The sequence below is a fragment of the Acinetobacter sp. YH12099 genome (assembly GCF_013419195.1).
In the GTDB taxonomy this organism is placed as follows: Bacteria; Pseudomonadota; Gammaproteobacteria; order Pseudomonadales; family Moraxellaceae; genus Acinetobacter; species Acinetobacter towneri.
In genome coordinates, this window is the sequence record NZ_VPAP01000009.1 from 1 (window position 1) to 57,671 (window position 57,671).

Below are 57,671 nucleotides of genomic sequence, written 5' to 3' on the forward strand. Positions count from 1 at the left end.
CTTATTGCCATTTTCTGATGAATTTCATCTACGACAACGTAAAAAAATTGAAACATTGATAGGATTATTGAAAGAAAAATATCACTTAGTTACGAGTAAACATCGTTCGATTGCTGGTTTTTTAGCAGGCGTATTTTCTTCACTATGTGCGTATCAACTTTGCCAAAAGAATAAGCCTAAAATTCATGTGATTAAATCTTTGGCTTATCCGTAACTGGGGTTAAATATGCTTTTTCCTGAATCGGTTGGCTGTAATACAAGCTGCCTTGCAATTGCCATGCTGGATTCAACTGGTAATTGGCTTGCAAACCTGCACCAAAATTCCAGCGCTGCATCACCAAATCATCTAAGCTGTTGACACCATCCTGCTGAGTTTGTTCGGCATGAACATAATGTTGGAACGAAGCGTCTAAATACGGTTGAATCTGCATTTTTTGACTGAGTGGATAGCTATAATCTAGACGCAAACCTGCGGCATACATTTGTCCATCAAACTGTATTTTTTGTGCTTGAGCATGACCACGCTGCGCGTCAACATCCACCTGCATGCCTTTTAACCATGCCGCGACACTTAAATCACGATTAAGCTGCTGTGCTGTCCCCATAGTTAGTGCATAGGCTTTGCTCTGACTGCTATTTTTTGAGCCTGTTTGTACGGCATCATCTAAGTTCAGTTGACTGAAATCGGCCTGCGCTGCCAAGGTCATCCCTGCCAGTTTTGTTGCCACACCAACACCTTGATGATGACTACGGCGCTCACTATTTAAGCCGACATAATCCATATCATAACTTTGGTAATCACCCGAAAACCAAAGCTGTTTGGGTTGTGCGGTTGCCAAACGCTGTGCAAACTGACGTTCTTGCTTGCTGCTTTCTTCTGCGACATTTAAAACGGTATTGGCATAAAAACTTGGATCAAGTTGATGAAACAGTTGATTCAATGCCTGCGTAGAAACTGTACTTTCAGCAGCATTGCTATAACGTATAGTTTGAGCAAAATTGTTAAATAAGCGATTGGCAAAAACTTTTTCAGCATCTTCCAGCGTTTCTAACTGTTGTTTCTGATCAAGACTTGCTAAAACTACATCTAAATTACGGGCAACCTGAGTCCGTCCTTCAAGTTCAGCAGCAAGAGCCGCCACCGTTTCAGTCGATTTACGCTTTGCCGTAATCACCACATCGGTATTGATTGTATCTGCCGCACGTACAGGCTCGCCCGTTGCATTCAGTTCAGGACGATAACTAACTTGTGTCAACTCAAATAATGGATTGCTTGAGCGATAAGCATCGAACTCACGCTGTACGCCTTGTTGCGCACGTAATACGGTAGTTTGTGAACCTTGTGCAGTAATAAGTGGCTGATCAAGTGGCACTTCATCAAACAGGTTCAAAGTCCCTGCCAAATTGGCGGTTCCCGTTACCGTCAGCAAATTGCCAAAACGTGCTTTAAAACCCGCATGTTGCTGCTGATCTGCAGCAATCTGCATCGAATAGTTGCCTGTGATGGTTAAATTGCCTCCGTTTCAAGAAATGCACTGCCTGTTTCGACTTCTAAAATGTTTTGTGAAGGTTCAGGTTCTTGAATCGCACTGCCCATCTCGATGTCAGAGGTATCTTGTGGTGCTTCAATATCTTGAATTGCACTATCGACCAAGACGGTGTCGGTTAAAACAGGCTCGGCTACTGGTGGAGCTACCACATCGACTGGTTGCTCTACTTCTGACGGAGGTGATTCAAGTGTAGGTATCGTATCAGGCTGATTGACATCATTATTTTCTAAAACGGTAGCATCATCGCTAGGTACAGCATCATTGCTGTCTAAAAGTGAATCTTCAGTTGGTGATGTATTGCCATGATCTGTACTGCCACCACTCAAACCACCGCCATTGGATGATGCATCGCCATGATCTAGCTCTAAATTCACAGGAGGTTGATCGGTAATGGGTGCAGATGGTGCGACAGGTTGCTCTACTCCGCTGCCAATGCCTTCATTTGTAGTCGGTTGATCTTCTTGGCTGACATTTTCTGCCCCCAACACATCAGTGACTTGAACCGTGCTTGACTGAGAGCCTGAACCCGATGAACAGCCTGAGATACTCATGGTCAATAAACACGCCACACTCAGTGGCTTTAAAGAAAAGTTTTGCTTTTTATCTAAAATCATACCGTACTCAATCAAAATGATGATAACGCAAGATTTATTGATGATTGATCACGTAAAAAATTAAGCAGATTTTGCTCAGTCTAAATGGCATATTTTTTTAAGATAAAGACAATCAGTTAAGCCCCCCAAAATTATTTTTCTTAACTTGACTACTTTAATGCGACAGCTTAATCAGCTTTTTCAGCCTTATAAAACATAAACACTGCCATATAACATTCAAACCAAGCAAAACCCCAAATCTGCTTAATTTTATCCCCAAATATTCTGCAATCGAACTCAATAAACTGATCGCATTATAGGCTAATTTTTCCATATATTAAAAAATAATTTAAATTATTTTGTTAAAAATCAATAATTAAAATACAATCTAAGTTCACATTTTACAAATGGTTTTTTACACCTTACACATAACGTCGCATAATTTTGCACCAGCACACAGCAAGCTAAAAAAATGCATAAAAGTTAAAAAGCATCCCCAAAAATGTGCGATGCCTAACGCAAGAAATGGATACTTTCAGCATTTTTCAGTTTGAGCTGTGATGCGGGTTCAATATTTGAATCATTAAAAAAATAAAGATGTCTTGGACGTTCAAAAACACAAAAGGCATATTTCAATTTGCACAAATAACAAATGAAATATGCCTGTATTGATCACATTATTTTTATAGTTATCGTTATTTCGTGATGGGCGGTTTCAATGCGAATCCTTTTTAATTAACCTTTTTTCACTAAATAGTGAAACTCTTTATTGCCTTGCTCATCTAGGCGCTCTTCTTGCAATAACAACTCATGCCCTAAATGCATGCAAAATTTTGGAATATCCCAAGACGTAGAGTTGTCTGTTGCAAAAACTTCAACCACATCGCCAGACTTAGATTTGCGAATGGCTTGATGCAGCATCATCACAGGTTCAGGGCAACGCAAACCGCGGGTATTCAGTTGAATACTAGGTGTGACAGGAAGTTCAGACATGCACAGACTCGATATTAAAACATCGGGCTAGTTTAGCATAAAGCGCAGCCTTGTTTTATGTGTTCCCGCTACGCACAGCAACACATCTCGTGACGTAATTGCCGTCATTTTCTCCCAAGATTAGCAATAGACAACTGTATTTTCTAAGGTATGATTAAGCTAAGTTTTTTAGATATAAAGAGTCTTTAGGAAAGATCATGCACGAGGAATCAGGCCCATCGTGGGGTATGCGTGGCCTAAGAAAATGGTTAGGCACTGCACCAGAAACCCGCGATGAATTGCTAAAATTAGTACAAGATTCACGTCGTTTTTTAGAACCCGATACGGTGGCAATGCTCGAAGGTGTTCTGGATTTACCTGCCACCAAAATCCGTGAAGTCATGACCCCACGTACCGCCATGATTAGCTTACAAGAAGATGATGAGCTACTCGACATTTTGCATGTACTGGTCGAATCGGCACATTCACGTTTTCCTGTGTTCTCATCTGACCAACCCGACAACGTGGTGGGGATTTTATTGGCAAAAGATTTATTGCCTTTACTGACCGAACAAAGAACCAAAGTCGATATTCGCGCCTTAATGCGTCAGCCGTTATTTGTGCCTGAAAGTGCTCGTTCAGACCAAGTATTGCGTATGCTCAAAAACACCCAAACCCATATTGCAGTGGTGATTGATGAGTATGGCACCACTTCGGGCTTGGTTACTTTAGAAGATATTTTAGAAGAAATTGTCGGTGAAATTGAAGATGAACACGACAATATTGACGAAGAAGCAGAATACATCATCCCCGATCACGACCCAAAAACGGCAAATACTTGGTTAGTACAAGCACTTACACCAATCGAACATTTTAATAATGTTTTAGATGCAGATTTTTCTGACGATGAAGTAGAAACTGTGGGCGGTTTATTGCTTCAGGAAATTGGTTTGGTGAGTGATTTGCAAGGACAAGTGATTGTGATTGGCAACTGGGAGTTTACCATTCTTGAAGCAGATGCCCGCACTATTCATCTGATTCGAGCCGTACGTCAATGAGGACTTTTTTTTCCAAGCTGTCTAATCCTGCAGAACATCAACAACTGCCCTTAATTTATCCATTAATCATTGCCCTATTGGCAGGTGCAGTGTTTAGTTTGGCACTTGCTCCCTATCATTACTGGTGGATTGCCTTACTTTCACCTGCTTTGCTGTATGCGACTTTAAGCAAACGCACCCCGAAACAGGCCTTTTTGATTGGTTGGTCTTACGGGATTGGGTTGTGGTTTGTCGGAGCATTTTGGCTCTATACATCCATTCACGTCTATGGCGACACCAATGCCTTTTTAAGCGTGCTGATGATTGTCATTATGGCGCTGTTGATGGGTTTGTTTACTGCCGTACAAACGTGGTTATATCGTCGGTTTTTCCCTGAAACACCACTGACTTTTGCACCGCTATGGGTATTTTTTGAATGGGCGAAAACTTGGGTCTTTACAGGTTTTCCATGGCTGTTTGCAGGTTATGCCTTCACCGAACGCTTTTTGGATAGCTATGCACCGTTGTTTGGTATTTTCGGGGTGTCTTTTGTGGTCATCTTGCTGGCCTGTGCGTTGGTTGAAGTCCTTAAAAAGCGTATCTTCTGGCTGATTCCATCGGCAATTTTACTTTTGGGTGCATGGGGTGCAGCACAACTCAGTTTTGTAACTGCAAAATCTGAAAAGCCACTCTCGGTTTCTCTGATTCAAGGCAACATTCCTCAAGACTTAAAGTGGCTAACCGAATACCAAATTAAGACCTTGGAAATTTATACCCGCTTGACCCGAACTGAATGGGGACGCGACATTATTGTTTGGCCTGAATCATCCATTCCAATGTTCCAGACCGATATTGAACCGTTTTTGGATGCCATGAAAACACAGGCTGAAAAAACGGGCAGTTCGTGGGTGACAGGTATTCCGTATTGGGACTTGCCTGAATCACAAGTGCAGCAACATCCAATGTATTACAACAGCATTATGGCAACGGGAGATGCGGCTGAAGGCTTGTATAAAAAGCAGCGTCTGGTGCCTTTTGGTGAATATATTCCGCTTTCAGGCTTACTGAGTTGGGTACTACCTGCGATGCAAAATGACCCATCCATGAGTGGTTTTTCACGTGGAGCGTCTGAGCAAAAACCGCTTGCAATTAAACAGCATCATTTGGGGGCAGCCATTTGTTATGAGGTGGCTTATCCGAACCTGACCCGCCGCAATGCTAGCCAAAGTGACTTTTTGGTAACAGTATCCAATGATGCTTGGTTTACGGGTACTGCAGGGCCATTGCAACATTTACAAATGGTACAAATGCGCGCCAAAGAAAATGGACGCTGGTTTGTTCGTGCCACCAATACAGGTGTGACCGCATTTATTGACCATCATGGGCATATTGTCAAACAAGCGCCAATGGATCAGGAATTTGTGCTGCGTGGTGATCTGCCTGCCATGCAAGGTCAAACACTGTATACCCAACTCAGCGATTGGCCTGTGCTGATTTTCTCATTGCTGTTGTTAATTATGGGGTGGATTTATCGACCACGTCAGGTGGATGTGTCGTTTAAATCACGTCGTTAATAGTACTGTTCAATAGCGGCTAGAAATAACCATTCATAAAAAAACCGAGCATTAAGCGCTCGGTTTTTTTGGAGTTCACTGAATCAATATATAGACTCAACTCATCTTCTATTAAGGCTGATAATAAATATCGGCATCGGTACCTTCACCACCCTGCTGACCATCTGCACCAAAAGAATATAAATCAAATGGGCGACCTTCTGAACCCGGAATCACATATTGGATGTCATTATCCCAACTGTCTTTCGGATAGCCCCCTTTCACATAACCGCCTGGCAACCAGTTTTTAGCCGAAGCAGGCTGATTCACCAAGGCGTCTAAACCACCGTCTTGCATTGAAGGATATTTTTGATTATCGAGTTTGTATTGATCGAGTGCGCCAGCCACACCTTTTAAAGTAATAACCGTAGTATCTACTTTGGCTTTTTCACCACGTCCCATTACGTTCGGTACGATTAAAGCCGCCAACACACCTAAAATTACAATCACCACCATGACTTCAATCAGGGTAAAACCAGACTGTTTACTCGGTTGCTTCTGTTTCATTCAATCTCTCTCATTTATTTATATCAATTCGACATTTATTTTAGATTCTGTTTGAAGAACGATGCTTCAAAACGATTTAAATCATATTGTTCATATTCACAATTGGCAGCATTACCGCAATCACAATCACCAGTACAATACTCGCCATCAGTACCAACATCAACGGTTCTAATAATGCCAACAGGGTAGAAATCAGTGTGGTCACTTCACGGTCTTGCATGTCTGAAGCACGTGACAGCATACGGTCTAACTCGCCCGAGGCTTCACCACTTTTGATCATTTGTACCATCATCGGTGGGAAATAACCACTGCGCTCTAATTGCGTCGCCAAGTTACCACCTTCAGTGACTTTTTCTGCCGCCAAATTGACCGCATCACGAATGACCCAGTTGTTACTGACCGCAGCACCAATATTTAGCGCATCCACCAAAGGCACACCCGACTGAGTCAAAATAGACAAGGTACTGGCAAAACGCGCGGCATTAATCCCACGTGATAATTTTGCAAATAACGGCAACTTTAAGGTTAAACGGTCAAAGGCATAATGCCCTGCTGTGGTGCGTAAAAAACGCACCAACAACAATACCCCCACCACAGAAGCCACCAGTAAAAACGGCCATGCAACACGAATAAAATCACTGGCTTTCATTAATGCCACGGTGATCCACGGCAAGGCATCTTTGCTCTGATCAAAGGTTTTAACAATATCGGGTACGACATAAGTCATTAAACCCATCACAATCGCAAAAGACATCAGCATTAAAATGATGGGATAAATCATCGCCCCTTGAATTTTTTTCTGCATGGCAAAGCGGTTTTCGGTGTAATCTGCCAATTGTTCCAGAATTAAATCCAAATGCCCCGAACGCTCGCCTGCGGCAATGGTGGCAATATATAAGTCTGGAAAACGCCCCGATTGTTGTAAAGCATTGGCCAGTGAATAACCTTCCAAAACTTTGGAACGCACCGACATCAGCAAATTTTGCACATGGGCTTTTTCACTTTGTTTACCCACAGCGCGAACGGCTTCTTCCAAAGGAATCGCAGCAGCCACCAAAACCGATAACTGACGGGTCAGCAAAGCCAAATCATAGGCGGTGATTTTTTTCTGAAACCATTGTTTGCCACTGTGTTTATCTTTTTGTTCAACGGTATCGACACTGACAGGAATCCATTCTTTGTCACGTAATTGCTGACGGATTTGTCGTGCAGAATCACCCTCTAAAACACCTTTTTGCTGCTTCCCTGAAGCGTCAATGGCAGTAAATTGATATGCTGGCATTGTAATGCTCTAATTTTCCAAAATTTCTTGCAACGCAGTTGCGTCTGACCACTAAAATCATTCATATTCTTAGATATAAATTCTGTGCTCACTCTAACACATGCCAAAGTCGAGCACGAAGCCATTTTTCACAGGACGATACGACTTTTTCTATGCCAGATTCCACTTTAGACCCACAACCTGTTTATCGTATTCGAGTGGCTGTACCCGTATATCTTTACGACTGCTTCGATTATATGCTCAGTGCAGTACAATATCAGCAAGCAGAAGTGGGCGCGCGGGTCTTGGTTTCTTTTGGTCGGCAAAACTTGGTCGGAATTATTGTCGAAAAACTGGCACTCGACACCCCAATTGATCCACGTTTTAAACTCAAAGCCATTAGCGAACTGTTAGATGAGCAAGCGATTTTAGACCCTAAAGTTTTAACTTTGTTGACATGGTCGGCACAATATTATCAATTCCCGATTGGTGAAGTGATGCAAAGTGCCTTACCTAGCTTATTGCGCCAAGCCAAACCCTATAATTTATTGGCACGTACTTGGAAATTGTTGGATGCACATGCCGAAGCTAAAATTACACGCTCAGAAAAACAACAAGAAGCCTATAAAATTTTAAAGCTACATCCTTCGGGAACTTCTGAAAATATTTTAAATTTGGCAGGCATTGAAACAGCAACCCTAAAAGCCTTGGCGAATAAAGAAATTTGCGCATGTGTTTTGGAAGCCCAAGATTTTAGCCCAATGCCAGTGACTTTGGCGCAAATGCCTTTAACCCCTAATCCAGATCAGAAAAAAGCCATCGACAGCGTACTTAAAGTACGGCAGCAATATAAGGCATTTTTACTGGATGGTTTAACGGGTAGCGGTAAAACTGAAGTGTACTTACACATCATGCATGAGGTACTAAAACAGGGCAAACAAGTGTTGGTGTTAGTACCTGAAATTGGTCTAACGCCACAAACCATTAGCCGTTTCCAATCGCGTTTTCACTGCCACATCGCCCTCTTACATTCAGGTTTAAATGATTCCAAGCGTTTGCAGGCGTGGCAAGCCGCACAAACGGGCAAAGCCTCGATTATTTTAGGTACACGTTCTGCGATTTATACCCCATTGCCAAATTTAGGCTTGATTATTTTAGATGAAGAACACGACCTGTCTTTTAAACAGCAGGAAGGTTTTCGCTACCATGCCCGTGATGTTGCGCTCTATCGTGCCCATCTGGAAAATTGCCCTGTTATTTTAGGTTCGGCAACTCCAAGCATTGACAGCTATGCACTAGTCGATCAAGGCAAAATGCAATGTCTGGAATTAAATCAACGCGCGGGCACGGCACTCATGCCCAAAATCCACCTGATTGATTTAAAAATTGCCAAAAAACAGCACGGTATTAGCCAACAATTGATTGATGAAATCAAAAAACGCTTGGCTAAAAAAGAACAAGTTTTGGTGTTTTTAAACCGACGCGGCTATGCACCCGTATTGATTTGTGAGAGCTGTGCATGGCAAGCCAAATGCCCGAATTGTGATGCCAACTTTACCTTGCATCATCAACCTTATACACATTTGCATTGCCACCACTGCGGTACGATTCATCGTAAACCTGAGCAATGCCCTGCCTGCAACCATGCAGAACTCAAACCAATTGGCATGGGCACTGCCAAAGTCGAAGACAGTTTAAACGAGCTGTTTCCCAATGTAGATGTGATTCGGGTAGATCGTGACTCAACCAGTCGTGTTGGCAGTTGGCAAAAAATTTATGACCGTATTCAACGCAGCGAACCACTGATTTTATTGGGCACGCAAATGCTGGCCAAAGGGCATCATTTTCCGTATGTGACATTGGTGGCAATTTTAGATATTGATTCAGGCTTACTTAGTGTGGATATTCGCGCACCTGAACGCACGGCTCAACTGATTGTGCAAGTGGCGGGACGTGCAGGGCGTGGTGAGCATAAAGGTGATGTTTATTTGCAAAGTGTGCGTCCTGATCATCCACTTCTCACCACATTGGTCGAGGGAGATTACCGCAAGTTCGCCAAACAAAGTTTAAAAGAACGCAAAGCTGCACAATTACCGCCTTATCGTTACAGTGCTTTGATTCGCTGTGAATCTAAAAGTCAGGAATTAAACCAGCAATTTTTACAACAACATGCACAATGGCTTAGAGAACATTCAGAACAATTAATTGAAATTTGGGGGCCGATTCCTGCGCCAATGGAACGTAAAGCAGGACGTTTCCATGCACACATGGTGTTGTTGTCTAAAGATCGGGCACGCTTACATTTTTATATCAGGAACTGGTGGCAAAATATGTTGCATGAAAAGCCATCCAGCATGAAACTAAGTTTAGATATAGATCCGCAAGAATTTAGCTAATACTGTAAATTGAAACTTAGCTGTATCAGCACTTATTTCAATAATCCACCGCTTTAAACTTTGGATGACCACATGTCCTTATTGTTACAAATAACCATTTTTCTAGGCGCTTCATTGGTTTTGGTTCCCTTACTAAAACGCTTTGGTATTGCGACCGTATTGGGCTATTTGTTTACAGGCATTTTGCTAGGGCCTAGCGTATTCAATATTGCCAGCGACCCCGATGATATTCAGGAACTGGCAGAATATGGTGTGGTGTTCCTGATGTTTATTATTGGCTTAGAACTGCGTCCACAACGGCTGTGGGAAATGCGCAAGCCCATTTTTGTTTTGGGTAGTTTACAGGTCGGCATCACGGGTATTCTACTTGCAATCTTGGCTTTTTTTGCCTTACAGCAAGGCATTGCCTCAAGTGTGGTGATAGGTTTTGCACTGGCACTTTCCTCTACAGCCTTTGTGCTACAAATGTTGCAAGAAAAGCAGCAACTCAACAGCAGTTATGGACAACAATCCTTTTCCATTCTGCTGTTTCAAGATATTGCCGCCATTCCTTTAATTGCCATCATTCCCATGTTAGCAGGTGCAGAATCGACTCATCATGGCATTGCTTATTTTGCTGCAATCATGGCGACCTTTAGCGGTTTGTTCTTATTTAGCCGTTATCTCATGCGTCCATTTTTTCGTTTTGTGGCTAAAAGTGGCGCACATGAACTGATCACTGCTGTCGGTTTATTCATTGTACTTGGCGTGGTCAGCATTATGGATGTGCTGGGCATTAGCACCACCTTAGGTGCATTTTTAACAGGCGTATTGTTGGCAGATTCCGAATTTAGACATGAGTTAGAAGCCAGTATTGCCCCATTCAAAGGCTTATTGCTAGGCTTATTTTTTATGACCGTCGGGATGAGCACCGAACTGGCAATCTTAATGAATACCCCTTGGCTGATTGTAGGCGGTGCATTGCTGCTCCTGCTCATCAAACTGATTAGCCTCACGGCCATTGCCCGTTATTTCCAATATTCTTGGCGCAATAGTTTGTTGTTGGCGACTTGCTTGGCACAAGGCGGTGAGTTTGCCTTTGTGGTGCTCAGTGTCGCACAAAGTGAAAGTGTGCTCAGCCAGGCCATGCTGCAACCACTGACCTTAATTGTGACTTTGTCGATGGTGTTGACCCCAATTTTATATTGGTTGATGAGCAGTCAAATTATTCCTCGCTTAGAACGTGAAAAATCGCCTGAATATGACGAAATTCCCGATACACATCACCCCATGATTATTGCGGGTTTTGGTCGTTTTGGACAAATTATTGCCCGTGTGGCGTACTTGCAGCATCTGCACTTTACTGCCATCGACAGCAATATGGATAAAATTGATTTTGTGCGGAATTACGGCGGTAAAGTCTATTATGGCGATGCCACTCAACCTGAAATTTTACGTGCCGCAGGCATCGAGCATGCCAAAATCTTTATTCTAGCCATTGATGATATTGAAGACTCAATGAACGTGGCACGGCATATTCGCCTGAATTATCCAGCGCTAAAATTACTGGTACGCGCTCGTGATCGTCATCATGTGCACTTATTGCGCGATTTAGGCGTTACCTATATTTGGCGTGAAACGTATTTATCCTCTTTAGGCATGGCCTATCAGGCTTTGCGCGATTTGGGCATTAATGAAAAAGATGCCTATAAAAGCATTGAGTTGTTCCGTGATTATGATGAACAACTCTTGGCACAACAGCAGCACATTTATACCGATGAACAAAAAGTATATGAAACCCATCGTAACGCTTTGGCAGAACTGGAACACCTGTTTGAAAGTGATGCACAAAACCGTGAAATGCCCTTGGGTGTCGATTTAAAACGCGGCTTGCATAGCAGTCATATTGATGTAACACGTGATGCAGCAAACTGACTTGTGTTTTACAATATTGCCACCATTAAAACAGGGTTATGGAGAATTTTATGTCTGATTTACGCCAACGCTTTTTTATTGAAGATAGCCCTGTTCGTGGTGAAGTAGTTCATCTCGAAGAAGCTTTGCAAACCATTTTGAAACAACGTGATTATGTGCCTGCGGTACAAGTGTTGTTGGGAGAAATGCTTTGCGCCACTGCCCTACTGGCCAGTACCCTAAAAATTAAAGGGCGTATTAGCTTACAAATTCAGGCATCTGGCACATTTAAATGGGCCATGGCGGAATGTAACCACTTGGGTGAAGTGCGTGCGTTGGCAGACTACGAACAAGACCCGCGCTTTTTAAGCGCTGAAGACAGCAGTACCGTCCTGAAAAGTTTGGTCAGTCCTGTACTGTTTATTAATATCGAGCCTGAATTTGGTGAGCGTTATCAAGGTATTGTGCCTTTGGACAAAGCCAATTTAGCTGAATGTTTAATGCAGTATTACGACTTATCGGCACAAATTCCAACTCGTATTGTGTTGGCAAGCAATGCCGAACGTGCGGGCGGTTTGCTGATTCAATTGTTGCCGCGTAACAGTGAAGAAGAACAACAACGGGTCGATGAAGATTTATGGCCGCGTGTGACCATGCTGACTGAAACCTTAAAAGCGGAAGAATTGACTGATTTAGACGTCAATGAAATTTTGTACCGTTTATACAACGAAGAACAAGTGCGTTTGCCTGAAGTGGAAGCCTTACGTTTTGGTTGCACTTGCTCCAAAGAGCGCTGTGCCAATGCCTTAATGCAAATTGGTGTTGCTGCGGTACGTGAAACTTTGGAACATCAGAACCCTATTACTATGGATTGTCAATTCTGCAGCACACAATATAGCTTTAGTGCCGAAGAAGCCTTAGGTTTATTTGGAGAACATCTCAGTTAAATGGCATGGTGAATACCATGATTAATATGTGATGTAATGCTGAAAATTCATCAAAAATGAGCAGTACATTCTGCTCATTTTTTATTTACGTGATGACCATCGTCAAAACCTATTATTTTATTACTTTTCATGTGATTAATTTCACAAAACTTTCATGCAATTACTAGAAAATACCGCGTAAATTGGGTATAAATAATCCCATATTTTTTTTATGCCTTTATATATTTTAGGCTGCTTCTTCTCTGGGATATTGATTTTATGAACACCCTGTTCTTTTCTCGTTTAGCATTCATCAGCGCGATTTGCTGTTCAAGTTTAGCTTATGCAGCCAATGCAGACCCACTTTTGGGCAAATGGAAAACATTAGACTACCGCACAGGTTTTTCATTGTCTGACGTAGTCATGAGTAAAGATAAACAAGGTGCGTATGCCGCTACGATTATAGAACTACGTGCGGTTCCTGGCGCACCGCGTTTGGAAAATTGCACACTCTGTACGGGTAAAAATAAAGATAAGCCACTGTTAGGTTTTGTGCCATTAAGTCACTTAAAAGCTACGCCAAGCAATCAAATTGAATTTTATGAAGGTGACTATTTAGACCCGCGCACAGGTAAACAATATAAAACTCGTGCACGTTTAAGCAGCAATGGCAAACATTTAACCCTTTATAATGTAGACCTTGTCACCAATGCCAGCCGCAAAATGACGTGGGTGAAATACTGATTTTATTCCTCACCAATGCGATAAAAGCTGTGTTCTGCACACTTTTATCGGAATGATTAGATTTAAATTACCAACTCCATAACACTTATATCTTTTCCTGCCTGACATCTCACACTGCTCAATTTGCTTGTTTATTACATTCTTGCTATAAAACCCGAAATAGAATTTTTACTCTATTTTTTAAAATAACAATTTTGGGGATGCTGTTCATGAAAATAAATTTCAGAGGGATTTTTGCGGGTTTCGTTTTAACAACCCTCTCAAGTGTTGGCTTTGCAGAAAGCGATCTACTGGTCGGTAAATGGAAAACCATTGATGATCGCACAGGTTATTCACGTGCCGATGTCGAAATTCGCAAAAAGCCAGATGGCACGTATGAAGGCATTATCGTGGAAACCCGTAATATTCCGGGTGCAGAAAAAATGGTGATTTGTAGCAATTGTCCAGGTAACTTAAAGAATAAACCTTTTATTGGCTTGCCATTTATTTGGGGCTTTAAACAAGATGCTAAAAACCCACGTGAATTTAACCAAGGTCATGTTTTAGACCCAATTGGCGGTAAAGTTTATAAAGGCAAAGCTCGTTTAAGCGCTAACGGTAAGCGCCTCACCTTACGTGGCTATGTAGGTGTTTCAGTGATTGGTCGCAGCGTGACTTGGGTAAAATACTAATTCCAAAAACTAAGATATTGATTTACAGGGTTCTTTTTAAAGAGCCCTTTTTATTACCAAATTTTGAAACAATCCTTTTAAACACCGTACGACCGTTCAATCCAAAATATTGAAATAAAGGATGGCATTGAATAAAAAATAGACTAATATCTATAAGACATCTATACGCACAAGCCAAATTGACACATCAATATAACAGGCGTGAGCACAGCAAAGGGTTGGCTGAATTTCACCAAAGGAATACAAATAAAAGATTCTATTACAGCGTACACAGGCTAAATTAAAGAGAATCACTTATTGGATATCCACCAATTATTGATGTAAAGCAATCCCTCATTTCAGGCGAGCCAACTCGTTTGAATTCGATCAGAAGGAGTATGCCATGACCACTATTTTATATCGTGAAATCACTTCAGACGGACAGCACACAGAAATTATTGAAGAATTTACCCAGTTAGATTTAAAAAAATTTGCCGAAGCGTGTGGGCAAAGCCCTGAATGGGTCTTACAACTTTTAGAATATGACATCCTGCCTTCCCGCCCTGCCGAACGTATCCACCAATTTTTTGGTGAAGATATCAACCGTGCACGCCAAGCCTATCGGCTGCAACGTGATTTTGATGCCAGTTTTTCAGCTGTCGCCATGATGCTTGACCTGATTGATGAAGTGCAAAAATTACGTAAAGAAGTTAAACATCTGAATTTTCAACATAGTTAATCCTCACGCTCTAGTTGTGTGATTCATCACCTTGCTAGAGCGTTTTTCTTTCTATGCCCGTAAATTTTTTTGATGAGAATGATCTACACAATGAAAACTAAAGACTGCAACAAGAAGATTAAAAATATGTTTCCTGAGTTTCGTGATTTAATTCAGGGATTACGCGACAGCAATCCACATTTTTCAAAAATTTTTGAAGATCACGAACAGCTAGACCGTGAAATTAGCCAGTTAGAGCTTGATCCTGTGCATCAGATTAATGATGACATTGAAGCGCTGAAACGCAAAAAATTAAGACTGAAAGATGAAATGTATCACTTGCTGCTTAAAGCGCAAAATGATCAATTAGCTTAAAAGCTCATACAAGTCTAAACCGTACATCTAAATGCAATGAGATGCAGGACACAGCAAGAAAAGGCAAAAAGCAAAAAAGATGGCATATTCAAATCTGAAGCCAGTGTTCAAAAATCTGCCATCTTGAGCTAAATGTCTGACTATCCTGCTCAATCTGTGGATAAGCTTATCAGTCCTATGGATAACTTTTGAGGTCTGTGGACAACTTTTAAATCAATACATTATCTTGTGAATCCGCATTGGATGCAGGACTCAATCCATCACCACATCCGTAAGTTTATCTTCTAGATCATTTAAGTTTAGTCAGTTTTTCAACTTCTTTAATGGTGCCTTTCACGGTTTGCTTAATGGGTTCATAGTCTAAAAACCAAAATAAATTCATGGGTTGGTCATTATGTTGCTGTGCCAACATATCAATCACACTTTTTTCACCCAGACCGACAAGGTGCCTACGATAAAAATAATACAGCAACAACAAAGTAGTCATCACCATTACCCCAAGCATGATCCAAAAGGCCTGTGCGTGTTTCAGCCCCGGCATAAACTCAAAGTTCATACCATACACCCCTGTAAATAAAGTCAAAGGTGCAAAAACTGCGGTAATGATGGCTAAAATCCGCATGTTTTCATTGGTCTGGTTGGCAATAGCAGAAAAATGCAGATCAATTGCGGTTTGCACTGCAGAGCGTAAGCGAATGGTATGCTTTTGAATTCGTTCAATGTGACTGGTCAAATCATCCAAACGTACCAAAATAATATCCTGCCGTTCACTACGTTTTTTGCCACGTAAATGTGGGTAGTTATCGACAATTTCATCACGCAATTCCTGCAAGGCTTCTATTTGCTCTTCACATAAATTTTCAACTTGCTGAAACGCCATATTTTCTTGCAGCAATTGATGCCAACGGGTAAAACGACGATGTCCCTGCAACAACTCTTGTTGCCAATATTCCACACGGCGGGTTAGCGGCATGCGAATATCCAAGTAATCATCCGCTACCAAATTCAGTAAACGCAACGTTAAATCTAATGGTGTTGCTGCCAGTTTGCGTGCTTTATTCTGTTCTTCAATCGGGCGTTGTACCGCTGCTTCCACACGTGACAAATAGCTTTCCATGACTTTATTGCCCTGTTCCCGCACACTAATCAAAATCTGCGGTGTCATAATAAAGCTCATCGGCGTAGTGGCCAGTCCAAAAATCCGTTCATGTTTCTCCCCGACTTGTTGCCCTGTTGCAATACGGTCTTCGGGTGTGATCAGTTTACGGAAAATCAATAAGTCATAATCATCTAAAGTATCAAACGCACATGGATGCTCTATATTTAAAATATCGCGCACATGATATTCATTGAGCGATAATTGACTGTACTGAAAAATCTCTTGTTGCCACTGTTCTGCACGGTTAAGCACATCATCACGGGTGCAATCAATCCAGATAAATTCAGGCTCAAGCCCTTCAATTGCCTGTTTTTGCACATAAATATTGGTTTTATGATTGGTATGCAGATAAAAATAATAACTTTGCATAGAACGGGCACTCTATTTCAGTTTTTTTGTACGGTTTTTTGAGATTTTAAGATGTACTCAGTTTAAGCATGGATCAGGCTTCTTTTCAAATACATGCTGTAATTTATGCCGCTTTTCATACAACAAAGATGGTTTGTACGATGCAACAAAATTTTTAGCATAAAAAAACCCGCATTCAGATTGAATACGGGTTTTTTGACCATTTCAGATCATCAACACAGCATTACGCTTGTTCGATATCTTTCATAGTTAATTTGATACGACCACGGTTGTCTACATCAGCAACCTGTACTTTCACTTCCTGACCTTCTTTCAACACGTCTGCAACGTTGGCAATACGCTCATTTGAAATTTGAGAAATGTGAAGTAAACCGTCAGTACCCGGAAGGATATTTACGAACGCACCGAATTCAACAATACGGATTACTTTACCTGTGTAAATTGTACCCGGCTCGATTTCAGCAGTTAAAGCCTGAATTTTTGCAACAGCAGCTTGTGCAGCAGCTTTGGTTTCACCAAATACGCGCACTGTACCGTTGTCTTCAATATCAATTGCCGCTTTAGTTTCTTCAGTAATTTGGCGGATGGTAGCACCACCTTTACCAATCACGTCACGAATCTTGTCTGGGTTGATGTTAATCACTTGGAAAGTTGGTGCATGCATTGAAATTTCTGGACGCGCACGTGAAATCACTTGGTTCATTGCATTTAAGATATGCATACGACCTGCATAAGCTTGGTTTAATGCAACTTCCATGATTTCTTCAGTGATGCCTTCAATTTTGATGTCCATTTGCAATGCAGTAATACCGTTGGCAGAACCCGCAACTTTAAAGTCCATGTCGCCAAGGTGGTCTTCATCACCCAAAATGTCAGAAAGTACAGCGAAACGCTCGCCTTCTTTCACTAAGCCCATTGCGATACCCGCAACTGGTGCTTTCAATGGAACACCTGCATCCATAAGTGATAACGATGCACCACAAACAGACGCCATAGAAGATGAACCGTTTGATTCAGTGATGTCCGATACGATACGAATCACATACGGGAAGCGATCTGCTGCAGGAAGAACTGCTTGCACACCACGACGTGCCAAACGACCATGACCAATTTCACGACGTTTAGGGCCAGATTCACGACCTGTTTCACCTACTGAATATGCAGGGAAGTTGTAGTGCAACATGAAGTTGTCAGTTTTAGTACCCGATAAGGTATCAACCATCAAGGCATCACGTGTATTACCTAAAGTGGTGGTAACCAAAGCCTGAGTTTCACCACGGGTAAACAATGCAGAACCGTGCGCACGGTCTAGAACGCCAACCTGTACGTCAAGCGCACGAACGGTTTTGGTGTCACGACCATCAATACGTGGTTTACCAGACAAGATGTTGTCACGTACGGTACGGTATTTAAGATCTTCAAAGAGTTCGTTCAAGTCATCTGCAATGCCAGTTTCGTCATTGTCAGGAACGAATTGCGCAACTGCTTCTGCTTGAAGTGCATCTAATGCAGCATAACGGTCTTGTTTGATCGCAATGGTGTACGCTTCAGAAATTTTTGCTTCAAACGCTTCTTTTAGTTTTGCACGAAGGTCTTCGTTTTTCTCTGGAGCAGTCCAAGTTGACTCAGTTGCACCTGCAGCCGCAGCAAATTCTTTGATCGCTTGAATCGCGATTTGCATTTCGTCATGACCGTAAAGCACTGCGCCTAACATTTGGTCTTCTGAAAGTTCTTTTGCTTCAGATTCAACCATCAATACAGCAGATTCTGTACCTGCAACCACAAGGTCAAGGTCAGATTGCGCCATTTGTTCAAAGTTCGGGTTAAGCACGTATTCGCCGTTGATTAAACCCACACGCGCCGCACCAATTGGGCCACGGAACGGTGTACCTGCAATTGCAAGTGCAGCAGACGTACCTAACATTGCAGCAATGTCAGCTTCCATGGTTTTGTCAGAAGATACAACAGTCGCAGTAACTTGAATTTCGTTGTAGTAACCTTCTGGGAACAACGGACGAATTGGACGGTCAATTAAACGTGAAATTAAAGTTTCTGCTTCAGAAGCACGGCCTTCACGCTTACCATAACCACCTGGGATACGACCTGCAGCATATTGTTTTTCTTGATAGTTAACAGTCAGTGGGAAGAAATCTTGACCCGCTTTTGCTGTTGGTTGAGCAACCACTGCAACCAATACAGTCACGCCGCCCATAGTAATCATCACCGTGTTGGCTTGACGCGCTACACGACCAGTTTCAAGTACAACTTGGTGCTGACCAAATTGGAATTCTTTACGAATAATATTAAACATCGACATGTTTTATTTTTTCCTAGTTCTTGTGAACAATTATTCTCGTGGAGACCCCTAAGGTTTGGCATTCACAATACAATTGTTTAGGTAAATGACAAAGCTTAGAAGCCGACCTCACTCGAATGAAACACGATTTTTAAACACAAAGAAGGAGCGAATCATTCGCCCCTTCCACTGATCTAGCCAAGGCTAGATATACTTTAGTTTTCAGTAATACAGCATTCAACATGCAATAGTCCGAAAATAAAAGCTTAAATCGAATTAACGACGTAAACCTAAAGCAGCAATCAATGCGCTGTAACGAGTCACATCTTTGCCTTTAAGGTAGTCAAGTAACTTACGACGTTGGTTAACCATACGGATTAGACCGCGACGGCTATGGTGGTCGTGTTTGTGCTCTTTGAAGTGACCTTGTAAGTCATTGATTTGAGCAGTTAAAAGCGCTACTTGAACTTCTGGTGAACCAGTGTCGTTTTCAGCACGAGCAAATTTAGCGATGATCTCTGCGCGATCTGCGTTTGTTAAAGCCATTCGATTTCTCCGAGATGCTTAATAAAAAGATTTGATACCGATCAATTGATTGCTCAATTGACTGCCGTGCATCACTACAGCAAGGGCATTATTTTAAGGCAAAAACGTGCCGATTGCAAAACAGAACGACAAACAAGCACTTTTAATTTTGAGATGTACCAATAAAAGTATGATTTATGCTAAGGGTATACACATCATGTTAGGTATAAAGTGTCTAAGGAAAATAAATATACAATTGTATATGATTGATAATATGTAATATTTTGCCAACTGCTTTTCATCCACTGGAATATTTTGCCGTTAAAATAAAACAGCCCGAGCATAGCTCGGGCTGTTTTTTGCGCTGTAGTTTCTTGTCTTATTATTCTTATTGTCTTGTTTATTGTGGTTATTTGCGCGTTTTCGCGTCTTATTCTCTGAACATTCCTGTTCTTGCTTTCACGTCCTTGTGTGGTTGATTTTGCCACAATACTAAAGTGAAAGAAGTCGTATTTCTCGTATCTGTTTGTAAGCTTTTTCTTACAACAGGTAAGCATTGTCAGCATTTTGCAAATCACCCAAACTTACAGGCATAAAAAAGCCCTGTAGTCTCTCCCAAAACTACAAGGCTTAGCGGCTGTAAGTTTCCTCTTCTCACTCACGTCCTGTCAGTTCGCTGTCTTTCGACATTTATCGTTATTATTCTGCGATTATGCTCAACTATCCCTATTGAGCTTTTTATGTGAAGTCATCTTCTCAAAAAGATCTTGAAATCTCTATGCGCAAATTTCTCGAATCAATGTAAGCCATTTCGTACAAAACCATCTCTTATTCAGTTTTACTTAACAATCCAAAGCGTCATTAATTCTGGCTAATAAACCACTGCTGCGACGGGTACGAATCATCAAAGCTTGCTGCAAAGCTTGCGCATCAACCAACAAACTTACGACTTTTTTAGCACGGGTAATGGCAGTGTAGATCAGCTCCTTACTCAGCAAGTTTTTTGCCGCAGCATCCAACACCACAGCTGTATGAGTAAATTCAGAACCTTGCGATTTATGAATAGTAAGTACAAATGCGGTTTCAATATTTTTAGGTAAGCGTGTTGCAGGCACCCACTTATTTAAACTTGGAAAATATACTTCAAACTGGCGCTGATCATTCTGCTCTCGCATAAAACAGATGCCAATATCACCATTCGACAATCCCAGTTGATAATCGTTATAGGTCATCATGACGGGGCGTCCTGCATACCAATCGCCATGTTTGGTTTGTTTTAACTGTTGCAACAAGCGTTTTTCAATCTGCAAATTCAGTTGTTGTAAACCCAAATGACCATGACGAATTGCGGTTAAAATACGGTAATCATCAAATACATTCACCACATTCTCAACATGCGCTTGAAATGCTGTACTTGATTGTTCCAAGCCCAAAGTATGTGCTTTTAATACCGCTACATAAGCCTGATAACCATACATCAGCTGATCATAATAATGCGCTAAATTTTCCGCTGAAATTTGCCCATTTTGCTGAGGTAAATATTGCAGTTGTAGGGCATCTATTTCGACTTGCTTAAATTGAATTGGCTTTAATTCACCTGCTGCCACGACTTGCTGTTCAAACTCAGCCAAAACCTGTGCAGAAGAATGTTCTTGCTGAATAAACTTCGCCATTGCGCCAATTTTTGCACCTTCAGCAAAACGACGTGTGGTCACTAAATTGACACGGTTATTTGCGAGTTCAGGCACTTGCTGTAAATCGGCCAATACTGTACCGACATCGACTGAAGCCAATTGATTGGCATCGCCCAACAGAATTAAACGTGCCTGCGCAGGAATGGCAGCCAATAACATCTGTGACAGGCTTAAATCCAGCATCGACGCTTCATCGACCACAATCACGTCATAAGGTAGAGGTTGTTTAGCGTGAAAACGTGGCTTGCCTGTATTGCCTAAGCCCAATAAACGATGCAAAGTCACGGGTCGTAATTGACGTAAAGCATCGACATTAAACATTTGTAAAGCTTGACTATTCAAGGCATTTTGCAAAGCTTCATCCATCCGCTGTGCCGCTTTGCCTGTTGGTGCAGCCATCGCAATCCGAATATTTGGCAAAGCTTGATTAAGCACCGCAACAATATGCGCCAAAGTATAGGTTTTTCCTGTACCTGGCCCACCAGTGATAATACTTAAACTTTGAGTTGCCGCAGTCTGTAACGCTTTTTGCTGCTGTGGATCTTGCAATAAATTAAGCTGTTCGGCTTGTAATTCAAAGGACAAAGGCGGCTGCGCCTGAATCCGTAAAATATCGCTAGCAACCTGATGTTCCAGTTTCCAGTAGCGATACAAATACAAACGCTGCCCATCAAATACAAACGGTGCAATTTGTGGATCAGGATTTAAAGCGCTACGCTGCAAGTTCATGTGCAAATGTTGCAATGCCGCCACTTGTTCTGCGGTTGCAGGAATACAGCTATCCCCTTGCTGAATAGCATCGAGTACCTGTTGCATCAAAATTTGCGCTGAAGCATCAAAAGTGACATTGCTAAATGGCGGCTGACATAGGTAATCCATCCACGCCTGCATTGGCGTTTGAGCTGAATTTAAGTGAATATGCTTGTTTTCCACACAGTTATCCTCAAAGTTATCCACAGGATAAGCAATTGTTTTATTAAGTCGATAAGCTGACTTAGCGTTATTTTTTAAGTTCAAAGTAACCCAATATTTGATCTAGTTGCAGAATAAATTCCGCATCTGGCCGCCAATGACAAACCCCTTGCCCTGCTTGCCCCTGCATACCACGCAAATACAAATAACTGGCTCCACCCAAATGTTGCCGAATATCATAATCTTGCAAACGACTGCTCAAATAACGGTGCAACGCCACCAAATACAAGGCCGCTTGTAACCAATAACTCGATTGGGTCATGTTGTGTTCAAGGTTGGTTTTTTCATAATCGCGCTGATCGGCACCCAAATAATTACTCTTATAGTCGGCAATGTGATAACACTGCCCATCAAAATAAACCAAGTCAATTGAGCCTGTCAGATAACGCGCAGTAGCGGCTTCATTTAAATCTTGAATAGGATGTCCCGCATCTTCAAACAATTGCTGAATTGCTTGAATAAATAAGCGCTGATCTGCCAACGCCAAATAGAATGGAAACTCTGATAAATAATGTGCAGTAGATAAGGCGGAAAGCTGGAAAGTATCGTGCAAAGGAGTATTCAACACATCCTTCAGCCACTCGGTCATGTGCGCAAAAATATCTGCTTCCTGCACAGTCGCGCTGCCTTTGGCAGTGTCGAGTTTTGCAATCAAATCTACCAATAACACATCTGAATTAAACTCTTTGTCGTTATGAAAACGGCGTTTGACTTCTTCAAAAATGTCATCATGACTGGCTTGAAAGTCGATATATTCAAAGAGTTTATGTAAAAAACTCCCCGCTTGAGTACCACGCTGAAAATTAGCTTTGATCCATGCAATCGGTTGAGCCACCTGTACGATTTCCTGTTCCGTTTCGACAGGTTCCTGATTGATTTCGTCGGCAGCAGCAGCCTGCTCCTCGCTTGCCAATGCCAAAGTATCGCTACGCATGGCGGCAGGTAAATGTTGTGCCAAGCCACTAAAACTGGTTTTGGTTCGTGGATAAAAGCGACGCTGCGGAAAATCTGCAGCTTCAATCTTAATTTCTTGCACTTGTTCAAGTTGTAATGCTGCCGCCAATTGTGTCAGAGGTGCTTCATCACAGCTCCATGCTGCTGCAATTTCTGCTGAACTTGGCGCTTGTAAACGCCAGACATTTAAACCAGCAGATTTTGGTGCAGCCTCTTTTTTACCTTCTTTTGCAGGCGTAGGCTGTTTTAGCATCGCATAGACCCGATAACTGGCACGGGTGAGTGCCACATACCAAAGCCGATTCAACTCTGCCAAACGGCGCTCACTGTGCTGCTGCATTGCTGTGGCATCTATGTCTTTATGTTTAATGGCAATGATACGTTGCTCAATGCCTTGCTCTTCCTGCGTTGCAAACACCAAAGCAGACTTGTCAGATTTGGGCGGCTGATCTGCCGACATCAAAAAGACCACTTTAAACTCCAAGCCTTTGGACTGGTGAATGGTCATCAATTTCACGCCTGCCGCATTAGAAAGTTTTCGTTCAATTTCCCAATCGCGTTTGGCAGGTGATTCAACTTGCTGTAAATACCAGTAATACAGCATGTAAGCCCCTTGATGGCGTTCACTTTGACGACTCAGCAATTCGGTTAAATGGCGTAAATTCACCACATGCCGTTCATTGTCAAAACTGCGTTTTGCCACCAAATTTTCCCAAATTTTAAATAAGTTCAGGCAGTAATTCCATGCGGTTAAAAAGCCTTTATTGACCCACATTTCCCGAATGCAGTCGAAGTCATAAATAAACTGACCTAACCCCTGTTGCTCAAGTTCAATCAACTGTTGCAGGTTATAACCCAATAAACGTGTCAGTAAGGCACGCTTGACCTTGGCTTCATCATAAGGATGTAAAATTGCAGTTAAAATTGCCGCCACATCTTTGGCTAAAAAGCCTGTAAAAACACTGCGCTTACTGCTCCGATTTACCCGAATACCAATACGCTCCAACTCATATTGCACTTGATCCAGTAATTTATGACTGGTGGATAAAATCGCAATATCATCGGCCTGTAATGCAAGCTTGCCTGTAGGATGGTCAAAATATAACTCACCTGAAATCCCCTGATTTAATAAATCACGAATTTTCCAAGCAATTTGAATAGATTCATCTTGATCATGTGCAACGGTGATCCACCGAAGCGGTGCAGGGTTGGCCTGCTGCCGATCGATTAAAGCAGGATGAGGCCGTGAACCCGCAATAACCGGATGATACGTCACCTGCTCACCAAAATTGGTATGACGTTGGAATAACTCATCCACCACGCTGACCAATTCTTTGACAGAACGATGATTTTGTCTGAGGGAATAAATGCGTCCCTGTTTTTTCAGCACGTCATCACGGGCATTGTTATAGGTCAGCATATCGCCACCGCGAAAACCATAAATCGCCTGCTTAGGATCGCCCACCATAATCATGCAACCGCGCGCATACCACTTCGGATTACGCCAAATTTGCGCCAGCATGTCGTCTTGATCTTGGTTAGTATCCTGAAACTCATCCACCAAAATCAGTGGATAACGCGTATGCACAAACTGCGCAAAACGCTGCCCACGTTCGCCCTGCAACGCTTCGGCTAAGCTGCGAATTTGTTGGGCAAAAGTGGTTTCCCCTTTTTGCTGTAAAAGTTGCGGTAAACGCTGCTTGACGTGTTGTACCAAATAGAATTTTAAATTGGTATCCACCAATTCAATTTGACGCTCAAAATTAAGTTTGGCATCCACAACTGCTTTAATTTTTCGGATTACAGGATGATCAAAAAAAGCATCTTGCACCTCTTGCGTACATGGCGCTTTCGCTTTGTTAAAAATAGATTTTCTGAGCTTACCGTCTTGATTCAAATATAGTGCAAAGACCGCATTAAACAATGCGGCAAGATGTGAATTAAAATAATGTTCTAAAGGATTATGCTTAATTTTTTCAATCAGTTTTGGCAAAGCTTCTGTAAATAGTGGCTGCAACCCCTTCTTGTCACTCCCCGCGACATAATGGGAAAAATTAAAACTATATTCACCATCATAATATTCTTTTAATTCTTCAATTTGCGTCATGGTGATACTGGCTAAATTCTGCAACGCCTCTGCTAAATCTTGTACCTCCAATTGTGCCTGATCTATGCCCTGAATCTCTGCCGATGCAAAATTCAAACTGGTATTGACCAACCCCTCATAGTCTGCTGCAGATTTCAACCGCCCACATAACAGCATATAGTCCACAACATGCTGAGGCTGTGCTTGAATCCATTCACGCAGCACATCATGCACCAATTGTTCAGTATAGACCGATGCTTGGTCGGTAATATTGGCGCGCTCAATTTTGCCGCTTTCAAAGGAAAATTCACGCAATAATTTTTGGCTAAAGCTATCCAGCGTTCCGACAAATAATTCATCGAGTTGTGCAATCACCAAGTTCAAACGTGAACTGGCATAGTCCAGTTTTAAGCGATATTCCTGCAGAACATTTTTGAGTAAAGGATCTTGTAGTTGTGCAATTTTCTCTGCAAGGGCGCGTTGATCTAAAGACTGATTTAAACACTGGTCGATATATTGTTGGGTTTCAAGCAAGCGTGCACGAATACGACTTTTTAGCTCGGCTGCGGCGGCACGGGTAAATGTGGTCGCAATCACTTGATTAGGCAAATAATCTTTCAGGAAAATCCGCACCATCAAACTAGATAAAGTATAGGTTTTTCCTGTACCTGCCGATGCTTCAATCCAATGCAAGCCTTTAAATTGCATCTCTTGAATTGGGTCATAACAAATTGGGAATGGGCTAGATGAGTTCACGCAGATTCCCCTTGTTTTTGAAGATTTTTCGCAGATTCATAATTTTCAATGATGGGCTGATACAGTCGATGGCTATATTGCTGAAATGCCTCAATCAACAACGGTTCAGTTTCACTGTCTTGAAAAATAAATGACCAGTCTGGGTGATTTTTCTCACTTTCATCAATAAAGCTCCTCCTAGCACCGTCATGCCAATGTTTTACGAAGCTTTCCATATTCAAAACTTGATCGGACTGAGCTTCATCCCACTGAATTTCAAATTCTTTTTTATCTTTCATTTTTAAAACCAAAGCCGCAGGCAATAACACAGGATATTGCTGTGCGTGTTTCCAGAACTCAAACCACTGGGCTAAATACTCGTGTGCTTGCTGTGCATGGATATTGGCAAAATGAATCACCGCATCTTTACACACCACAATCCGCTCTAAATCTTGCTGTTCTGTGTTCTGATAAGCCACCCAGAACAGATATTCCAACCATACTTCGGCATATTTTTTTGGTCTGGCACTCGCTGCCACCACGCTACACCAAAGCTTTGTAGGCTGTTCAGGCACTTGAATACGGATATGCAAATGCGGATTCATTTTCCAAAGCTGTTGCGTTGTTGCGGTTGCCTCATCTGCAAACTGCTGCAGTATGTCACGTAAATATTGCTGTTCTTGCAGTCCCGTTTTAAACGTGGCATTTAAAGTTTTGCCCACAGGTAAAGTATCTTGCAACAAGCTTTCTGCATCTTGCGTGCCATGTTGCAGTAAAAAATCACGCACACTATATTTTTCCAAGCCATTTAAAATCAGTGGCTCATGGTTCATTGCAGCAGTGTCGGATTGTAAATTTTCGACTCCAATCGCTTTTAAATAGGCACGTGCAGGGAAACATACATCTCGAATCCATTGCATACTGTCGAGTACCACCACGTCTTGTGGCAATAATGGATATTCACCAAACCATGCTTCGCGTGGTGTGGTTTCTTGCTGCATTTGTTTGGCAACCCGATACCATTGATCTTTAAAGCGAACTTCACGGCTTTCGGCAAAACGCAGTTGATCAAAAGGTTGCAAACTATGTAAGTGATAAAGAGATTTCAATTGCGCAGGAATCTCGACACCGTTCAAGTTTAAGCGTGAATCGCTAGCCCTATCGGGATGTTTCACAATCAATTCCAAATGCTGCACAAATTCCTGCACCAGCACGGATGGATCACGTACCTCACCATCGCTGACATCAAAACCGTTATAAAATAACCAAACACTGTCTTGCGCCAACAATAAACTGTCTAAAAATGCCCCTTGATCATCCTCAATGCGTGAACGATCTCCCAGTTGTGGTTTTAATAATTGCATCAAATCAAAAGCCAATTGCTGGTCACGACTTGGGAACACGCCATTGTCCAAATTCAGCATCACAATCAGCTTATACGGCAGTGGACGAATTGCACCAATTTGGCTAAAGGTAATGGCGCCCGATGGACTGGCTTGTTCGAGTTGGGTTTCGAGCTGGGCTGAAATTTCTTGCAGAATATAATCCAGTGGTAAGCTTAAATGACGCAAATCTTGACCCGACTGCACATCAAAATAACTGGCTAAGGTCAGCATACGGTCATGTTTTTGCACCAAACTAAACACCGATGCCAACACATCTACTCCTGCATCCTGAAACTCACTCAAGTCTTGCATCAGTTGTTTGAGCCAATATTCCACCGTTTTGGCTTGCCCCAATTCATGCTGAATCAGCCAATCACGGCGCTGTGCAAAATCCTGATAAATTTGAATCAGTTTAAAAATCAATTCAAAATCGCTACTTTGCACATCGGCATAACTTAAAGTGTGCTGAACCACGCAATGCTCTGGCACTGCAACACCCAAAGCCAAACGATCTAAAGCAAACTTTAAGCTGAACCGATAATCTTGATCATCTGCACTCAGGCTGCGTTTTAAATGCTCGGCATCTAAACCACGTTTAAAACCCGCATTGGCCAACAACTCATTCATGCGCTCAATGTTGTTTAAATTCAAGGCATAACGCTGTTGTGTGGCAGCCAAACTCAACCAGTCGCCAAACTCCTCAAAGCTAAAACGTCCTTGTACTAGCGCTATACGCCCAACCACCGCACGCCAAGCATTATGAATGTCTAAAGAGCTGATGCCTGCAATTTGAATAGGCAAATACACACTATCTTGACTGAGTTGATGCCCTAAAGCGGCTTGATTCTGCTGTGATTTTTGTTGTCCTTTCTGATAGAGATCACGTTCACTTGGCGGTGCAGCAAATACGCTGCGAATTAAAGATTCTTGTTCTTTGAGTTTCGGACTCAACACCAAAATATCACTGGCTTGGCGGCTGTCATCTTGTCCTAGCCATGCAATTAAACGATCTTTAAGTACCTCAAGCTGACGTAAACTTGAATGACACACATGAATTTGCAATGACTCATCGGCAGGGTCTAAGTCATACGCCTGCGCGACTGGCTCAACCAAATTCAATACATCCGATTGAATTTTGCCAAGTAAATGTTGCGGCTCTTCTTCAGGGAAAAGATCATACCACTCGCCTTCATCACCACTCGACAACGCCGCCAATAAAGAAAAGTGATCGCGTGCCTGCTTACCAAAGCGTGTCAGCAAGGGATGATGTGACTCGCGCATATCGGCATTAAATTCACCATTATATTTTTTGATATACGCAGCAATATCATCATCGCTTACAGTTTTATTTTGACTTTCCATCTCACGAATAAAACGACTTTTGATTCGCGCATCCATGTTTAATTTCCACTTAGGATCGACCATGTCTGCCCAATATTCTTGCGATGGGTTGTAATGCAGAATAAAAATATCCATATACTGCGCCAAACGGCGGATAAACAGCAACTGACTTGGCGGCAAATCCAATAAGGTAAAAATCACCAACTGTTTGGGTAATTTGTTAATACACGAATTTGGATTTTCAGGCTCGCCCAAAGCTTGCCAAAATTGCAGATCAATCTCCTGCATTTTTTCAAAATCTGCATGAAAAATATGCAACCACAACCAACTTTGCCATTGCTCTAATTCTTCGGCTTGCTCTTGAGTAAATGCGGCTATTTCCAATGCCGCTTGTTTTTCTTCTTCGCTCTCAAAGTTTTTAGGGATATAAATTTGCTGCTTTAAGTTCAGGCGTTTCTGCTGTCCCCAAACCGCTAACCAATTGCTTTGACATTGGCAGACACCCTCGCAGCCTTTTTGGCAAAAACCACGATAAACCATGTAATTGCTAAATAAACGTGAAACTTTATCTGCCACCCAATACAGCATGTTTTGCTTTTTGAGCTGCTTTTCTAAACCCTGTGACAATTGCTCTGCGCTGTCATAAATTCGCTGAATCAAACGATGTAAAGCATGCTCGGCAGGAAGTGGGTTTTGTTCGTGTTGTATCCACGGTTGTAAGTCATAAAACACACGCCATTGCATCACAATACGCGGAATATTTGCCTGACGCACCCGATCTTTATCGTCTAAAACTGCCTGATAAGCGGCCCATTGAAAGGCGCGAATACGATGATGAAATTCAGTATTGGCACTAATGCCTTTTTGTTCAGCAATTTTTTCCGTTAGCCATTTCTCTACAGCCAGCGAAGGTACAATAAAATGCTGAGTTTGTAGAACCTGAAGCGGATTTGATGTCGGTTGACGTATGGTTTTTAACATTTCATTGACTAAAACTTCTATACGTTGACTTTGTATGACATGAATCGCCATCAGCTGCCCTTAAATTTATTTAAAAAGAAAGTACGAGAAGGCAGTTGATCTGTCACTCGCCTAAGTACAACAAAAGAATAAAGATTATTAGCTGTACACTTACAATGGTATATGCCACTTTACAAGCATACTTTTATTGCCTACTTTTTTCAAAATTGCTTTGAACAAAGTAGTTTATTTAGCATACAGCATACAATTACTCGCCAATTTAAGGGTGTACCTATGATAAAAAGAGAGACAATTCCAGACAGCATTGATCCAAACCTAGACTTGGAAAAGATTCGTGCAGAATGCTTAGAACTGGTTAAAAAACGTGCCTATTTTTCAGCAGGTGCAGCAGTCATTCCTGTACCATTTTTGGACGTCGTGATTGATGTGGGCATTTTGTCGCAACTGGTTCCAGAAATTAATGCACGTTTTGGCTTATCTCCTAAGCAAATCAGTGTGTACGATCCTGAAACCCGAAAAGTCCACTGGAGCGAATTGCGTAAACGCGGTGTAGAATTTTCAGGTTTAGTCGTAGCGCGCACTGCAGTAAAAAAATCCCTGAATAATGTCGCAGCCAAATACATCGCCAAACAAGTCACCAAGTTTATTCCATTGGGTGGACAAATGGTGGCAGCAGGTTTGGGTTATTTTATTATGAAAAAAATTGCCGAAACGCATGTTGAAGAAAGCTACAAACTAGCAAAAAGCATTCAGCTTAAACAAGCCAAAGTTGTGAATGCTTAATTTTTAAACTAAACAGACTCAAATTCAGCTAACTTAACACGCAGTCTTTGCATCCTCGAGGCAGATTATTCTGCCTTGAGTTGTTTTAAGATAGTTCTTAAAATTTCCAAACGTGCTGCATTTTTGTCATTACTTGGAATGATGTGCCACGGTGCATATTCAGTACTGGTACGTTGCAGCATATCTGCCGCAGCCACCAAATAATCATCCCAGCGGCTACGGTTACGCCAATCTTCATCTGTAATTTTAAAACGCTTATGTGGGGTTTCCTGACGTGCTTTAAAACGCAGCTCTTGCTCATCTTTACTAATGGCTAACCAAAATTTAATCACGACAGTTTGATGGTCATTTAAGTCTTGTTCAAAGCGGTTGATTTCGTCATAGGCACGCTGCCATTCCAGTGGACTAATCAAACTTTCTACACGTTCCACTAATACCCGCCCATACCAAGAACGGTCAAAAATATTGATTTTTTCTTCAGGCAGAATTTTCGTCCAAAAACGCCACAAATAAGGACGGCTGATTTCAAAGGCTTCAGGGGCGCTAATGGTATAAATTTCGTATTCACGCGGATCCAGCTTTTTTACAATCCGCTTAATCGCGCCACCTTTGCCTGCTGCGTCCATACCTTCAAAAACAAGGCTGACATTACGGTTATCAAAACGCAGTGCATCTGCCACTTTTTTCGTGAGTTTCTTTAACTCTGCTTTATAGTCATCACCACTGACCGATTCAGATACAGGGTTGAGTAAAACTTCAGGAATTTCTGCAGCTTGCCAAGTGATGCCCGAACTGGTTGGATGCACAGGACAATGCTGTAATGCACGTAAAATATGCTGTGCAAATTGCTGATCGCGGATGGTTTCATCTTCGCAATCAATCATAATCCAGTCATCGGTAAAGCGTTGGCGCAGCTTCTGTATATTGTCATATTGTTTTTTATTGCGCCAATCCAAACCGTGCAATTTATGCCAATGGACTTCGCTCGGCTCCATATCATCGAGTCGTTTTTGTAGTGATTTCCACGATAAATCGAACCAGATTTTAATGACATCCACATGGTTGTTTTTTAAGTCTTCTTCGTAAGCACGCATTTTTTCGACATAATTATCAAACATCGTGTCATCAATTTGTTTGGACACATGCATGGCTGTACTTAATAAGTCACTATACCAATTGCCAAACATCAACATGATTTGACCTTCGGCAGGAATAAAACGGGCATAAGGCTGCCAAAATGTCTGTTTGGGATTAAACGGATTGGGAGCATCGGCTTTTACCCTTAAATAACGCGGATCGACCCATTCCCTAAGTTGTTTGACCGACTCTCCTTTCCCCGCCAATTCAATGCCGCTCACTAAAATCAGCAAACTTTTGGCATTTTTTTCACCTTTGGTGTTTTTTAAAGCATATTGGGCTTCAATTAGCTCGACTGAAAGTTGTTCTTCTTCCATGAGTTTAAATTCAGTATGTGCTTGTGACATCATCTACCCTATTGTTGTGTTATTTAAGCTCTGCTGATCATTCATCTATATTTACGATATTAGAATGAGCGACAGACTTTGATCAGTATACGAATATCGACCCATTTTTTAACAACTTTTCGCTTATTTTTGTAGATTAATCTCACACACTGACCTTTGCCGTTTGGAATTCTGTGTAATTTGTCATAGCGACGAGATCAAACTCACATTAAGATTTGCCCATTCAACTCAATAATGAGACACCCTATGTCTAAACTTGCTGCTTTAGATGAGCTGTTAGAACTGTATTATCAATTTAAATATCATAAAAATCCTATGCTTTTTCAACGCTTACAAGATGTTCAAGCATGGCAAAAACAGCGTATGCAACGCACCCATGCCACACAGTTTGCCGAAAAGCACAATGTCTTGATGGCCGAATATTTTTTAAACCGCTTATATGGCGGTCCAGATTTTGACGCTTTGGCAGGTCAAATTGCTCGCCTACTGAAATATGCACACAAAGCTGAAAAAATCATCCCTAAAAATGCAATAAAAACAGGGACTTCTGGGGTAAGTCTGGCGATTTTGGCAGTGCAGTTAGATGAACAAGTCGCGATACAATTGCTACAGGACTATCCTGAAAATATGCCTTTAAATGATGAGATGATGCGTCTGACTTATTTAAAGCTCGATCAGGGCGAAGCACGCTTAAAACAATTAAATATGTTGGATGAACTGGGTAAAAACCTAGATAAATATATGCGCTCTTTTGTGGTCTATACCGCTTTTAAAATGTGTAAAGGCGCGGCGCAAAAATACAGTTTTCAAATTATGTATGAGTTTATGCAAGATGGCTTTTTAGCCATGAAACCATTAAAGTCCGCAGAGAAATTTGTGAAGCAATTTACTACCACAGAACGGGAAATTATTGCCAAAGTACATGCAGGTGATTTACATCCATTTTCATAATCCCAATGTGTGAAATAACCAACACTTATTCAGCACACTTACGCTATCTTTGGTTTTTTCTGTATATTATTCATAACAATTGCATGATGATTACTGTACAAGTGCTTAGAATCTGTCATCATGCATACACTGCAGCCTTAAGCCTTTTTATCCTGAGGAGTGACTCCAATGTCGAATGAAAATCAAACGCCTACCGCTACTCCCGAGTCGGCACAACCAACAGACAAAGTGAGTCCATTCTTAACCGAACCTCTACCGCAAGGCGCTCCACAAGGTCAGCAACAATCTTTAGAACAAAAATTAACGGATACACCTGTTACGGGTTCAGTGCCAAAATATAATTTGCCGCGCGGTGCCAACACAGGCAATGTCGGTGCAACCACACACTTCGGCTACCAAACCGTCAGCAGTGAAGATAAAGCCCAGAAAGTCGCAGAAGTCTTCCACTCGGTTGCAAGCAAATACGACATTATGAACGACTTAATGTCATTTGGTATTCACCGCTTATGGAAACGCTTTGCGATTAATATGTCAGGTGTACGTCGTGGTCAGCGCGTACTGGACATTGCAGGCGGTACGGGTGACTTAGCCAAAGTCTTTAGCCGTGAAGTTGGCCCTACAGGTCATGTGGTACTGTCAGATATTAACGAATCTATGCTGAATGTTGGCCGTGACCGTCTAATTGATGCAGGCTGTACCAATGTCGATTTCGTGTTGGCGAATGCCGAAACTTTAGAACCATTTGAAGACAACAGCTTTGACTTACTGACTATTTCATTTGGTTTACGTAACGTGACCGATAAAGATGCAGCTTTGGCAGCGATGTACCGCGTACTCAAGCCGGGTGGTCGTTTATTGATTTTAGAATTTTCAAAACCAGTATTTGAACCGTTCTCAAAACTCTACGATTTATATTCATTCACAGCATTGCCATTGATGGGTAAAATTGTCGCAAACGACTCAGAAAGCTACAAATACTTGGCTGAATCTATTCGTATGCACCCAGATCAACGCACTTTAAAAGGCATGATGGAACAGGCAGGCTTCCAAAACTGTGATTACCACAACCTGACTGGTGGTATTGTTGCCGTTCACCGTGGTTTTAAACTCTAAGGCGTACCGCAATGTGGTCAATTCTCGCCCTTGGTGCAGTTGAGAAACTGATTCATCATGTTATTGATTTGGATGCGATTACTCGCATCCAGCTCAACCAACTACACGGCAAAATGTTGCGTGTGGTGCTCGATTCGCCACAGCTTTCTGTAGATGTCTTTTTTGATGACAACAAAGTTCGTTTAGAACCTACTGCAACAGGTCACAGCGAGCAGCCTTCTATTTTTGAGCAACGCCCGTTTGATCAAGCGCAAAATATCAGCCCCGCAACGACCACTTTGCATGTTAAAAATGTGGTGCAATTGCTCAAACTGTTGCTATCCGATGAAGTGGGCAATATTCCCCTACAAGGTGACTATCATCTTTTACAAGATATTCAGCGCATTATGCAGCAGGCTGAACTAGACTTGGCCGCACATTTAAGCCCTTGGATTGGTCCTGCTTTGGCTCATGAAGTTGGCAAAATTCAGCTTGCACCCAAGCATTTAAAACGCAGTCTATACAGCCATTTGTTCTTTGCTGAAGATGCCCTAAAAGAAGACAGTGGTCTATTTGCCCCACGCTGGCAAATGGATGACTTACAACAAGACACGCGCATTTTTCAACAAAATTTAGACCGCGCCGAAGCCAAAATTCAACAGCTACAAGCGCAGCTTGATGCACAGCCAGATACCGCTTCTGACACCTTAAACTCCACTCAACCCTAGGGAATAAGTCTTTATGATTCCGCACGTTTCACGTTTACTCGAACTTTGGCGCATTGCCGCGCACTATAGACTCGACACGTTGTTTCCTGCGGAAGAACTACCAGAAAAGGCACGTCATGCGCTCAGTTTTATTCGCATGCACCCTGCGGCTTGGTCAAGTAAAGAACGTAAAAACCCGCTGAAGCTCAAAGAAGCTTTAGAAGAAATGGGACCATTGGCAATTAAACTTGGGCAATTGCTGTCTACGCGTCGTGACCTGATTCCGCCTGAAGTTTTACAGCAATTGGTATTGCTACAAGACCGTGTCAAACCGTTCGGTTCTGACGTGGCACAAATGCGAATTCAGCAATCCCTTAAGGCAGACATCAACACCCTGTTTGCCCGTTTTGATGAGCAACCTTTAGCAGCAGCCTCCATTGCGCAAGTCCATACCGCTGCCTTGCATGATGGTCGTGAAGTCGTCGTTAAAGTCACCCGTCCCGATATTCGCCAGCAAATTCTACAAGATTTTGAAATTCTGGAATGGCTCGGTGCAGCACTGGAAAAACGTCTGGAAGCGGCACGCGCTCTACATTTATCTGAAATTATTCAGGACTATCGTCAAATTATTCTCAACGAACTGGATTTGACCTTAGAAGCGGATAACACCCGCCGCATGCGTCACTACTTTACAGGCTCAAGCATGATGTACGTGCCTGAAGTCTATATGGACAGTAAAGATGTGATGGTGGCAGAGCGCATTACAGGTGTGCCAATTTCCGACACGGCAACCTTTGATCGTTTGGGGATGAATCGTGCCGATTTGGCAGAAAAAGGCCTCACGATTTTCTTTACCCAAGTGTTCCGTGACAACTTTTTCCATGCCGATATGCATCCTGGCAACGTCTTTGTGGAAACCATCAATCCGAATAATCCGCGTTTTATTGCGCTAGATTGTGCGATTATGGGCGAGCTGTCCAAGCATGACCAAATGACCGTAGCACGTATGTTGCTGGCGGTGATGAACAGCAACTTTATGCAGCTGATTCAAGTGGTACACCAAGCTGGCTGGATTCCACCGGGCACAGATCAAGATGCTCTCGCCCGTGAAATGCGCCGTACTGTCGGGCCAATGGTGTCTAAACCGATGCACGAATTGGACTTTGCAGGCATTCTGATTCAGGTCATGGATATTGCACGTCGTTTCCATTTGGAAATTCCACCGCAATTGATGCTACTCCTGAAAACATTGGTGCATGTTGAAGGCTTGGGCACAGACTTATATCCAGAACTGGATATTTGGAAACTGGCAAAACCAATTTTAACGGATTGGATTAAAGCCAATATGAATCCAGTCAAAAATGTCAAAGAAATTGGGCAGCAAATTCCCGACCTGTTACTGGGTGCGCAAGACTTACCAAGTTTAATGATTGACAGTTTAAATGGTTTAAAAAACCAATCGGCTTGGCATTCCAAACAATTGCATGAATTACAAAGCATGCGTCTACAAATGGAACATCAGCAAAAACGCAGTTGGATTTTTGGCAGCATCATGGCCATTTTCCTATCCATTGCAATTATCGCACCATGGTATGTGTCTATTGTTTTGATTGTCTTGGCAAGCTTTTTGGCGGTTTGGCGCGTAGTCAAATAAAGTGACATTGTTTGATCAGCAGATCATCAATATTTAAAATCCTACTTTAAAAGCAGGATTTTTTATCATCCAAATATCAGCATCACCACAAAACAGCTCCATGACTGATCAGTCACCAAGTGATGCCTCTCGCCATTGCTGCAAAAATCACCACGCCTACAATTAATGCACATTTGTAGCGTTATAGATCAAGCATGACTCAGATTTTGCATAAACGTGCCCCTGCACTCAATATTCGCGCAGGACATCTGGCACGCCAACTGATTGAACAAGAAGGCTTACACGCCCAACAGGTTGATATTATTCCAGGTGCAGCAGGCGGTCCCAAAGGCATTGGCATTCAGGGCTTAGACCAAGCTATTTTTGGCGAGTTTTTTGCCCAAGCCCCTAAACGCCGTACTGTGGTCGGTTCTTCCATTGGCAGTTGGCGCTTTGCCAGTATTTTGGCGTGGGGCGCAAAACAAGGTACCGAGCGTCTGTCCGATTTATACACCAACTTGTATTTTCATAAAAAAATGTCGCGTCAAGAAGTCGCCGAGATTTGTCAAAATATGCTGTTTGAACTGATACAGGGACAGCAACAACAACTGATTCAGCACCCTGACTATCACCTTACGGTCATTTCAGTCAAAGCTCAGCATATTTTCCAAAGTGACCAAGCCCTGCCTTTGCTTGCGTCTGTGGCAGGAATTATTGGCAGCAATGCCATTGCGCGTAAACATAACCGCTTATTTATGCAACGTGTAATCAGTCAACCTGCACAGGGGCAGCAGTTTATGGTAGAAGATGATTTTGTCACCCATTACCAAGCCCTGAATGAACAAAATGTCGCACCGTGGCTGCTCGCCTCAGCGTCTATTCCCGGGGTGATGTCTGCTATTCGTGACATTCCTGATGCGCCCGTGGGCAGTTATCGGGATGGTGGCTTAATTGACTACCATCTGGACTTACCTTACCAAAGTCAGGGCATTGTGCTGTATCCACACTTTACCGACAGCATTACCCCCGGCTGGTTTGATAAAATGTTGAAGCACCGTAAAGCCAATCCTGAAAATCAGGCCCGCACCCTCTTGCTATCACCTTCGGCAGAATATTTAAGCAGCTTGCCTTTAGGTCGTTTGCCCGATCGTAAAGACTTCACCTTAAAAGGTTTAGATCAGGCACAGCGCGTTCGCTTATGGAAACAATCGGTGGCAGAAAGTCAGCGTTTGGGCGATGAATTTCTGGAAATGGTGGAAAAACAAAACTTCCCTCAATTTATGCAAACGCTTTGACAGTACAAATCTGGCAAGATAATTTAGGTAAATTGTCTTGAATCACGTACACTATAGGAACGATGCAAAATCGTGCGCTCAGAAAATAGCGTCCATACAATTTAAATTAATTTTGGTGAACAACTCATGAATAACTTGCAATGGCTCGATGAAGTAAAATTTAACGAACAAGGATTAGTGCCTGCCATTGCACAGCATCATCAAACAGGACGTGTGTTGATGGTGGCGTGGATGAACCGTGAAGCCTTGGCACTGACTGCCGAAAAAAATCAGGCAGTGTATTTTTCACGTTCACGCAATAAATTGTGGCACAAGGGCGAAGAATCTGGACACTTTCAAACCGTGCATGAAATTCGTCTGGACTGCGATGCTGATGTGATTATCCTGCAAATTGAACAACATGGTGGAATTGCTTGCCACACAGGGCGTGAATCTTGTTTCTATCGTAAACTCACCGTCAATGGTTGGGAAATTGTAGATGCACAGCTGAAAGACCCGAATCAAATTTATGGTGAACAAGCCGCCAATGCTCACACCTTAGCCATGAGCCAATCTAAAGCACAAGCTGAACAGGTCGAAGTTTTGGCTTATTTAGGGCAAATGATGAGCGAGCGCAAAACCGCTAATCCTGACTCATCTTATGTAGCCAAGCTGTACCATAAAGGCTTGAATAAAATTTTGGAAAAAGTTGGTGAAGAAACCGTGGAAGCAATTATTGCCGCCAAAGATTTCAACACCGAAGCGAATGCCAACAACAAAAATGACCTGATTTATGAAGTGGCCGATTTATGGTTCCACAGCATTGTCATGTTGGGTTATTTCGATATTGAACCGCAAGTGGTACTGAATGAATTGGCTCGTCGTCAAGGTTTATCAGGCTTGGTTGAAAAAGCCAACCGCAGTCATTAACGCGAAAAGCCAACCCTGATCTGTGTCTGTAATCATCAAGCCTCGCCCGACCTATGAGCAAGCCACTGCTATAGATAATGCACGTCTGGGCAAATCTTTTAAAGTGATTGCCTATGCAGGTACAGGTAAAACCACGACCTTACAAATGATCAGTGATGCCATGCCAGAACGGCGTGGCATGTACTTGGCATTTAACAAAGCCATTGCCGCAGAAGCACAAAGTAAATTTCATCGTCAGGTCGATTGTCGTACATTTCACTCGCTTGCATATCGCAGCGTTCCACGTGGAGTCACCGACAAATTACGCCTACCCCGTTTAAGTCCAAGTTTTATTGCCAAAGAGTATCGTTTAGAACCGATTACCCTTAGACGTATGATGGGCGGACGCTATGAAAAATATGTGTTGATGCCAAGTCGTTTAGCCAGTTTGGTGGCCAATGCCGTGAGTCATTTCTGCTCGACCAGTTCGCAATACCCTGCCCCACGACATTTACAAGCACCCAGTTGGTTGCATCCAGATGACATCGACACCTTACAAAAGCATCTTTATCCTGCGGTAGAACGACGCTGGTTGGAGTCAATTGACCCGAATCATCAGGCAGGCATTGGACACGATATTTATCTGAAACTTTGGGCCTTGTCTGAACCCAACATTCCTGCCGATTATGTGCTGTTTGACGAAGCTCAAGATGCCGACCCGCTCATGCTGGGCATTTTACTCAAGCAACGTAATACTCAAGTGATTTATGTGGGCGATGCGCATCAGCAAATCTATGCTTGGCGTGGTGCAATCAATGCCATGCAGCAATTACCTTTGCCTGAATCACGACTGACCACATCGTTCCGTTTTGGTGAAGAAATTGCCCTGACCGCCAATGCCATTTTAGGTGGGCTGAATGAAACCGTGCCACTCTTGGGCAATCCAGAATTACATTCCAAAGTGGTCAACAAACCGCATACCAAAATGCGTGATGCGATTTTATGCCGTACCAACGCCCGTGCCATGGAACTGCTACTGGCAGGTTTAGTGCATGGCGATAAAGTCAGTCTGCAAGCCGACCATGTGCGCTTAAACCGTTTTGTGGATGCTGCCGCGATGCTCAAACAAGGCAAACGTGTGACCGACGTTCCGGAACTGGCATGGTTTAACTCTTGGCATGATGTACATGAATATTGTGAAACCAACGATGGCAGCGACATTAAACCTTTGGTCAAACTGGTGGATGATCATGGTACTAATCCACTCAAACGGGCGTTGGCAAAAATCACCCCAATTGACCAAGCCGACTATATTATTTCGACAGCGCATAAAGCCAAAGGTTTAGAATGGAATCGGGTACATATTGAAGACGACTACCAATTTAAACTGAACGACAAAGAGCATAAAATTAGCGATGAAGAATTAAGATTACTGTACGTGGCATGCACACGTGCTAAAGTCAGTTTAAATATTCATCATATTTACGATTTGGTACAACAACTGAAAATAAAAATGCCGACATCGTTACGCAAAGCGGTGGGGTAATTGCAGCAGGTGCGCTATGAAAATTACATCGGTTCATTTCAGACACATCACCCATTTTGCAGACCTAAAACTCGAACTCAATTATCACGACCTGCCCATTACGCTTATTTTGGCAGACCAAAGCGCGGGTAAAACCTCGCTGTTACGATTTAGTTATCAAGCACTGACTTGGTTTGCCGCTCGCTATAAAGACTTACGCACTGCGGGTTTGGTGATGCAAGATCAAGATATTTTGTTCAACCGCTTGCAAGCTAAAATTGATGTTTGTGTGGAAATTCCAGCAGAAATAGGCAGTTTGGCAGAATCAAGCAACACGCAAATTGAAAGCACCCAACATTGTGACTGGCAATTATATAAAACCCTGAATAGTAGCGGCGTAGGAGTAAGCAAAGCAGAAACCGCCAAGCTTGAAAAAATGGTGCAGCTCTATCAACACGCCATTAAACATGACCCGATGCAAGGTCTACCGCTGATTGCCTACTACCCTGCAGAACGCTTCGTGAATGAAGTTAATTTACTCAATAAAAATAATCCGCTGATTTTACAACCTGGACATGCCTACGAAATTGCTGCGATTCCATTCACGACATTTACTCGTTTTTTTGAATGGTTGCGGGAAATTTCCGATATTGAAAATGCCCAAAGTGCGCAGCTTTTACACAAGCTATATCAGCAACAACAAAGCGAACTCGCACAAACCCTGAATCAGTCCTTATTGCATGCCTATACCCAAATGCATGCACCGAGTTTACAAGCACTGAAAGATGCCTTACAAATCGTGCTGCCTGAAATTGAAGACCTATATCTACAACATCTGCCTAAATTACAACTCATGGTGCGCTGTCAGGGCAAAGATATGCTGTATCAGCAATTGTCGAACAGTCAGCGCAACTGGATTGCTCTGGTAGGCGATATTGTACGTCGCCTCTGTTTGCTAAACCCAAACAGTTTGTATCCGTGTCGCGAGGGAGATGGTATTTTGTTGATTGACCAGATTGATCATCAGCTCGATCAACAACAGGCCGCACAAATACTGACCCGTTTACATCAAGCTTTTCCGCGCTTACAAATTATTGCCACAGGCAACCGCAGCGAACTTTTGGAACAAGCGGAACGCTTTCAATGTTTAAAACTGGAACATCAACAGCTGCATCCCATCGCATGGCAAAGTTTACAACCGCAGTTTGCAGAAATTTATGCTGATGTGCTAGAAACCACTCACACGACAGAAGACGTCAGCCTACAAGAACAAAACCCAACACAATTAGGCACGGCTGAAATTTTGCAGCAGATTCAAAACCATTTAACTGCCGAACAAAAACAGGAATTGCTGCAACGCTTACAGCAATTGGATAGTGAGCCAACACCTGATCAATTGCCTGAATCTTAATTGCCGAAGTCTTTCAAGGCATACTTGGCCAAAAAGCAAGGAAATACTTTATCCCGCATATAACAGACGGTATATAATGACTTTGCTGTATGCAAAATAAATTGATGTTGTTTTATTCATGTAATAAAATCAGATTAATTTTGAACTTTTATAGTAAAATCCGATTTTGCTGTAGTTTTTAAAGTTGCGCAATACAACTTTTTTTATACCTTGAATAGTGTCTATTGACCTTTCAAACACGGTGAATGCTGTAAAAATGCAGCAGATGCAGATTAACTTCATCCATAGTTCAACTAGGTTGTAGATTGACGCATCTAAATATTTTTAACACAGCTTTAACCAAACCAAGCACAACCTTATTCGCTGCATCGTCAGCGAAAGATCAGCATATTTTTTGCTGCTTGAGCCGCCTAGCCATGTAAAATTATTTTTGCATGATCTTGTTTTGAGTTTAAGTTGCGACAATACGCTCATCAAAACAATAGACTACGTGTTTACTGACACGACTGATTGGCTTTCAAGATTGAATCTTTTGGATGGTGTGTTGCTGTCCTGTAATCCTTGGAAGATAAGATTCATCCTTTAGGTTTTCAACCTATTCACGACAATGGATATGAGTGTGCTACCGATTATTATATTGTTACCGTTAGTACTGGGCACAACCCTTGTCTCGTGGCTGAAACAATTTTCACGCGGGGTAACGGCTTTAGGGGCGATTGGCGTCAGTCTGAGCAGTCTTATTCTGCTCCTGACTCAAGCAAAAGCAGTCTTTAATGGCGAAACGATCATTCAAACATGGTCTTGGCTGCCACAGTTGGGGATTGATTTAAGCTTCCGTCTAGATGCGCTTGGTTTATTATTCTCCTTGCTGATCACGGGGATCGGCACACTCATTTTTATTTATGCCTATTATTATTTAAGTCCACAAAACTCGCTCAGTAAACTCTATGTTCTCCTCATGCTGTTTATGGCTGCCATGTTGGGAATTTCGCTCTCCAATAACCTGATTTTGTTGCTGACTTTTTGGGAACTGACCAGTATTTCCTCTTTCTTATTGGTGGGTTATTGGAGCAATTACGAGGCAGCACAACGCGGCTCACGTATGGCACTGACCATTACAGGCATGGGCGGACTCGCCATGCTCGGTGGTTTTGTGTTATTGGCGCAAATCACAGGCACCTATCAAATTGACCAAATCTTAATGATGACTGAACAAATTCAAAGTCATCATTTATTTGTACCAACTTTATTGCTGATTTTATTGGGTGCATTTACCAAAAGTGCGCAATTTCCGTTTCACTTCTGGCTACCCAATGCCATGGCTGCACCCACGCCTGTTTCTGCCTATCTACATTCGGCAACGATGGTCAAAGCAGGGATTTTCTTGCTGGCGCGCTTATTGCCAATTTTTGCAGGCGCAGCGTTATATCACAACCTAGTCACCTTTATTGGTCTATTTACCCTGTGTATGGCAGCATTCTTTGCTATTTTCAAAGAAGATTTAAAAGGCTTATTGGCGTATTCCACCATCAGTCATTTAGGTCTGATCATGTGCTTACTCGGCATTGGTTCACCGTTAGCAGTAGCTGCTGCAATTTTCCACATCATCAACCACGCCACCTTTAAAGCGGCCCTGTTTATGATTGCAGGAATTATCGACCACGAATCAGGCACACGTGATTTACGTAAACTTAGTGGCTTATGGCAACTATTACCCTTTACCGCCACCCTCACTATGATTACCGCGGCCTCTATGGCTGGCGTACCGTTGACCAACGGCTTTTTGTCCAAAGAAATGTTCTTCACTGAACTGGTAGCAAACTTATCTGGCCCTGTACTGTTGGTTTCTGCAATTGTTGCGACACTGGCGGGTATTTTTGCAGTGGCCTATTCAATACGTTTGGTACACGGCGTTTTCTTTGATGGTCCAATTGGTAAAGATGTCCCAAACAAAGAAGCTCACGAACCTCCGTTTGGCATGCGTGCACCCGCAACTTTATTGGCTGTTTTATGTATTTTAGTCGGCTTGATGCCTGCCTTATTGGTCGAGCATATTGTCAATAGCACGACTCGTGCCAGTACCCAACTGTCGCAGTTTGAAGGCATACATCTGGCAATTTGGCATGGCTTTAATCTTCCCCTGCTGATGAGTGTTATTGCACTGCTTGGCGGGATCATTTTCTATTTCTCGCTCGCCAAAGGTGGAAAAATCCGTGAAATTGACCTCGACCCACATTTAGGTCAATTCCAAGGCAAACTGCTGTTTGAATTATTCTTAAAACATTTGCTACAGGTTTCACGCAAAATCAAACGTAAAACCGAAAATGGTTCACTGCAAAGCTATTTGGTGTGGATCATTGCTTTTACGGTATTCATGGTCGCGCTACCATTATTCAATCAGGGATTAACAACTGGCACACGTGAACTCACACATGCGCCTATGATTGCCATTGTTTTATGGTTATTGCTGTTCTCTGCCTGCTGGATGATGCTGTGGTTCCACCATGAGCGCATCAAAGCTGTCTTAATCAGCGGTGCAGTTGGCTTGGTCGTCACCATGATGTTTGTCGGACTGTCTGCTCCCGACTTGGCACAAACTCAAATCACGGTTGATGTCGTCACCACTGTTTTATTGCTGATGAGTCTATCGCTGCTCCCACAATTGACCCCGTATGAATCTAGCCGTTCACGTCGTTGGCGAGATGCCTTCATTGCGATTGGTGGCGGCATTGGTATCGGCTGGATTGCGTGGCTGGTTATGACTCGCGACCACAATTCAATTTCATGGTTCTTTAATCAGCAATCCATTCCACTCGGTGGCGGAACCAACGTGGTCAACGTCATTTTGGTGGACTTCCGTGGTTTCGATACCTTTGGTGAAATTACCGTCTTGGGCATTGCTGCGATTGGTACGCTGTGTTTAATGGATGGTATGCGTGCGCACGGCACTATCATGACCCAAGGTTTAACCTATCGCTTTAATCCTTCACCGTTGATGCTGCGGATTACCGCCTCATGGATTTTACCTATCGCCCTTGTGGTCAGCCTGTATATTTTCTTGCGCGGTCATAACTTACCAGGCGGTGGCTTTATTGCGGGCTTAATTACCGCAATGGCGTTGATCATCCAATACATTGCGCTTGGTCAAGACCACACCGAACAAATGCTCAAAGCTAAATCTGGACGTTTATACGAAATCTGGATTGGCGTGGGTTTAAGTATTGCAGGTCTGACAGGACTTGCCGCATGGTTCTGGGGACGTCCATTCCTCACCAGCGCACATATTTATGTCAATCCTCCGATTATTGGTGAAATGCACCTCGCTTCGGCTGCCTTATTTGATGTAGGCGTGTATGTCACGGTGGTTGGTGCGGTAATGTTGATGATTTCTGTCTTGGGCGACTCACGTCACTCAGGCATGTCTGGCCCACTTCCAAAGGAGTAATGCAATGATTAGTATTGAGTTTTTAATTGCATCTGCCATTGGAATGTTAGTCGCGACAGGAATCTATTTAATTTTACGTGCCCGTACCTTTCCTGTGGTTTTGGGCTTGGCGATGATTGGTTATGCCGTCAATATTTTCTTATTCAGCATGGGGCGTATTCAGCTCAATGCACCTGCAATTTTGACTGAAGCTTCAAAAGTCACCGACCCATTACCACAAGCCTTGGTATTAACCGCAATTGTGATTGGTTTTGCCACCACCGCATTTATTGTGCAATTGGCGCTGCGTAGCCGTTATGAAACAGGGACAGACCACGTCGATGCCAAAGAAGAACATCCACTGCTTGACCCACGTGAGGATGAGCCATAATGACTGATTTCCTCCAATTTTGGCTACAGCATTCACCTATTTTTAGCATCCTGATTCCAACCTTTACCGCATTTATTTTAGTGCTATTAGGCAATCCGGGCTTTGGTTCACTCTCACATGACTGGCGTCAGCCATGGCGTCGTGGCATTAGCTATCTTTCTGCCACACTCGGTTTAGTCACTGCAATTAGCTATTTAATTCAAGTCAGCAGTGGGCAAATTATTATTTATAATTTGAGCGAATGGGCCGCCCCGTTTGGCATTATTTTAGTGCTAGATCAACTGTCTGCCCTCATGTTGGTACTGACTTATTCACTTGCCTTGCCATTACTGTGGTTTTCCAGCAAAAAATGGGATGAACGTGGTCGCTATTTTCATACCATGGTGCATTTCCTACTCATGGGACTTTGCGGTGCATTCCTCACAGGCGACTTATTTAACCTGTTCGTATTTTTTGAAATCTTGTTGCTCGCCTCGTATGTGTTGTTATTGCACGGTCAAGGCAAAGCACGTTTTCAACTCGGGATTCATTACGTCACCATCAACCTGTTGGCCTCTGCCCTGTTCCTAATTGGTTTGGGGATGATTTACGGCAGTGTCGGCAGTTTAAACATGACCGATGTGGCACGTCTTATTCCGCTACTCGATGCTGATGCACATAAAATTGCGGTGGCAGGTGGCTTACTGCTATTTGTGGTATTTGGTATTAAAGCCGCTATGCTTCCTGTCGGTTTCTGGCTTCCTAAAACCTATGCCGTGGCGACAACCCCTGTGGCAGCCTTATTCACCATCATGACCAAAGTGGGTGTGTATGCCATTTTGCGGGTCAATGGAACCGTATTTGATGATGCACTGAGCCATAAAATCCTACAAGACTGGTTGCTGCCGATTGGTCTAATTACCTCACTGTATGGGGTCATTGGCGCAATTGGTGCAGAGCGCTTACGTCGTTTTGTCGGTTTTATGGTGCTGTCTTCGATTGGTACGATCCTGATCGCCATTTCGATGCTGAACACACAGGCATGGTCAGCCGCACTGTATTACTTAGTACACAGTACCTTAATTGCAGCGGCTTTCTATTTGCTGTGTGGCTGGATTACCTCACAACGTGGCGCATTTAAAGATCACTTCAATATTGCCCCGCAAATGAAGCAACACAAAGTACTGGCAATCACATACTTCATGATTGCCTTAATGATGGCAGGTTTGCCACCGTTTAGTGGCTTTTTGGGCAAGGTCTTTATTTTGCAAGCCACCGCCAATATGGCACATCAAGGCTGGATTATTGGCATTATTCTCTTGGTCAGCTTGCTGAGTATTATTGCATTCACCCGTGTCGGCTTTATTTTATTTTGGCGCGCGACCAAACCTGAAGATGATGCGCAAACTGAAGCCTATTATGAATATCAGGCACTACCTGCGATTGCACCGCCCCGTAATGACCGTGTCATTTATTTTCTCCTAACGGGTTTAGTGCTGTACGTGGTATTTGCCAATCCAATTCAACAATATATGCTGAATACTGCACAGCAGATTCAACATAATGCGGCCTATGAAGCACTGATTCTGAAAAAAGACCGTGCTGCAAATGTGATTAGCGTACAACCTTATGATCCATTGTACTTACCTCAAACCAAGTACGGTGGCGAAGCAATTGACACCAATGCACATTTAATTCCCTATGTGATTGATCCAAACACCTTGGAAGGCGAGCATATTTCTGACTATAAACAACGTCAGATTCAACAGCAAAATCGTGAGGAAGCACAGCAACCTAGCGATACTCAACTCAAACCTGCGGAGCCCTAAACATGCAAAAAACGAGACCAAAAACTTCGTTTTGGGATAACCTGCTGCCACACCCGTTTGTATCTGTCTTGGTGGCACTGAGTTGGCTGATGTTGGCGCATAGTGTTTCTGCAGGGAATCTGTTGATGGCACTGGTCTTGGCGCTCTTGATTCCCAAACTGATCCAGCCCTTTATTGCGCGTACACCAGACATCAACTGGACTGCAGCCATTCGCTTATTCTTCGTGGTGGTCTGGGATATTATGATTTGTAATATTCGTGTCGCAAAACTGGTACTTGGCCCAACAGACCGTATGCAGCCAAAATGGTTCCGTGTCCCTCTCGAAACACAACACGAACAGGTCAACAGTATTTTGGCGATGATCATTACCACCACACCAGGCACGGTTACAGCAGGTATTGACCAAGACCGTGGCGATATTTTGGTGCATGCCTTAAACACTGCAGATGAAAGTGTAGATATTCAAGACATCAAAAATCGTTATGAAAAACCGCTGATTGAAATTTTTGGTGCACAGTCAGGAGAAAAGCAATGATGATTCTGCCTTATGCACTTGGAATCTGCATGGTTGCGATTACGCTGTCCATGTTTATGTGCCTATATCGCCTGATTATTGGCCCTTCAATTGTAGACCGCCTGTTGGCCTTGGATACCTTGTTTTTAAATGCGACCTGCTTGGTGGTGGTTCTGGGTATCTATTGGACCAGTACCTCATTATTTGAAGGTGCGTTATTGGTGGCGATGCTAGGCTTTGTGTCTACTGCAGCACTGGCGCGTTACTTCACCAGTGGTCATGTGATTGATTAAGGAGAATGAACATGCAATTACTCATGGAAATTTTAGTGTCATTCTTTTTAATTATTGGCGCATTTTTCATGTTGGTGGGCGGCATTGGCATGGTTCGCCTACCCGACTTATTTATGCGACTGCATGCCCCTACAAAATCCAGCACTTTAGGACTAGGCAGTTTCTTAATTGCAGCCATTATTTATGCGGCATTTGAAGGACGATTTGGCTTTGCAGAAGTATTAATCACCCTATTTGCGTTTATTACCGCGCCTGTTTCTGCCAATTTAATGGCACAGGCAGCACTGCATTTACGTTTACGTTCGATGAGTGGCAATGTGCCTGAAACCTTAGACCGTCCATTACCGTGGCAACGCCAACGTCGTAATTTACGTCGTTATGAAAAAAAGTCCCATGATGATTTGGTCTAGAATATTAGTCAGGCATTAAAAAAAGCATCGTATCCGATATAACCTTGCTTACATTGCAAAAGCTCAAACATGATAGACAAAAAAATGCCACCCGAAGGTGGCATTTTTTATCATCACTGATTTATTCTTCATCTTGCTTAGGTGCTGCAGGAGGTAAATCTTTTACCGCTTCTGCAATCAAACCAAACATATAGTTACCATAGGCATTGGTTTTATCGTAGTGAAAACGCAAACGCGGGGTAATACGTGTCTTAATACGACGGCTTAACTCATGGCGCAAGAAGCCTGATGCTTTATTCAACACATCCAAGGTTTCTTTATTTGCCGTTTCGCTTTGCTCATCGCCTAATTCACGTCCCATGACGGTCACGTACACTTCGGCATATCCTAAGTCTGGGCTCACCTTCACCGCAGAGATGGTCACAAGACCACCTAAGCGTGGATCTTTCAGCTCTTGGCGAATCAGTTCTGACAGCTCACGCTGTACTGTATCCGCCATACGCTTCAGACGTTGACTACCCGCCATTAAAGACTCCGTTTAATCAATTGAACATCGTACACTTCAATCTTATCAAGTGGTTTGATGTCTTTATAGCCTTTTACTGCAAGACCACATTCCATACCTGCGCGAACTTCTTCGACCACATCTTTATAACGACGAAGTGACTCAAGCTCACCTTGGAACACCACCACATCATCACGTAATACGCGAATTGGTTTGTTACGGTGAAGTACGCCTTCAAGTACCATACAACCTGCAGCTGCACCGAACTTACTTGAGTGGAACACTTCACGCACTTCTGCAACACCCAAAATAGTTTCACGGTGTTCAGGTGCAAGCTTACCGCTCATCGCATCTTTCACATCATCAATTAATTGATAGATGATGCTGTAGTAACGAATGTCAATACCATCGGCATCGGCTTTTTGACGCGCAGTATTGTCAGCACGTACGTTAAAGCCCAGTAATACAGCTTCTGAAGATTCTGCAAGCGTAACGTCAGACTCAGTGATCGCACCTACGCCTGAACCAATCACACGTACACGTACTTCATCGGTAGACAACTCGCCCAATGCAACAATCAAGGCTTCCAAAGTACCTCGTACATCGGTCTTCAATACCACATTGACAAATGGAACGTCTTTTTTGCCCATTGATGCCATGATGTTTTCAAGACGCATTGCGCTTTGACGCTCAAGACGTTTTTGACGCTCACGATCCATACGCGCATCGGCAACTTCACGTGCTTTCTTCTCGTCATTTACAACAAGAACTTCGTCACCTGCCATTGGCGCTTCAGGTAAACCTAAAATTTCAACTGGAATTGAAGGACCTGCAGATTTAATACGCTTACCGTTTTCATCAGTCATGGCACGTACGCGACCATAAGATGAACCTGCAAGTACCAAGTCACCTACATTCAAAGTACCGTTTTGTACCAGAATTGACGTCACTGCACCGCGACCTTTATCTACACGCGCTTCAATCACCACACCTTGCGCTGCACCTTCTTCAGATGCTTTCAATTCCATCATTTCTGCTTGAATTGAAATTAAGTCAAGAAGTTCATCAATACCTTGACCTGAATGCGCCGAAACCATTGCAACAGGTACGTCACCGCCCCATTGTTCAGGTACGATTTCTTTGGTGGTCAATTCATTCAATACGCGGTCTGGATCAGCCGATTCTTTGTCCATTTTGTTAATGGCAACAATAATTGGCGTACCCGCTGCACGCGCATGGTCAATGGCTTCTGCAGTTTGTGGCATCACACCATCATCTGCCGCAACGACCAATACCACGATATCTGTCGCTTTCGCACCACGTGAACGCATTGCAGTAAACGCTGCGTGTCCCGGTGTATCTAAGAAGGTGATAATGCCTTTATCGGTTTGTACGTGGTATGCACCAATGTGCTGGGTAATACCACCCGCTTCGCCTGCAGCCACTTTGGCACGACGAATACGGTCAAGTAATGATGTCTTACCATGGTCAACGTGACCCATGATGGTCACCACTGGTGGACGTGTCGTTTGAACACCACGTGCCTCTTCAGCAGCTTCAAGTAAGTTATCTTCAGCTTGCGTATCAGATACTAGAACTGGGTTGTGGCCCATTTCCTCAACTACAAGTGCTGCAACTTCTTGCTCAATCGCTTGGTTTTGCGTAACTAACTCACCCATTTTCATGAGTGATTTAATAACTTCGCGTACTTTAACTGCCATTTTTGCAGCCAAGTCCGCAACCACAATCGTTGCACCAATTTCAACATCATAAACTTGTTTTTTAACTGGTTTTTCAAAGCCGTGCTTGTTGGCTTGGCTCGTTTTCAAACCGCGTTTATGTGAGTTTTGGCTGAAAGACTGTTCTTCCTGACCACGACGACCACCTTTTTTCGGTGAACGTGTATTGGTGGTACTGGTACCACGCTTGATTTCGCGGTCTTCTTTGGCAAATGAATCTTCATAAGCCTGACCCACAAGACCAGCCGCCAATGGAGAATCATCTACCACGCGAATAGTAGCTGTTGCATCTTCATTTGAGTATTTAGATGCCATCTGACGCATTTGCTCAAGCGTACGTTGCTGCGCTTCTTCAGCCGCTTTACGACGTGCTGCTTCTTCAGTCGCTTTCAACTGAGCTGCTTGCGCTTCACGTGCTTTCTTTTGCTCAGGCGTTTCAGTGACCTTCACTGCTTGCTTCACAATTGGCTTGTTGGTTGACTTACGTTTCACCACAACCGCAGCTTTCGCAACTTCTTGCTTGGCTGTTTCTTGCTTCGCTGCTGCACGCATTGCATCTAAAGCTTGTTTCGCTTTTGCAGCACCTGCTTGAGGCGCGTCTGCTTTCGCTTTGCTCTTTTCTGCCACGTCACGTGCTTGCTGTTCTGCTTGCGCTTTTTCAGCTGCTTCCGCCTGTGCTTTTGCCAGTGCTTCCGCTTTAATCTGTTCAGGATCAGGCTTTACAAATGTATGCTTCTTACGAACTTCTACATTAATCGTTTTCGCTTTGCCCGAAGTACTTGCCACTTTAGCGGTACTGGTGGTTTTACGTTTCAACGTGATTTGTCCTGCATTACCCTCTTGACCGTGAACCTTTTTTAAATGGTTCACTAGGGTACTTTGTTGTTCAGTGGAAATAATATCGTCAGCCTTACGCTGTGGTAAACCTGCGTCACGAACCTGTTCCAGGAGTTTCTCAACTGGACGACCTACACTGAGCGCTAACTCTTTAATCGACTTGTCCGTCATATATTACCTCCTAGTTAAACCATGATTCGCGCGCTTTCATAATCAATTGACCCGCTTTATCTGTACCTAGACCTTCAATATCTTCGATATCGTCAGTCGCTTGGTCAGCTAAATCATCAACTGTGATGACACCACGAGCGGCAAGCGCATAAGCGATCTCTTGTGTCATGCCTTCCATTGCTAGAAGTTCTGCACTCGGATCTTGGATATTTTCTTGCTGTTGCAATGCGTCTGCCAATGCCACTTCTTTGGCACGACCTTGTAACATTTCAACAATTTCTTCATCTAAATCAATTTCGTCAAATGTTTCCGCAGGAACATACGCAATTTCTTCTAATGAAGTGAAGCCCATTTCTACCAATGCCATCGCCAAATCTTCAGCAATGTCTAGACGTGAAACAAACAAGTCTAAGTATTGTTGCGCTTCATTTTGCTGACGTGCGTGATACTCTTCTTCAAGCATCATGTTCAGCTTATAACCTGTGAGTTCAGAGGCTAAACGTACGTTTTGACCTTGTGAACCAATTGCACGTGCCAACTGATCGCTAGTGGCGAAAATAATGTCGGCAGTACGTTCTTCTTCATCAATCACAATACCCGATACATCGGCTGGCTCTAAAGCACTGGCGATATATTGTGCTGGATCATCAGACCACACCACAACATCAATACGCTCACCATTTAACTCTTGCTGTACCGCTTGGATACGTGTACCACGCATACCAATACATGCACCTACAGGGTCAATACGATGGTCGTTGGTTTTTACTGCAATTTTTGCACGTACACCCGGCTGACGCGCTGCTGCTTTAATTTCGATGATTTCTTCAGAAATTTCTGGAATTTCTTTTTTCATCAATGCAATCAGCATTTCAGGCTTGGCACGTGACAACAACAATTGTGCACCACGACCTTCACGGTTCACGCTGTACAAAATTGCATTCACACGCTGCTTAGGACGCAAAATTTCTTTGGCGATCATTTCTTCACGCGCCAAATATGCTTCTGCATTGTCGCCCAAATCAATAATAAAGCCATCTTTGGTTTGCTTTTTCACTTCACCGTAAATCAGCTCGCCTACTTTGGCTTCATAAGCATCTGCAACCAATGCGCGTTCTGCTTCACGAATTTTTTGCACAATCACTTGCTTGGCAATTTGCGCAGCAATACGACCGAAGTCAATTGACTCAACTTCAAGTTCGCGAATATCGCCAATTGACCACTTTGCAGGGTCTACATCAGAAATTGCATCTTGGCATGCAGGCATTTCATGATCTTCATCTGCCACCACTTCCCACTGACGGAAAGTGCTGTAGTCACCTGTTTTACGATCAATTTCCACACGTAAACGTGCTTCTTCTGAGTTTGTGCCTTCGTAGAATTTCTTTTTCGTCGCAGCAACAAGAGCCTGTTCAAGCGCCTCAAAAATTGCCTCACGACTTACACCTTTTTCGTTACTAACCGTTTCAACGACGGTAAGAATTTCACGTGCCATAAGTCACCTATTCGTTCAGATTCTTATTAATTTGATTAATCTTGGTAAATCAGGTTTGCTTTATCAATATTGTGACTGTCAATCTCCAATACCTGCTGTTTTTCCACTTCGACCTGAATGGTTTCATTTTCCAGATCTACAGCAACCAATTTCGCTTGAAATTTACGACGGTTTTCTACAGCACTGATTAAACGTAACGCAATGGTTTGCCCAATATATGCAGGCAATTGCTCTAATTGGAAAAATGGACGATCCCAACCCGGAGAGGATACTTCAAGTGCATATTCACCTGAAATTGGATCATGCACATCAAGCATTGCACCAACTTGCTGGGTTACACGTACACAATCTTGCACACCAATACCACGACCTTGCTCTAATTCGCCATCTTCATTTAAGACAGGTTCTGCATTTTCATCGACAGCTTTGTCGATATAAATACGTAACAAAGAACGCTTACCTTGTGGAATAAACTCGATTCCCCAAAGATCCACATCACATGCTTGCACTGCTGGCGCAATTAAGTCCTGAAGTGCTTGAGTTTTATTTGATAGCTTCATTTACTCTCGTCATTCTGCTGCGGTTCAATGGTCTTATTTGACCACTACACATTCATACAAACTATAGTAGTAGTGAAACATGACACTTTGACTTTAGGCCGCGCACGGCTTGTATCGACACTACACGATAGCCAATAAAAAAGGGCGTAATCGCCCCTATTCTTGCACAGTAAAACCAATATCCACTGTGCAAAAAGGCCCACCTAGTTGTGAGCCTCTTTAGAAACTTGGTTGCGGGGATTAGACTAAATCTAACCATCTTTGCTAGTTTATTGTGCTGAGTTAAATCAAATAAAACTAACGTACCACACCATTAGAAACTTGGTAGCGGGAGCTGGATTTGAACCAACGACCTTCGGGTTATGAGCCCGACGAGCTACCAGACTGCTCCATCCCGCATCAACGTGCAAATATTATATACAAAAATGAATAAGTTTTCAATCAAACTTAGCATGTTTGCCTGACTTAAGTTGCACCTTAGTCAGTATAAAGCGTAAAACTCATATTAGAGCATAATCACACTTTTAAAATATTGGTAGCGGGAGCTGGATTTGAACCAACGACCTTCGGGTTATGAGCCCGACGAGCTACCAGACTGCTCCATCCCGCAACAACATGTAAATACTTATCTCAACCTAAAATAATTTAAGTTGCCTACGCTTAATTCACGATAAGCTTAGGATTGATTGGTAGCGGGAGCTGGATTTGAACCAACGACCTTCGGGTTATGAGCCCGACGAGCTACCAGACTGCTCCATCCCGCATCAACAGATTTGCTGCTTAACACCAACTTATGTTTTCTGGATTATAAGTTGGTGCGGAAGGGGGGACTTGAACCCCCACGCCCGAAAGCACTACCACCTCAAGGTAGCGTGTCTACCAATTCCACCACCACCGCAGCTGTGACGCATTCTAGTCGCATCATGCGAAAAAAGAAAGTGCTAAATAAAATTATTCAGCGCTTTTAGGCGCAGTTGGTGAAGTTTCAGGCGATACTGGCTGTGCAGGTGCAGTCGTTTGTACAGTCTGCAAACTATATGCACCTGTGGTTTGTTTCTTGGCAAACACCGCTAAAGTTAAACTGGTTGCAAAAAACAATGCTGTTAAAATTGCCGTTAAACGGGTTAAAAAGTTACCTGAGCCTGACGCACCAAATACGGTTGCCGCACCACCGCCACCAAAAGAAGCGCCTGCATCTGCACCTTTACCATGCTGAACCAAAATTAGTCCAATCATTAAAATGGCTAAGATAATATGTACTACCAGCACAAATGTTTGCATGCTGAACTCCTCATTATTGTGTATTTGCAAAGGCTTGCGCAATTTGATGGAACGATGCCGCATTTAAGGATGCACCACCGACCAAAGCACCATTAATGTCTGGGCAGGCTGCTAACTCTACGGCATTTTCTGGTTTTACACTACCACCATATAAAATCGGTAGAGTCACCGCATAAGCGGTGATTTGGCTTAAACCTTCACGGATTTTTGCATGCATGGTTTGCGCATCTTCAGGTGATGCGGTCTTGCCTGTACCAATTGCCCAAATAGGTTCATACGCAATCACTATCTGTTGCCATTGCTCAGCGTCAACCACAGCAGCAATATCACAAATTTGTTGCAAAACAACTTGCTCTGCCTGACCGCTTTCACGTTGTTGCAGACTTTCACCCACACAATAAATAACTGTCAAACCTGCCTGCAAGGCATTTTTAACTTTTTCATTCAAAATGCTTGGTGTGTCTGCAAAAAGTTCACGACGTTCTGAATGCCCAACCAATACATAATCAATTTGACTGTCTTTTAGCAATTCTGCACTGACTTCGCCTGTATATGCACCCAAACCCGCAATACGGGAAAGGTCTTGTGCAACGGTATAGACAGGACGTACTGCTTCGCTCAATGCAGCTTGAATTTGAGTTAAAGCCAAAGTGACAGGTGCAATCCCCAAATGACACTTTTCAGCCTCTACAGGGCTGTCTTGTAATAATGTTTTAAATTCAGAAATAAGTTGCTGAGCATCGGCATGTATCGGATTCATCTTCCAATTGCCAACCACCCAAGGCTTAATCGTCGTAGCCGACATAGAATAACCTGCAAAAACAATTCATTTAATCGCGCACATTCTACACGCAAATCACATTTCTGCTGAGTTTTTTGTACAAGCTTTGCATCAAACTGCTGCATGAAGTATCTTTTCATGGCAGGACTTACAATTTTTTTAGCAGATTAATGTAACTGGTTCATGCTTTTAGGCGATACTTAGGTGGTGACAGCACTTTCAGATATGGTATTTTTGTGCAACAAAAGTATAATTTTAAGATACCAATTATAAACAATCTTGATTTTGAGGACGTTGGGGAATGTCAGTACAACAAGCTACACCTAGATTTACAGGTTTTATTCGACGTTTGGTCGAAGATGGGCTCGTTTCTGCTGAAAATATGCAAACTGCCATTAAAGCCGCACAAAAAGATAATGTTGATATTGTTCCCTATCTCATTCAAAACCTAAATATCGCGCCTTTAATCATTGCTGAAAAAATTTCTAATGAGTTTGGCGAACCTATTTTTGATTTAAGCGTGTATGACTCTGCGCTCATCGTGCGTGAAGGCATTGATGAAAAACTGTTCAGCAAATATTGCATATTGCCTATTTTTAAACGCAATCATCTGCTTTATGTTGCAACCAGTAACCCGACCAATATCGAAGCAATGGATGCCATTCGTTTCAACAGTAAAATGAATATTGAAGCCATTGTGGTCGAACACGATAAATTGGTAAAACTGATTGAACAAAACTTTGCGAGTGAGTCTGCTTTTGAATTTGAAGATGATGACTTCGATCTCAACTTTGAAGATGGTAACAGCGAACCAGAACAAGCTGCAGAAGATGAACCGCAGGGTGATGAATCCCCAATTGTTAAATACATCAACAAATTACTGATTGATGCAATTCGCATGGGTGCTTCGGACTTACACTTTGAACCGTATGAAAAAACCTATCGAGTGCGTTACCGTGTCGATGGTGTATTACGTCAAATTGCCACCCCACCCTTACAGTTAGCTAACCGCTTGGCATCACGTTTAAAAGTGATGTCCCAAATGGACATTTCTGAAAAGCGTGTCCCGCAAGATGGTCGTATTAAATTAAAACTATCTAAAAATAAATCCATCGACTTCCGTGTGAACTCGTTGCCAACATTGTTCGGTGAAAAAATCGTACTGCGTATTCTTGACCCATCTAGCGCGATGCTTGGGATTGACGCTTTGGGCTATGAACCAGAACAAAAAGAATTGTTCATGGAAGCCTTAGAAAAACCGCAAGGCATGTTACTGATTACAGGTCCAACGGGTTCGGGTAAAACGGTATCGCTATATACAGGCTTAAATATCTTAAACAGAGAAGATACCAACATTTCCACTGCCGAAGACCCTGTGGAAATTAACTTAGAAGGCATCAACCAGGTTAACGTCAACAATAAAGTGGGCTTAACCTTCGCTGCCGCTCTGAAATCTTTCTTACGTCAAGACCCTGATATTGTCATGGTGGGTGAGATTCGTGACCTTGAAACTGCAGAAATTGCAATTAAAGCAGCCCAAACAGGTCACATGGTTTTATCTACCCTCCACACCAACAGTGCGCCAGAAACTTTAACGCGTTTACGCAATATGGGCGTTCCTTCCTTTAACATCGCAACTTCGGTAAACCTCGTCATTGCACAGCGTTTGGCACGACGCCTATGCCCGCATTGCAAAGCTCCTTCCGATATTCCAAAACAAAGCTTATTGGAAATGGGCTTTACTGAAGCCGATTTGAGCAATCCAGAATTTCAGGTCTATCAACCTGTAGGCTGTTCTGAATGCCGTGAAGGTTATAAAGGACGTGTTGGTGTTTATGAAGTGATGAAAGTCACACCAGAAATTTCTAGAATTATTATGGAGGATGGTAATGCCATCCAAATTGCTGATGCGTCAGCAAAATCGGGGTTTAACAATCTGCGTCGTTCGGGGTTACTTAAG

The 57,671-nt window shown here is 42.9% G+C and carries 43 protein-coding genes, 4 tRNA genes and 1 pseudogene (1 of these 48 running past the window's edge); 26 read left to right on the forward strand and 22 right to left on the reverse strand.

Going from position 1 to position 57,671, the window contains the following annotated elements:
- A pseudogene (locus FTU39_RS07050) lies at nt 1-214 on the forward strand (IS982 family transposase); the annotation flags it as partial.
- Here the strand turns inward: FTU39_RS07050 and FTU39_RS07055 are convergent.
- The 3 genes from FTU39_RS07055 to tusA all read right to left on the reverse strand — a co-directional run bounded on the left by FTU39_RS07055 (nt 192) and on the right by tusA (nt 3,136).
- A complete protein-coding gene (locus FTU39_RS07055) occupies nt 192-1,487 on the reverse strand; it encodes an autotransporter outer membrane beta-barrel domain-containing protein (protein WP_180051924.1) in 1,296 nt (431 codons plus the stop codon). The pseudogene FTU39_RS07050 and the gene FTU39_RS07055 sit on opposite strands and share 23 nt — an antisense overlap.
- Before the next feature lie 20 nt (nt 1,488-1,507).
- Entirely contained in the window at nt 1,508-2,164 is a 657-nt protein-coding gene (locus FTU39_RS07060; protein WP_180051925.1) for a hypothetical protein, read from the reverse strand.
- A 714-nt stretch (nt 2,165-2,878) separates the two neighbouring features.
- Nucleotides 2,879-3,136, reverse strand: coding sequence for a sulfurtransferase TusA (tusA, locus tag FTU39_RS07065; RefSeq protein ID WP_004975955.1), 258 nt, complete (start codon nt 3,134-3,136; stop codon nt 2,879-2,881).
- Between the two features lie 197 nt (nt 3,137-3,333).
- On the opposite strand from tusA, the gene FTU39_RS07070 reads away from it, so the two are divergent.
- The gene (locus tag FTU39_RS07070) at nt 3,334-4,173 is read left to right on the forward strand and encodes a CBS domain-containing protein (RefSeq protein WP_004975954.1); all 840 of its coding nucleotides are present in this window, start codon (nt 3,334-3,336) and stop codon (nt 4,171-4,173) included.
- The gene (gene lnt, locus FTU39_RS07075) at nt 4,170-5,726 is read left to right on the forward strand and encodes an apolipoprotein N-acyltransferase (protein WP_004975952.1); all 1,557 of its coding nucleotides are present in this window, start codon (nt 4,170-4,172) and stop codon (nt 5,724-5,726) included. Before FTU39_RS07070 ends, lnt begins: the two co-directional genes overlap by 4 nt.
- 111 nt (nt 5,727-5,837) lie before the next feature.
- Here the strand turns inward: lnt and gspG are convergent, their stop codons facing one another.
- Both gspG and gspF read right to left on the reverse strand, forming a co-directional pair.
- Complete coding sequence (gene gspG / locus FTU39_RS07080) at nt 5,838-6,272, reverse strand: type II secretion system major pseudopilin GspG (protein WP_004975950.1); 435 nt, start codon at nt 6,270-6,272, stop codon at nt 5,838-5,840.
- Between the two features lie 76 nt (nt 6,273-6,348).
- Complete coding sequence (gene gspF / locus FTU39_RS07085; RefSeq protein ID WP_004975948.1) at nt 6,349-7,554, reverse strand: type II secretion system inner membrane protein GspF; 1,206 nt, start codon at nt 7,552-7,554, stop codon at nt 6,349-6,351.
- Between the two features lie 152 nt (nt 7,555-7,706).
- On the opposite strand from gspF, the gene FTU39_RS07090 reads away from it, so the two are divergent.
- The 7 genes from FTU39_RS07090 (at nt 7,707) to FTU39_RS07120 (ending at nt 15,235) form a co-directional block, all read left to right on the forward strand.
- The gene (locus tag FTU39_RS07090; protein WP_180051926.1) at nt 7,707-9,929 is read left to right on the forward strand and encodes a primosomal protein N'; all 2,223 of its coding nucleotides are present in this window, start codon (nt 7,707-7,709) and stop codon (nt 9,927-9,929) included.
- A gap of 72 nt (nt 9,930-10,001) precedes the next feature.
- Nucleotides 10,002-11,843 (forward strand): monovalent cation:proton antiporter-2 (CPA2) family protein, encoded by a 1,842-nt coding sequence (locus tag FTU39_RS07095; RefSeq protein WP_154321101.1) that lies wholly within the window; start codon nt 10,002-10,004, stop codon nt 11,841-11,843.
- Nucleotides 11,844-11,893: 50 nt separating this feature from the next.
- Nucleotides 11,894-12,769: an Hsp33 family molecular chaperone HslO gene (hslO, locus tag FTU39_RS07100; protein WP_004975941.1), complete on the forward strand. Its 876-nt coding sequence runs from the start codon at nt 11,894-11,896 to the stop codon at nt 12,767-12,769.
- Between the two features lie 258 nt (nt 12,770-13,027).
- Entirely contained in the window at nt 13,028-13,492 is a 465-nt protein-coding gene (locus tag FTU39_RS07105) for a DUF2147 domain-containing protein (protein WP_180051927.1), read from the forward strand.
- Between the two features lie 209 nt (nt 13,493-13,701).
- Nucleotides 13,702-14,163 carry a DUF2147 domain-containing protein gene (locus FTU39_RS07110; protein ID WP_004975935.1) on the forward strand — a complete coding sequence of 154 codons (462 nt, stop codon included), beginning with the start codon at nt 13,702-13,704 and terminating at the stop codon, nt 14,161-14,163.
- A 382-nt stretch (nt 14,164-14,545) separates the two neighbouring features.
- Entirely contained in the window at nt 14,546-14,881 is a 336-nt protein-coding gene (locus tag FTU39_RS07115; RefSeq protein WP_096901332.1) for a chaperone modulator CbpM, read from the forward strand.
- Between the two features lie 90 nt (nt 14,882-14,971).
- Nucleotides 14,972-15,235: a YdcH family protein gene (locus FTU39_RS07120; RefSeq protein WP_131261090.1), complete on the forward strand. Its 264-nt coding sequence runs from the start codon at nt 14,972-14,974 to the stop codon at nt 15,233-15,235.
- Between the two features lie 289 nt (nt 15,236-15,524).
- On the opposite strand, the gene FTU39_RS07125 is transcribed toward FTU39_RS07120, so the two are convergent.
- The 6 genes from FTU39_RS07125 to FTU39_RS07150 form a co-directional block, all read right to left on the reverse strand.
- Entirely contained in the window at nt 15,525-16,763 is a 1,239-nt protein-coding gene (locus FTU39_RS07125) for a magnesium transporter CorA family protein (RefSeq protein WP_180008399.1), read from the reverse strand.
- A 223-nt stretch (nt 16,764-16,986) separates the two neighbouring features.
- Nucleotides 16,987-19,074, reverse strand: a complete 2,088-nt coding sequence (gene pnp, locus FTU39_RS07130) for a polyribonucleotide nucleotidyltransferase (protein ID WP_180051949.1) — start codon at nt 19,072-19,074, stop codon at nt 16,987-16,989.
- Between the two features lie 261 nt (nt 19,075-19,335).
- Complete coding sequence (gene rpsO / locus FTU39_RS07135; protein WP_004975922.1) at nt 19,336-19,605, reverse strand: 30S ribosomal protein S15; 270 nt, start codon at nt 19,603-19,605, stop codon at nt 19,336-19,338.
- A gap of 821 nt (nt 19,606-20,426) precedes the next feature.
- The gene (gene recD, locus FTU39_RS07140; RefSeq protein ID WP_218953082.1) at nt 20,427-22,169 is read right to left on the reverse strand and encodes an exodeoxyribonuclease V subunit alpha; all 1,743 of its coding nucleotides are present in this window, start codon (nt 22,167-22,169) and stop codon (nt 20,427-20,429) included.
- Nucleotides 22,170-22,278: 109 nt separating this feature from the next.
- On the reverse strand, nt 22,279-25,998 hold the full coding sequence (locus FTU39_RS07145) for a UvrD-helicase domain-containing protein (protein WP_180051950.1): 3,720 nt from the start codon (nt 25,996-25,998) through the stop codon (nt 22,279-22,281).
- Nucleotides 25,999-26,042: 44 nt separating this feature from the next.
- Nucleotides 26,043-29,783, reverse strand: a complete 3,741-nt coding sequence (locus FTU39_RS07150; protein WP_180051929.1) for an exodeoxyribonuclease V subunit gamma — start codon at nt 29,781-29,783, stop codon at nt 26,043-26,045.
- A gap of 222 nt (nt 29,784-30,005) precedes the next feature.
- On the opposite strand from FTU39_RS07150, the gene FTU39_RS07155 reads away from it, so the two are divergent.
- Entirely contained in the window at nt 30,006-30,515 is a 510-nt protein-coding gene (locus FTU39_RS07155; protein WP_218953081.1) for a hypothetical protein, read from the forward strand.
- A gap of 65 nt (nt 30,516-30,580) precedes the next feature.
- Here the strand turns inward: FTU39_RS07155 and FTU39_RS07160 are convergent, their stop codons facing one another.
- On the reverse strand, nt 30,581-31,999 hold the full coding sequence (locus FTU39_RS07160) for a phosphate--AMP phosphotransferase (RefSeq protein ID WP_180051930.1): 1,419 nt from the start codon (nt 31,997-31,999) through the stop codon (nt 30,581-30,583).
- Nucleotides 32,000-32,245: 246 nt separating this feature from the next.
- On the opposite strand from FTU39_RS07160, the gene FTU39_RS07165 reads away from it, so the two are divergent.
- From FTU39_RS07165 to FTU39_RS07230, 14 genes are all read left to right on the forward strand, one after another.
- Nucleotides 32,246-32,950 carry a hypothetical protein gene (locus tag FTU39_RS07165; protein ID WP_180051931.1) on the forward strand — a complete coding sequence of 235 codons (705 nt, stop codon included), beginning with the start codon at nt 32,246-32,248 and terminating at the stop codon, nt 32,948-32,950.
- Nucleotides 32,951-33,118: 168 nt separating this feature from the next.
- On the forward strand, nt 33,119-34,063 hold the full coding sequence (gene ubiE / locus FTU39_RS07170; protein WP_004975907.1) for a bifunctional demethylmenaquinone methyltransferase/2-methoxy-6-polyprenyl-1,4-benzoquinol methylase UbiE: 945 nt from the start codon (nt 33,119-33,121) through the stop codon (nt 34,061-34,063).
- Between the two features lie 11 nt (nt 34,064-34,074).
- Complete coding sequence (locus tag FTU39_RS07175; RefSeq protein WP_180051932.1) at nt 34,075-34,770, forward strand: SCP2 domain-containing protein; 696 nt, start codon at nt 34,075-34,077, stop codon at nt 34,768-34,770.
- 13 nt (nt 34,771-34,783) lie between these two features.
- Nucleotides 34,784-36,403: an AarF/ABC1/UbiB kinase family protein gene (locus FTU39_RS07180; RefSeq protein ID WP_180051933.1), complete on the forward strand. Its 1,620-nt coding sequence runs from the start codon at nt 34,784-34,786 to the stop codon at nt 36,401-36,403.
- 194 nt (nt 36,404-36,597) lie between these two features.
- Nucleotides 36,598-37,677 (forward strand): patatin-like phospholipase family protein, encoded by a 1,080-nt coding sequence (locus tag FTU39_RS07185; protein WP_180051934.1) that lies wholly within the window; start codon nt 36,598-36,600, stop codon nt 37,675-37,677.
- A 126-nt stretch (nt 37,678-37,803) separates the two neighbouring features.
- Nucleotides 37,804-38,586, forward strand: a complete 783-nt coding sequence (hisIE, locus tag FTU39_RS07190) for a bifunctional phosphoribosyl-AMP cyclohydrolase/phosphoribosyl-ATP diphosphatase HisIE (protein ID WP_179994925.1) — start codon at nt 37,804-37,806, stop codon at nt 38,584-38,586.
- A gap of 22 nt (nt 38,587-38,608) precedes the next feature.
- Nucleotides 38,609-40,111: a UvrD-helicase domain-containing protein gene (locus FTU39_RS07195; protein WP_180051935.1), complete on the forward strand. Its 1,503-nt coding sequence runs from the start codon at nt 38,609-38,611 to the stop codon at nt 40,109-40,111.
- 16 nt (nt 40,112-40,127) lie between these two features.
- Nucleotides 40,128-41,501, forward strand: coding sequence for an AAA family ATPase (locus tag FTU39_RS07200; RefSeq protein ID WP_154321107.1), 1,374 nt, complete (start codon nt 40,128-40,130; stop codon nt 41,499-41,501).
- A gap of 607 nt (nt 41,502-42,108) precedes the next feature.
- Entirely contained in the window at nt 42,109-44,946 is a 2,838-nt protein-coding gene (locus FTU39_RS07205) for a monovalent cation/H+ antiporter subunit A (protein ID WP_179989503.1), read from the forward strand.
- A 4-nt stretch (nt 44,947-44,950) separates the two neighbouring features.
- Nucleotides 44,951-45,316 (forward strand): Na+/H+ antiporter subunit C, encoded by a 366-nt coding sequence (locus FTU39_RS07210; protein WP_004975886.1) that lies wholly within the window; start codon nt 44,951-44,953, stop codon nt 45,314-45,316.
- Entirely contained in the window at nt 45,316-47,124 is a 1,809-nt protein-coding gene (locus tag FTU39_RS07215; protein WP_179989699.1) for a monovalent cation/H+ antiporter subunit D, read from the forward strand. Before FTU39_RS07210 ends, FTU39_RS07215 begins: the two co-directional genes overlap by 1 nt.
- A gap of 2 nt (nt 47,125-47,126) precedes the next feature.
- Nucleotides 47,127-47,660 carry a Na+/H+ antiporter subunit E gene (locus tag FTU39_RS07220; RefSeq protein WP_004975882.1) on the forward strand — a complete coding sequence of 178 codons (534 nt, stop codon included), beginning with the start codon at nt 47,127-47,129 and terminating at the stop codon, nt 47,658-47,660.
- On the forward strand, nt 47,657-47,932 hold the full coding sequence (locus FTU39_RS07225; RefSeq protein ID WP_004975880.1) for a monovalent cation/H+ antiporter subunit F: 276 nt from the start codon (nt 47,657-47,659) through the stop codon (nt 47,930-47,932). Before FTU39_RS07220 ends, FTU39_RS07225 begins: the two co-directional genes overlap by 4 nt.
- Nucleotides 47,933-47,943: 11 nt before the next feature.
- Nucleotides 47,944-48,342, forward strand: coding sequence for a Na+/H+ antiporter subunit G (locus tag FTU39_RS07230; protein WP_004975877.1), 399 nt, complete (start codon nt 47,944-47,946; stop codon nt 48,340-48,342).
- Nucleotides 48,343-48,463: 121 nt separating this feature from the next.
- Here the strand turns inward: FTU39_RS07230 and FTU39_RS07235 are convergent, their stop codons facing one another.
- From FTU39_RS07235 to tpiA, 10 genes are all read right to left on the reverse strand, one after another.
- Nucleotides 48,464-48,868 carry a ribosome-binding factor A gene (locus tag FTU39_RS07235; RefSeq protein ID WP_004975876.1) on the reverse strand — a complete coding sequence of 135 codons (405 nt, stop codon included), beginning with the start codon at nt 48,866-48,868 and terminating at the stop codon, nt 48,464-48,466.
- Nucleotides 48,868-51,594: a translation initiation factor IF-2 gene (infB, locus tag FTU39_RS07240; RefSeq protein WP_004975874.1), complete on the reverse strand. Its 2,727-nt coding sequence runs from the start codon at nt 51,592-51,594 to the stop codon at nt 48,868-48,870. The genes FTU39_RS07235 and infB overlap by 1 nt, the downstream gene beginning before the upstream one ends.
- Before the next feature lie 10 nt (nt 51,595-51,604).
- A complete protein-coding gene (nusA, locus tag FTU39_RS07245) occupies nt 51,605-53,089 on the reverse strand; it encodes a transcription termination factor NusA (protein WP_131261098.1) in 1,485 nt (494 codons plus the stop codon).
- Between the two features lie 35 nt (nt 53,090-53,124).
- Complete coding sequence (gene rimP, locus FTU39_RS07250) at nt 53,125-53,649, reverse strand: ribosome maturation factor RimP (RefSeq protein WP_004975871.1); 525 nt, start codon at nt 53,647-53,649, stop codon at nt 53,125-53,127.
- A gap of 322 nt (nt 53,650-53,971) precedes the next feature.
- Nucleotides 53,972-54,048: transfer RNA gene (locus tag FTU39_RS07255), tRNA-Met, on the reverse strand.
- A 134-nt stretch (nt 54,049-54,182) separates the two neighbouring features.
- Nucleotides 54,183-54,259, reverse strand: a tRNA-Met gene (locus FTU39_RS07260).
- A gap of 77 nt (nt 54,260-54,336) precedes the next feature.
- Nucleotides 54,337-54,413, reverse strand: a tRNA-Met gene (locus FTU39_RS07265).
- Nucleotides 54,414-54,462: 49 nt separating this feature from the next.
- Nucleotides 54,463-54,547: transfer RNA gene (locus tag FTU39_RS07270), tRNA-Leu, on the reverse strand.
- A 53-nt stretch (nt 54,548-54,600) separates the two neighbouring features.
- Nucleotides 54,601-54,930 carry a preprotein translocase subunit SecG gene (gene secG / locus FTU39_RS07275; RefSeq protein WP_004975868.1) on the reverse strand — a complete coding sequence of 110 codons (330 nt, stop codon included), beginning with the start codon at nt 54,928-54,930 and terminating at the stop codon, nt 54,601-54,603.
- A 13-nt stretch (nt 54,931-54,943) separates the two neighbouring features.
- A complete protein-coding gene (tpiA, locus tag FTU39_RS07280; RefSeq protein ID WP_019836081.1) occupies nt 54,944-55,735 on the reverse strand; it encodes a triose-phosphate isomerase in 792 nt (263 codons plus the stop codon).
- Between the two features lie 277 nt (nt 55,736-56,012).
- On the opposite strand from tpiA, the gene pilB reads away from it, so the two are divergent.
- Nucleotides 56,013-57,671 carry the 5' portion of a type IV-A pilus assembly ATPase PilB gene (gene pilB / locus FTU39_RS07285; RefSeq protein ID WP_004975865.1) on the forward strand. The gene runs 54 nt beyond the window's last position, so only the first 1,659 of its 1,713 coding nucleotides appear in the window; the start codon lies at nt 56,013-56,015; its stop codon lies beyond the right edge, outside the window.

Coding starts and splice junctions, on each gene's coding strand:
- rimP (WP_004975871.1), bottom strand. CDS start 53,649: ATGAAGCTATCAAATAAAACTCAAGCACTTCAGGACTTAATTGCGCCA.
- ubiE (WP_004975907.1), top strand. CDS start 33,119: ATGTCGAATGAAAATCAAACGCCTACCGCTACTCCCGAGTCGGCACAA.
- gspG (WP_004975950.1), bottom strand. CDS start 6,272: ATGAAACAGAAGCAACCGAGTAAACAGTCTGGTTTTACCCTGATTGAA.
- FTU39_RS07105 (WP_180051927.1), top strand. CDS start 13,028: ATGAACACCCTGTTCTTTTCTCGTTTAGCATTCATCAGCGCGATTTGC.
- FTU39_RS07235 (WP_004975876.1), bottom strand. CDS start 48,868: ATGGCGGGTAGTCAACGTCTGAAGCGTATGGCGGATACAGTACAGCGT.
- FTU39_RS07165 (WP_180051931.1), top strand. CDS start 32,246: ATGTCTAAACTTGCTGCTTTAGATGAGCTGTTAGAACTGTATTATCAA.
- FTU39_RS07070 (WP_004975954.1), top strand. CDS start 3,334: ATGCACGAGGAATCAGGCCCATCGTGGGGTATGCGTGGCCTAAGAAAA.
- hslO (WP_004975941.1), top strand. CDS start 11,894: ATGTCTGATTTACGCCAACGCTTTTTTATTGAAGATAGCCCTGTTCGT.
- tusA (WP_004975955.1), bottom strand. CDS start 3,136: ATGTCTGAACTTCCTGTCACACCTAGTATTCAACTGAATACCCGCGGT.
- infB (WP_004975874.1), bottom strand. CDS start 51,594: ATGACGGACAAGTCGATTAAAGAGTTAGCGCTCAGTGTAGGTCGTCCA.
- FTU39_RS07120 (WP_131261090.1), top strand. CDS start 14,972: ATGAAAACTAAAGACTGCAACAAGAAGATTAAAAATATGTTTCCTGAG.
- FTU39_RS07055 (WP_180051924.1), bottom strand. CDS start 1,487: ATGCAGATTGCTGCAGATCAGCAGCAACATGCGGGTTTTAAAGCACGT.
- lnt (WP_004975952.1), top strand. CDS start 4,170: ATGAGGACTTTTTTTTCCAAGCTGTCTAATCCTGCAGAACATCAACAA.
- gspF (WP_004975948.1), bottom strand. CDS start 7,554: ATGCCAGCATATCAATTTACTGCCATTGACGCTTCAGGGAAGCAGCAA.
- FTU39_RS07200 (WP_154321107.1), top strand. CDS start 40,128: ATGAAAATTACATCGGTTCATTTCAGACACATCACCCATTTTGCAGAC.
- FTU39_RS07230 (WP_004975877.1), top strand. CDS start 47,944: ATGCAATTACTCATGGAAATTTTAGTGTCATTCTTTTTAATTATTGGC.
- FTU39_RS07115 (WP_096901332.1), top strand. CDS start 14,546: ATGACCACTATTTTATATCGTGAAATCACTTCAGACGGACAGCACACA.
- FTU39_RS07220 (WP_004975882.1), top strand. CDS start 47,127: ATGCAAAAAACGAGACCAAAAACTTCGTTTTGGGATAACCTGCTGCCA.
- FTU39_RS07175 (WP_180051932.1), top strand. CDS start 34,075: ATGTGGTCAATTCTCGCCCTTGGTGCAGTTGAGAAACTGATTCATCAT.
- tpiA (WP_019836081.1), bottom strand. CDS start 55,735: ATGTCGGCTACGACGATTAAGCCTTGGGTGGTTGGCAATTGGAAGATG.
- secG (WP_004975868.1), bottom strand. CDS start 54,930: ATGCAAACATTTGTGCTGGTAGTACATATTATCTTAGCCATTTTAATG.
- FTU39_RS07155 (WP_218953081.1), top strand. CDS start 30,006: ATGATAAAAAGAGAGACAATTCCAGACAGCATTGATCCAAACCTAGAC.
- rpsO (WP_004975922.1), bottom strand. CDS start 19,605: ATGGCTTTAACAAACGCAGATCGCGCAGAGATCATCGCTAAATTTGCT.
- FTU39_RS07215 (WP_179989699.1), top strand. CDS start 45,316: ATGACTGATTTCCTCCAATTTTGGCTACAGCATTCACCTATTTTTAGC.
- FTU39_RS07125 (WP_180008399.1), bottom strand. CDS start 16,763: ATGCAAAGTTATTATTTTTATCTGCATACCAATCATAAAACCAATATT.
- FTU39_RS07210 (WP_004975886.1), top strand. CDS start 44,951: ATGATTAGTATTGAGTTTTTAATTGCATCTGCCATTGGAATGTTAGTC.
- FTU39_RS07180 (WP_180051933.1), top strand. CDS start 34,784: ATGATTCCGCACGTTTCACGTTTACTCGAACTTTGGCGCATTGCCGCG.
- FTU39_RS07160 (WP_180051930.1), bottom strand. CDS start 31,999: ATGTCACAAGCACATACTGAATTTAAACTCATGGAAGAAGAACAACTT.
- FTU39_RS07205 (WP_179989503.1), top strand. CDS start 42,109: ATGGATATGAGTGTGCTACCGATTATTATATTGTTACCGTTAGTACTG.
- FTU39_RS07225 (WP_004975880.1), top strand. CDS start 47,657: ATGATGATTCTGCCTTATGCACTTGGAATCTGCATGGTTGCGATTACG.
- FTU39_RS07150 (WP_180051929.1), bottom strand. CDS start 29,783: ATGGCGATTCATGTCATACAAAGTCAACGTATAGAAGTTTTAGTCAAT.
- recD (WP_218953082.1), bottom strand. CDS start 22,169: ATGCAGGCGTGGATGGATTACCTATGTCAGCCGCCATTTAGCAATGTC.
- FTU39_RS07185 (WP_180051934.1), top strand. CDS start 36,598: ATGACTCAGATTTTGCATAAACGTGCCCCTGCACTCAATATTCGCGCA.
- FTU39_RS07090 (WP_180051926.1), top strand. CDS start 7,707: ATGCCAGATTCCACTTTAGACCCACAACCTGTTTATCGTATTCGAGTG.
- nusA (WP_131261098.1), bottom strand. CDS start 53,089: ATGGCACGTGAAATTCTTACCGTCGTTGAAACGGTTAGTAACGAAAAA.
- FTU39_RS07060 (WP_180051925.1), bottom strand. CDS start 2,164: ATGATTTTAGATAAAAAGCAAAACTTTTCTTTAAAGCCACTGAGTGTG.
- pnp (WP_180051949.1), bottom strand. CDS start 19,074: ATGTTTAATATTATTCGTAAAGAATTCCAATTTGGTCAGCACCAAGTT.
- FTU39_RS07145 (WP_180051950.1), bottom strand. CDS start 25,998: ATGCAATTTAAAGGCTTGCATTGGATTGAAGCATCGGCAGGTACAGGA.
- FTU39_RS07110 (WP_004975935.1), top strand. CDS start 13,702: ATGAAAATAAATTTCAGAGGGATTTTTGCGGGTTTCGTTTTAACAACC.
- hisIE (WP_179994925.1), top strand. CDS start 37,804: ATGAATAACTTGCAATGGCTCGATGAAGTAAAATTTAACGAACAAGGA.
- FTU39_RS07095 (WP_154321101.1), top strand. CDS start 10,002: ATGTCCTTATTGTTACAAATAACCATTTTTCTAGGCGCTTCATTGGTT.